Genomic DNA, 57,170 nt, shown 5'->3' with positions numbered 1-57,170 from the left:
CCGGGCATGGATTGAATCTGATCGAAAATCACTCGACGCAAATCCACATTGTCCCGAGCGCGAACCAGGAGCATAACGTCGAAATTTCCGCCGAGTAGGGCGATGTGCTGCACCTCGGGCAGCGCGCCGAGGAGAGCCTTTAGTTCGCGCCAATCATGCTGGCGCACCTTCATGCTCACATAGGCGCTGGAGCGCAGTCCGGCCTTGAGCGGATCGACTAATGCGGCAAACCTGGTGATCACGCCCTCCCGGGTGAGGCGGGCGATCCGGGTATAGGCGTGCGCTCGCGAAATGTGCACTCGCTCGGCGATTACCGTCACGCTCGCCCGTCCGTCTAGGCGCAATTCGGCCAGGATATTCTGGTCGATCTCATCGAGCTCGGACATTCTGTCTCCAGATTAGGGGGTAAGCTGCATCACATTTTCACTTTGTCTCCAAGACTATGTTTTTTGCATCAAAAAATCCACAAAACTAGCGTACTGGTCATACGAATAGTGTCCAAGCGGGACAATAGATGAACAGAATGTCGTGGTGAACCAAGGAGGCGGCACCGTGAGTGCAAGCTTGGAGCGGCCAGAAGCCGTGATGCTCCCATCGAATGAGCCGGTCAGGTTAATCGATGTCGATGGATCGCGAATAATGGACCAACCGGGACGCAAAGAAGGCTATTTCTTCCCGGACCATCAGGCTCTGCGGCACGGCTATGCGGAGATGGTCAAGGGTCGGCGGATCAATGATCAAGCCGGTGCGCTGGTCCGACAAGGCAGGATGGCGGTTTACCCTTCCTCGCACGGTCAGGAGGCCTGTCAGGTGGCTGCTGCAATGTGTTTGAGCGAGCAGGACTGGCTTTTCCCCACCTACCGGGACTCGGTGGCCGTGATGGCCAAAGGCGTGCCGCCCGTCGAGGTGCTGGAGCTACTGCGAGGTTCCTGGCACGGCGGTTACAACCCCTATGACTATAAGGTGGCCACCCAAGCGACCCCGCTGGCCACCCAGTTGCTGCACGCCGTCGGACTTGCCCATGCTGCCAAGCTCAAGGGCGAGGACACTGTGGTACTCGCACTCTGTGGAGATGGGGCCAGCAGTGAGGGTGACTTCCACGAGGCGCTCAACTTTGCCGCGGTTTTCCACGTTCCGGTGATCTTCTTGATTCAGAACAACGGTTTCGCCATTTCGGTGCCGCTCTCCCAGCAGACCGTCGCGCCCTCGCTGGCGCATAAGGCGATTGGTTACGGTATGCCGGGCGAGCGAGTGGATGGCAATGATCTGGCCGCTCTACTCGCGGTTTTGGGTAAGTTCATTCAGAGAGCGCGCGACGGCGGCGGGCCGGCTTTGGTTGAGGCACACACCTATCGGATGCTCGCCCATACCAACGCCGACGACGCCACGAGGTACCGCAGTGAAGAAGAGGTTGCGCAATGGGTGCCGCGGGATCCGCTCTTGCGGCTGCAACACTATCTGAGCGCACAAGGAGCGCTTTCCGAACAGGACGAAGCGCAGTTCGCCGCCGAGGCTGACGAGGTAGCCGCAGCGATGCGCGCGGGCCTCAACGCCGAGGTGGAAGTGGACCCGATGGACCTCTTCCGCTTTGTCTACGCCGAGCCCACCGCGCAGCTCCGAGAGCAATCGGAATTCCTGGCCGATGAGCTCGCCAGAGCGGCTCAGGGCCAAGCCGGACAAGCTCAGGGCCAAACAGGGGAAGGGATGTCACGATGACCGCCGTATCCGAACGATCCGGGACGCCGCTACAGACCTCCGCTCCAGTCACCTTCGCCAAAGCCCTCAATCAGGCGCTTGCCGATGCCCTGCAAGCCGATCCCCGTGTGCTGATTTTCGGTGAGGATGTGGGCACTTTGGGCGGTGTCTTCCGGATTACCGACGGACTGCAAGCCCGCTTTGGCGAGGATCGTTGTTTCGATACTCCCTTGGCCGAATCCGGGATCATGGGCGCCGCCGTCGGAATGGCTATGAACGGGATGAAGCCCGTGGTGGAAATGCAGTTTGATGCCTTTGCCTACCCGGCCTTCGAACAGGTCGTCTCCCATGTGGCCAAAATGGCTAACCGCACCAGGGGAGCTGTCCGGTTGCCGATGGTGATCCGGATTCCTTACGCGGGTGGCATCGGCGGCGTCGAACATCACTGCGACTCCTCTGAGGCTTACTACGCTCACACCCCGGGGCTGACCGTGCTGGCGCCGTCCACCGTGGCGGACGCCTACACGATGCTGCGGGACGCCATTGACTCGCCGGATCCGGTGGTTTTCCTGGAGCCTAAGAAGCTCTACTTCTCCAAGGAGCAGGTGGATCTGGCAGCCCTGCGGGACGCCCGCTCGGAGAGCAGCATCGGCAAAGCGGTAATCGCCCGTGAGGGCACCGACGCTACCCTGATCAGCTATGGTCCTTCGGTGGCTACCGCGCTCGCGGCGGCGGAGATTGCCGCCCAGGAGGGCCGGTCATTGCAGGTTGTGGATGTCCGCTCCCTGGTGCCCTTTGACGATGAAACGGTCTGTGCGGCGGTACGCTCCACCGGCCGCGCCGTGGTGATTGCGGAGGCGCCAGGCTTTGCCTCGGTGGCTTCGGAAATCGTCGCCCGGGTGCAGGAACGTTGTTTTCACTCGCTGGCTGCCCCGGTACGCCGGGTGACCGGATTCGATATTCCCTTCCCCGCGCCGAAGCTGGAGCAGTACCAATTGCCCAGCGTGGACCGGATTCTTGATGTGGTGGATGAGTTGCAGTGGGAGGACGCGTAATGGCTGATCAGGTTTTCCTGCTTCCGGATCTTGGTGAGGGCCTCACCGAGGCCGAGCTGGTGCGCTGGCTGGTCGCCGAGGGCGAGCGAATAGTTGTCGATCAACCCGTGGCCGAAGTGGAAACCGCCAAATCGGTGGTTGAGGTGCCCTCTCCCTTCGGTGGGGTGGTGGCACGATTGCACGGCGAGGCCGGGCAGTTAATGGACGTAGGGAAACCCTTCCTCAGTGTTGCCACGGAAACGGACAGCGAGCCCGACGTCGGGCAGGCCACACCTCCGATCGATCAGCATGAAGGCTATCGGGAGGAAGAACGCGCCGGTAGCGGGAATGTGCTGATCGGCTATGGCACCTCGGGTCATGGTGTGACCGGGCGGAGCCGCCCGAGAAAAAACAGCTCTCCGGCGGTTCAGACGAGCCGTGCAGGAAACCTGGCCGCCGCACCGCTGGTGAGTTCCCCTTTGGTTCGTAAGCTGGCCCGGGAGCTCGGCTTGCGGCTGAGTGAGGTATCTGGCTCCGGCCCCGGTGGCTTGATTCTGCGGAAGGATGTTGAGCGCAGCGCCACGTCCGTTGCAATCAGAGCGGCTGACGAGCCTTCATTTTCCGATGCTCAAGATAAGCGTTCTGGGCTAGCTATCCGGTCCAGAACCCCGTTGAGCGGAACTCGGCGAACCATCGCTGCGGCCATGAGCCGCAGTCGCAGCGAAATCCCGGAGGCAACGGTCTGGGTGGATGTGGACGCCACCGCCCTGGTTGAAATGCGGACGGCGCTGAAGAAGCGCGATCCGGAGGGCACACCGAGCCTGCTCGCTTTTATCGCCCGCTTCGTGCTGGCCGGGTTGGTGCGTTTCCCGGAATTGAACAGCCGGATCGTTGCCAGTGAATCCAGTGAATCCAGTGATTCCAGTGATCCCAGTGATCCCAGTGATCCCAGTGAATCAGGGAAGTCCGGGGGAGAAGACGTACTCCTGGTCGAAGGTGTCAATCTGGGCTTTGCCGCGCAGACCGAACGTGGGCTCATGGTGCCTTCGATCCGCAATGCTCATACCCTCAGCGCGCGCGAACTGGACGCAGAGATTCGCCGACTGACCGCCGTCGCCCGTGCCGGGAAAGCGAGCCCGGCAGAGCTGAGCAGCGGAACTTTCACGTTGAATAACTACGGCGTGTTCGGAGTAGATGGTTCGGCGGCCATTATTAATTACCCGGAAGCCGCCATTCTGGGAGTGGGCCGGATTATTGACAAACCCTGGGTGGTGGATGGCGAACTAGCGGTGCGCAAGCTCACCGAGCTGACCCTGGTCTTCGATCATCGGGTGTGCGACGGCGGTACGGCAGGTGGGTTCCTCCGCTTTGTGGCGGACGCGATTGAGAATCCGGCAGGCTTACTGGCCGATCTCTAAGCCGGGCTACCTCCAATTGGCGCTCCTATACGGCAGAATAGTGCTGGAAGAGCATCGAAAGGTCGTAGCTGAATGGCGTCATGGCGTGAACTGGCCCCCGGTAACTATCTCCTGGCCACCCCGGGAGCACTGCTCAACACCGGATTGATAGTGGGCTCCGAAAGAGCGCTGGTGATCGATACCGGCTGCGGTCCGCGCCAAGGCGCCCAGATCCTGCAAGCGGTTCGTGAGGTCACCCCACTGCCACTCGTGGTGGTCAACACTCATGCGCACTACGATCACTTCTTTGGTAATGCGGTATTCGCAGCCGATGGTGCCACCGAGTTCTGGGCTCACCAGAATGCGGCGAAAACCATGGCCGAGAAGGGCGAAGCTCAGCGTCGCCAGCTCAATGCCGATTTCGAACCCGAAATGGCCTCGGCCGAAGGCGAGAACACCGAGCTTGTGCTACCGAATGCCTTGGTCAAGGATCAGCCGGTGCTGGTCGATTTGGGCGGGCTCTCGGTGACGCTGTTCTACCTGGGTCGCGGTCATACCGACGGTGACCTTCTGGTGGGCAGCCCCTCGGTGGTCTTTGCCGGTGATCTGGTGGAGGAAGGTGCTCATCCCTCCTTCGAGGACTCCTATCCAATGGATTGGGCGGATACCTTGCGCCAGCTTTCGGCGCTGCGCCAACGGTATGAATTCCTCGCTCCCGGGCATGGGCGGCCGGTGAACGATGAGTTCGTCAAGACCATGGCGACCACGATGTCCACCGCCGTCCGGATGGCGCAGGAAGCCATGCGGGAGACCCCGAACGATGCGACCAAGTCGATTCCGATTCTGCCCTATGGGCCGGAGCAGTCGCGTTGGTTCATTGCCAGGCTCAAGCAGGTCAGCTAGGCGCGTCCGCCTAGGCATGAACGCCTAGGCATGTCCGCCTAGGCCCGCATGAACCGTGGCATCCCTCGGACCAGCAGCACCGAAGCCAGCATTGCGGCTAGTCCCCAAAGCACGTTGCTCAGGTCGAGTCCCACCCGCATGACCGCGAAGGGGCCCGCAGCCGCCAGCGCGGTGGCCAAAACAACCACAGCCAGGCGGGGGCGTTCGACGCCGGCAGGCAGCGCTGTGCTGGCCAGCTCCAGTTTGACCAGGGGTTGGGTTACCAGCAGCACCACGCCGAAGGCCAGCAGGTAGTACAGCGGGCGGCTGAGCCACCAGTCGGCGCTTCCCGGCTCCGGGAACGGCAGTCCGAGCAGCAGCGCTACTCCGAAGACCGCGATAATCAGCGGTAGGTGCCAGAGGTAGATGGTCATTGAGCGGCTGCCCACCACGTACATCAGCTTCTGAACCACGCTCTGCCGGGTCAACCACTGCAAGGCCGGGTAGCAGGCTTTGATCAGGCAGATCTGCGCAAGGCCAACCAGGACCAGCGGAAGCATCGGCGGGTTGAGTGCGGTCAACATGTCTACCGGGTAAGTTCCGCTGTGCGTCAGCGGGATCATCACCAGGTAACAGAGCACTGCTATCCCGATAAGCTGCCAGCGGTTCAGCTTATCGAAGGCTCCGTCGGCGTAGAAGAAACCAATCTGCTGTACCAGCACCCAGACGAAGAACAGGTTCGCCAAGCCGATGATGTCTTGGTGGGTTCCGATCCGTAGGGCGTCAACGGCCATCGCGCCGAGCAGTAGTGCACCGATGGTCAGTTTCGGGGCGCGCTCGTGCAGTTTTGCCATCAGCGGCACCATCAATTGGCAGAGCAGGTAGGCGGCTAGAAACCACAGCTGGACTCCGGCTCCTGCCGCGACCACCTTGAGTAGATCTTTCGGCGCCCCGACAAAATGAGCGATCCAGAGTGCCGCCGCGAGGAAGGCATAGAGCGCCACTGTGGGTCGAGCCAGTCGGAGTAATCTGCCCCGTAGGTAGTGGCCAGCGTCTCCGCCCCTGCGTTGCAGGCTGCGCCAGGAGGTGAGCGAGGCGAAGCCGCCGACGATGAAGAACAGCGGCATCACCTGCCCGATCCAGGTGCCCTGAGCAAACCAGCCAATCGAGGTGAGTGGGTTGATGACCTGCACGCCGTTGCTATCCAGACGGATGCCGATCATCAACAGGTGGACGGCCACCACGGCAAACATGCAAGCAACCCGGACCAGATCTACGACCAGATCGCGGCCGGCCGGAATGGCTTCGAGTCGAGCTTTGCGGCCGGTCGCCACGCTGCGACGTCGAACTCTTTCGGTGGTGATCATGAGGACTCCTCGGCTAGTAAATCAAGAGATTAGATTTAATATAAAACACTCAAATGTAGAAAACTAGTTGATGACCGTCTGGAAACATAACGATTCGATGACAAGCCCGTGACGGTTGCCTAGGGCACGCAAGGTAGGGTGGAAAGAGTGAGTCAGGACGGCGCAGAGTTTAGTTTCAAGAAGATCGCCATACCCGCTTTTGGGCCTTCGATCCTCTTTGGATTAGGGGAAGGGGCCATCCTCCCCGTCATTGCTCTGAGTGCCCGAGGCCTCGGAGCCTCGGTAGCGATCGCTGCACTCGTGGTTACCTTAATCGGTATTGGTTCCCTGCTGAGCAATATCCCGGCGTCGATTCTGACCGATAAATATGGTGAGCGCTGGTCCATTGTTGGAGCAGCCGGGCTCAGCATGGTAGCCATGATCCTGTGCGCCGTGGCTCCGAATCTCTGGGTCTACGGCCTAGGTGTGCTGCTGATCGGAGCCGCCTCCGCCGTCTTCAATCTTGCTCGGCAGAAATACCTTACCGAGGCGGTTCCGATCCAGTACCGGGCCCGGGCACTGTCCACTCTGGGCGGGGTGATGCGCATCGGAGTGTTCATCGGTCCCTTTATCGGAGCCTTGGCCATCAATTTCTTCCAGTTGGCGGGCGCCTACTGGGTGGGCGTGGTCGCTGTGGTGATCGCCGGATTGGTGGCGCTGAGCATGCCGGACCTGGTGCATGAAGGGGGAGCACAGTCGGCCACTGGGGCACCCACAGTGCGAAGTATTCTGGTGGATCGCCGCCGGATATTCCTGACCATTGGTATCGGCGTGCTGCTGGTTGGCGCGGTCCGGGCTTCTCGACAGGCGGTGCTCCCGCTCTGGGCGGAAGGATTGGGCCTTGATGCCAGTACGACTTCCTTGATCTATGGCCTCTCCGGGGCGGTGGACATGTTGGTTTTCTATCCGGCTGGAAAGGTGATGGACCGGCGAGGTCGAGCCTGGGTGGCGGTACCCTCGATGCTGCTGATGGGTATTTCGCTGCTGCTTATGCCGCTGACCACCGGGGCGCTTGGTTTACTCCTGGTAGCCCTTTTGATCGGTTTCGGAAATGGTATTGGTTCCGGCGTGGTGATGACCCTAGGCGCTGACTACTCGCCAGCCAGAGGGCGGGCTCAATTCCTAGGGATCTGGCGCTTCTTGGCCGACCTTGGTTCCTTTTCCGGACCCGCGCTGCTCTCTGGCCTCACCGCCGTGATTTCGCTGGCTTTCGGGGTCGCCGCCACAGGATTGATCGGCTTGGCCGCGGGTGCCGTGCTTTGGTACTGGATTCCGCGTTCCCCCAAAACGCCTAGCTGAGCTTTGCCCGGCGCGCTTCGAAGCCGAAAAGTAGCACACCAGCCACGGTGAGTAAGTATCCGGAAATCACGATGAGCGCAATCCCGGAAAAGAAATAGTCGCTAGTGCTCTGCGCGCCGGAGGCGCTCAGCTTGCCCAACACCACGGTGGCGAAGATCCCTGCGGCCACGCCCAGGAGCGCCGCGAGTAGCGGCCAAAGGCGGCTCGAAGCCCAATGGCTTCCATAGCCCTGCCAAACATTCCAGGCGCGACCCTGCCGCATAATTGCCCAGCCCGCGAGCGAGCTCCAGAGCGCCACTACCAGGTAGGCAGCTAGCACATCGGCCGGTCGGTGCCATTGATTGATAAACGTGGAAATGCCGGAAATAATCGCGAAGCTGCCACCGGCAAAGGCCGCGAATGGACGCCAGCGAGGGCTGCAGACCAAGAAGACCGCCGCCGCGGCGCTCGCCGCCAGTGTGCTGTGCCCGGACGGCAACGAATTGAAATTCAGGGTGGCCACCCCTTGATCCGGACGTTCCGGCAGCGCGATCTTGAACAGTTGGGTGGTGGCGTTAGCGGCGGCCATCGCCAGTATCGCGATTCCGGCGGCCCGCCAGCGCCGACGCCAGAGGGAGACGAAAAGCACCGTGACCACGCCGATTGCCACCGAGATGATGGGCAGCAAATCCAGGAAGTAGGAAACCTGCACGCCAACTGCGGCGTGGGGGGCGGTTGCTTCGACAAGTGCCGATTCGTCAATGTATTGACCTGTGGTGGTTTGCACGAAGAAAAGATAGGTTCCAATTAGCCCTAGCCCGGACAGGGCCGCCGCCAAGAAAAAGAGTCCTGGATGGCTGCGTTGTTCCTGACCGGCTTTCAAACTCACCTTTCCAGGGTACTTCCTCTGCCTAAGGACTTCCTGATCGGCGGAAAAACGGTGGCGCGGGTAGGCTCGGTGTCGTGCAAGAGATACCAGGCCTTGAGGAGATCCTCGCCTCGGCAGAAGTAGTCGCGTTGCCGATGCGGGTCCGGTTCCGCGGCATCACCGTCCGGGAGACCCTCTTACTGCGCGGCCCGGTGGGCTGGGCGGAGTTCGGTCCCTTTCCGGAATACGACGACGTCGAGGCGGCGCGCTGGTTGCGAGCCGCCCTGGAAGCTGGCTGGCAGGGGTTCCCCGCCCCGATTCGGACCGAGATTCCGGTGAATGCGACTATGCCGGCAGTGCCCGCCTCGCGGGTGCCCGAGGTGTTGGCCGCCTTCGGTGAGGTTTCCGCGGTGAAAATCAAGGTGGCGGAACCCGGGCAGAGCCTGGCCGATGACCTGGCGCGGGTCGCTGCGGTCCGGCGGGCCGCCCCTCAGGCAGCACTGCGAATCGATGCCAATGCCGCTTGGAACCATCAAGAAGCCCTCGTTGCGTTCCGGAAACTGGCCGAATTTGGGCTGGAGTATGCTGAGCAGCCGGTAGCCGGAATCGACGGGCTGGCCCGGCTGCGGGAGGCTCTAGCCGCCGAGCGGATTCCGCTCCGGATCGCCGCCGATGAGAGCGTCCGGAAGGAGAGCGATCCGCTCGCCGTGGCCCGAGCCGGGGCTGCAGACCTGATTGTGGTCAAGGTTGCGCCGCTGGGCGGAGTGCGTGCGGTGCTGGACCTGGTTGCCCAGGCCGGGCTACCCGCCGTCGTTAGCTCTGCCCTGGATACTTCGGTGGGGATTCGTGCGGGGCTGGCTCTAGCCGGAGCGCTTCCCGAGCTTCCCTTCGCCTGCGGGCTGGGCACGGTTTCGCTGCTGACAGAGGATATCTGTGTGGACCCTCTGGTGGCGCGGGGAGGCAGCATCGCACTGCGCGAAGCAGTTCCGGACCCTGAGCTGCTCAGGAGGTACCAAGCATCCCCTGAACGCCGCGAGTGGTGGCTCAACCGACTCCGCCGCGTACACGCCCTCGCGCGAGTGCACACTTCGCGCCCATAATCGACCCGCAACATGGGCGTTAAGTGTGCACTCGCGCGTTGAGGAGTGGAGCTTAGACTGAGGGGGTGAGCTTGCTGGGATCTTCATGGTCATCAATGGACGTGGCGCGGCGAGTGATCAGTACCCTGCGCGCCGGGGGAGTGCGGCAAGTGGTGTTGGCCCCGGGCTCGCGCAGTGCGCCCTTGGCCTATGCGCTGGCCGAAGCAGAGTTGGAAATCTTGGTCCGGATCGATGAACGGGCCGCTGGTTTCACGGCACTCGGCCTAGCGCTCAGCTCCGGTCTGCCGACGGCGGTACTCACCACCTCGGGGACGGCGGTGGGCAATCTGCTTCCGGCGGTGATGGAGGCCAACCATGCCGGGGTGCCTCTACTGGTGCTCTCCGCGGATCGACCCGAGGAATTACGTGGCACCGGGGCGAACCAGACCACCGATCAGGTCGACCTTTTCGGCCCACACGTTCGTTTTGCTGCGGACATTCCCGCGGATACCGACCCGCAGACTGCGGTGCAGACCGGCCTCGACGCGGCCCGCGGGCTCCTCGACGGGGTTCCTCGGGGCCCGGTGCAATTGAACCTGGCTTTCCGCGAGCCGCTCACTCCGCAGCTGGATGGCAGCGAATATCAGCCGAATACGCTGAGCGCCGGTGTCCCCGAGTTTGTCGGTACTCCGGAGTTTGCCGAACCGCAGGCACCGGTCTTTTATCCGGGGGCAACAGATTTTCTCAGCAGAACCGTGGTTCTGGCAGGTCACGACGCCGGCGTGGAGGCGGAGCGCTTTGCCCGCTTACATCGACTACCGTTGCTGGCCGAGCCCTCTTCCAATGCCCGTTTCGGGCCGAACGCCATCGGTCCCTACCGGCTGCTGCTGGAACATTTTGCGGGGCAGATCGAGCGGGTAGTGGTGTTTGGCCGGCCCACCCTTTCCCGGCCGGTCAGCGCCCTGATGAGTCGGGTCGAGCTGCCCCGAGCGCTCTTTTTGCCTCGCCCGGTGGCCTGGTTTGAGGCAGATCGGCGCACCGAAACCCTGATCCGGGACGGGCCAGAGCTTAGCAAATTTGCGGGCCGTGGACCGGTGGGCTGGCTGGAGTCCTGGCAGCGAGCCGCTGAGCTGGCCGAGACTGCGCTGGAAAGCGCGCTTGGCACGGAACTGAGTGGGCTGCGCCTGGCGAGAGAACTTTGGCGGCTTTCCGAGGTTCAACTGATGATCGGCTCCTCGAACCCGATCCGGGATGTCGATCTGGCCGCCCGCCCACGGCCGACCTCAGCGCGGATCTTTGCCAATCGCGGTCTGGCCGGAATCGATGGCACAGTCTCAACGGCGCAGGGGATCGCCCTGGCTTCTGGCAGGCCAACCCGGCTCTTGTTAGGGGACCTGACCCTGCTCCACGATGCGGGAGGCTTGCTCTTGCCTCGCGGTGAACGGGTCTCGGACCTGCAGATCGTGGTGCTCAACGATGCCGGAGGCGGAATTTTCGGCCTCTTGGAGCACGGAACTCTGGCTGCACAGCCCGCCTATGCCGCCGCCGTCGAACGCTTCTTCGGAACTGCCCAAGACGTTGAGCTGAGCCAGCTCGCCGCAGCGTATGGGCTGGCATACCAGAGAATTGGTACGACGGCGGAACTCACGGACGCGCTACAGGCCCCGGTCCGCGGCCGCTCGGTGCTGGAAATCCGTACCGAACGATCCGCTTTGCGGGGCCTGCATGATCGGGTAAAAACCGCGATTGCCGAGGCTGTTAGAGAACTCTGCTGAGGAACTCCTTGGTCCGGTGATGCTGAGGATTGGCAATCAACTCGCGAGGATCACCGGATTCCACCACCACTCCGCCGTCCATGAAGCTCAGGGTGTCACCCACCTCTCGGGCAAAGCCGATTTCATGGGTCACCACCATCATGGTCATACCGGATTTAGCCAGATCCTTCATCACCTGGAGCACATCACCGACCAGTTCCGGGTCGAGCGCCGAAGTCGGCTCGTCGAAGAGCATCAATTCGGGTTCCATGGCCAGGGCACGGGCAATAGCCACCCGTTGCTGCTGACCGCCGGAGAGCTGTGCTGGATAGTGGCCTGAGCGGTCCGCCAATCCCACTTGCTCCAACAGTTCCAGGGCCTTGGCTCGAGCCTTAGCCTTGGGCGTTCCCTTTACCTGAATCGGGGCTTCCATCACGTTCTGCAAGGCAGTTTTGTGCGGGAACAGGTTGAACCGCTGGAAGACCATACCGATTTCACGGCGTTGCCCGGCGATCTCCGCAGGATTCAGGTCATGGAGTTGGCCGTTGACTTCCCGGTAACCGATCAGCTCGTCCTTGACGTAGACCCGGCCTGCGCTGATCGATTCCATCTTGTTCACACAGCGCAGCAGCGTCGATTTACCCGAGCCGGAGGGCCCGATGATGACCGAAACTTCACCCTGCTCGATGGTCATATCAATACCCCGCAGCACATGGTGCTGGCCGAAGGTCTTATGAACTCCTTCAATGCGTACCAGGCTCATGCTTGCTTCCCCTCTTCGCCGTCGGGGAGGTCCCCGGTGGTGTCAGCGTTTGCGTGCGCAGCCGCCGTCGCCTTGGTGGCCATTACGGGTGCGGGTACTAGGTTATCTACGCCCTTGCCGAAGTATCGCTCAATGTAGAACTGGCCCACCATCAGGACGCTGGTGATGATCAGGTACCACAGCGCCGCCACCACGAGCAGCGGGATCGGGAAGTAGATCCGATTCGCAATGGCGTTCGTGACGAAGGTTAGATCGTAGGTGAACGGCACAGCGAGCACGAGCGAGGTGGTCTTGAGCATGCCGATAGTTTCATTGCCGGTCGGCGGCACGATCACCCGCATGGCCTGCGGCAAGATGATTCGCAGCATGATCTTGCTCTTGCGCATACCCAGCGCTTCGGCTGCTTCCATCTGCCCGTTGTCCACCGACTTCAGCCCGGCCCGGAAGATTTCCGCAAGATAAGCGGATTCGTTCAGGCCCAGACCAATCACGGCCGGCCAGAAGCCGTGGGAGAAGTCCTCGTAGTTGAAGCTGAACAGCTCCGGTCCGAAAGGTACCCCCATGGCGATCTTCGGGTACAGCACACCGATTGAGCCCCAGAAAAGCAACTGGGTGTAAACCGGGGTGCCCCGGAAGAACCAGACCCAGGCCCAGCTCACCCAACGGAAAATCCAGTTATCGGATTGCCGCATGATCGCCAAAAGGAGCGCGAGAACAATAGCCAACACCATGGCGAGCACGGTGAGCAGCAAAGTCCAGCCGACTCCCTGAACCACCAAGACATCCAGGAAATAGGTGGTTACCAGATCCCAGTGGAAGTTCTGATTAGTGGCTGCGCTATAGATAGCGGCGACCGCCAATAAGACGATGACAACGACAGCCACCCAGCGGCCCGGGTGGGGAACGCCGCGGGCTCGGATCCACTCCGGCTGTGACTCCTCGGTAGGAGCTACAGCCGGACTAGGGGCGGGGGTACTCAACTTGCTGCCGCGGGATTGACCACGGCCTTGTCAATGGCACCCGCGCTATTGCTCCAGGCGTCCAAGATCTTCTTGTAAGTGCCATCAGCCATCAGCTTATTAACCACCTTGGCGACCAGATCGGCCAAGGCTGTGTCCGTCTTGGCCACCGCAATGCCCTGCTGTGCGGCATCGGTTTCCGAGCCGAGCAATTCCAGCTTGTCACCGGTCTGCGAAATGGCGTAGCGAGTCACCGGCGAATCAGCGCTCATGGCGTCGATTGCACCGCCGGTCAAACGAGTGGTGACCTCGGCCTGTTTGGCCAGGCTGACGATATTTATAGCGGCTTTACCCGCATCGGTGCACTTCTTGGAGCGAGCGGTGACGTCCTCTTCCTCGACCGTGCCGGTCTGGACACCAATGTTCTTACCGCAGACATCATCCAGGCTGAAGTTCTTTGGATTGCCCTTCTGCACTGCCCACTGCACACCGGCGTTGAAGTAGCTGACCATGTTTACGGCTTTGAGGCGCTCACTATTGATCGTGAAGGAGGAGATGCCGAGATCGTACTTGCTGCCAAGAGCGGGCAGGATGCCGTTGAAGTCTGCGGTTTGCACCTCGACCTTCAAGCCCAGCGTTGCGGCGATGGCCTTGCTCAGGTCAACGTCGTAACCCAACGGGGTGCGGCCGTCGTTTCCACCGAGGAACTCGGCCGGTGCATAGGAGGTGTCCGCGCCGATGAGTAAGGTGCCGCGGGTCTTGATGGTGTCAGAAACTTGAGCCGCAAGCGTGTCGTCTTTGGCAACGGTTGTCGGATCGAAGCTGGCAGCACCACTTGAGCTAGAAGAGGGTTGCTGCTGAGATGCATTGGTACAGCCGGTCAGCGCTACGGCGCCAACCGCGAGGATGGCGAGCGATTTCGCGAGCGCCTTAGATGTGATTTTCATTAAGTTACCTTTGTTCAACTGAAGGTGCGTCGTGCGAGCCCCGACTCCGCACACTGGGTGCAGGCCAGAACTATACCTTAGTAACGCAGGTCACACTTTGTAAACATTTGTAGCCTTCAAGTCAACATATTTCTTGAGTTGCTATGCTTCCGCCCCGAGCGCTTGCAACATCGGCCGGAACTTCGCCCAGGTCTCCGCGAGTTCGGCCTGAGGATCGGAAGCTTGGACGATCCCACAGCCAGCGTAGAGGCGCGCGGTATGAGAATCCTCCAGCACGGCACCGCGTAGCCCGATGCCCCATTCACCGTTCCCGGCGGCGTCCAACCAGCCGACCGGCCCGGCATAGGGGCCGCGGTCCAGGTGTTCCAATTCGCGGATCAACGCCCCGGCTTCGGCTCGCGGTGTTCCGCAGACCGCAGCGGTGGGGTGCAGTGCTTCCAGTAGCGCCAGGGTGCCGGGGAGATGCTCCCCGTTACGGGCCAATTCTGCGCTCACGTCTGAGGCCAGATGCCAGACATTGGGCAGCTCCAGCACAAACGGTTTGATCGGCACCGACAGGTCGGTGGCGAAAGGTGCCAGCTCCCGGACCAGGGATTTGACCGCGAACTCATGCTCTTGGCGTTGTTTTTCCGAGTCCATCAGCATCCGATCGGCGTAACCGGGATCTTCAGGGGCTCCGGCTCGATCCACGGTTCCTGCTAGGACCCTGGCACGGGCAACTCCGGCCTCGATGTCTATGAGCATCTCCGGGGTGGCCCCGATGAAGTTTCCGACACCGTAGCTCCAGCACTCCCGATAGCGTTCGATCAGGGCGCGGAGCACCGCCGATCGACTGATTGGCTGCGAGCTGCGCGCCACGATATCGCGTGCCAGTACCAACTTCTCCAAGGAGCGATCGCTAATGGCTGCCACTCCGGCTGCCACCACGGACATCCACTCGGCTTCGCTGAGCGCCCCGGTGCTGAGGCTGAAATCCGGGTCCGGGACCGTTGGTGCCGGCGCACTCAAGTAGCTGGCCAACTCGGCTCGGGCAGTTTCCGCGGAGACGTCGTCGTCTACGCTGTTTATGGTCAGCCAGCTGGTGCCATCCCGAACCCCGAGCAGCAGCCTGGGCACGAACAGCTGGGAGTCCTGCTTGGAGAATTTGGAGAAGGTGAAACTGCCGAAAGCCACTAGGCCGCTGCCGTGCACTCGGAGCTGGTCCTCAATCCGGGCTTGGGTTACTTGCTCGCCCCACCACTGCTGCGCTTCGGCGAACCGCTCCGGTCCATTGCCGGTGAATTCGGCGATTCGGCCGAAGCCGATCAGCCCTTCGTTCCGACGAACCCAGCAGTGAGAATCCTCACGAAGCGCCTCGGTCAGGGAGGGGGCATCCGCTAAGGGGGCGGTCAAACTGCGCAGCACGAATCCAAGCGTACTCGCCGTCGGGGCTGCTTTCGGACGGTCGGCAGGCTGGGTGGTCACGGTCGAAGCGAGAATTTGCGAGAATAGAGGGGTGAACCGTGCATCTCTGGAGAAACGCCCGGACGAAGTCGCCGCTATGTTCGACGACGTCGCCCCCAAATACGATCTGACCAACGACCTGTTGTCGATGGGGCAAACCCGTCGCTGGCGAAAGATCGTGGTGGAAGCCGTCGGGGCGGTGCCGGGTCAGCGGGTGCTAGATGTCGCGGCCGGAACCGGAACCTCCAGCGAGCCCTACGCCGACGCCGGAATCGACGTGGTGGCCCTCGATTTCTCGCTCGGCATGCTCAAGGTAGGCAAGCGCCGCCGTCCGGATATTAACTTCGTGGCCGGTGACGCCACCGCGCTACCCTTTGCTGATAATAGCTTCGATGCCACCACCATCTCCTTCGGTCTGCGCAATGTGAACGAGCCGAAAAAAGCGATCGCGGAGATGCTACGGGTGACTAAGCCGGGCGGCAAGCTGGTGATTGCCGAATTCTCGCATCCCACCTTCGGACCATTCCGAACGGTCTATACCGAATACTTGATGCGGGCTTTGCCCGCTATCGCCAAGCGGTCCTCCTCAAACCCCACCGCTTATGACTACTTGGCCGAGTCCATCCGAGAGTGGCCCGATCAGGACCATTTGGCTCAGTGGATCGCCGAGGCGGGCTGGACCAAGGTCAACTATCGCAACCTCAACGGCGGACTGGTTGCTCTGCACCGGGCGTATAAAGCTTAGTTAGAGCTTAATTATGAAGATCGTCATCGTTGGTGCGGGGCCAGCAGGTTCAACCGCTGCCTATTACCTGGCCTCGGCAGGGTTCGAGGTCACTGTCCTGGAGAAAACCCACTTCCCGCGGGAGAAAGTCTGCGGGGATGGGCTGACCCCGCGTGCCGTGCGGGAGATCCAGTTGCTCGGCCTGCCACACGATTCGGAGGGTTGGCGACGTAATCGCGGTCTGCGCCTGATTGCCCAGGGCCGTCAGGTTGAGGTGGCCTGGCCGGAGTTGAGCGATTTTCCGGATTATGGATTGATCCGCACCCGCTTCGGTTTCGACGAGGAACTAGCAAACCACGCTCGCCGAGCCGGTGCCTGGATCCTGGAGGGGCACAACGTCAGCTCGGTACGGACCGACGACGACGGCCGGGTGGTTGGTGTGACCGCTGCGGTTTTGGATGAGGTAGGCAAGAAAACCGGGCAGGTCTTGGATATCCCGGCCGACGTGGTGCTGGCCGCCGATGGGAACTCGAGCCGCACTGCGCTTTCGCTGGGACTAGCCAAAAGGGATGACCGGCCCTTGGGGGTAGCGGTGCGTACCTATTTCACCTCCCCTCGGCATGAAGAGGATTGGATGGAGGGCTGGTTGGAGCTGGCCGGTCCTTCCGGGCCACTTCCTGGTTACGGTTGGGTTTTCGGAGTGGGCGATGGCACCTGCAATGTGGGCTTGGGCATCCTGAACTCCTCACGAGAGTTCGGCAAACTGGATTATCGCCGAGTGCTGAGAGATTGGACCGCCGCGATGCCCGCCGAATGGGGGTTCTCACAGGAGAACCAAGTTGGCGAGATTCGTGGCGCTGCGCTGCCGATGGGTTTCAACCGAACCCCTCATTACAGTCCTGGGCTACTGCTGCTCGGCGATGCCGGGGGAATGGTGAGCCCCTTCAACGGCGAGGGCATTTCCTATGCGATGGAATCCGGTCGTTATGCTGCGGAATTTTTAGAAAGGGCTGCGCTGACGAATTCGCGGCTCGCGTCCGATTATGCGCTGCATGGCTATGCGGACCATATTCGAACCCTTTGGGGTAGGCATTTCACCCTGGGCCGGGTGTTCGCCGGGTTGATTGGCAAGCCCTCGATTATGCAGTTGGCGCTGCGTACTGGGATGCCGGTGCCTCCGCTCATGCACTTCGTTGTCCGGCTGATGGCGAACCTTACTGATGCGCCCGGAACACCGGGCCGGGACCTCAGCGATAGAGCGGCACATCTGCTCGAACAGCTCGTTCCTGAGACCAGCAATACGCAGGTTAGGCTTAAGTCGTGAGCAATCCTGTAATTCCGGGCGATTCGGGCAGTCCCGCCTGGACCCACGCCGGCCATGGCGTCCATGATTCCGTCGAGCTCGATCCGCCGACGAGTGCCCTTGCCCTGGGCATTAAGCTGCCGGCGGCCTTTGCCGAAATTGCCGAGGACCCAGACCTTGGGCCGGCTATTTACACTTCACTTGCCAAAGTGGAGAAGCAGCTTCGGGAGGCGATTGCCAATTCCGATCCTTTGGCCGATGCAACCTCGAGGCACCTGATTGAGGCCGGCGGCAAACGGATCCGTCCGCTGCTGGTATTGCTGGCTTCGCACCTGGGCGATCCGGGCCGGGCCGAGGTGATCAGGGCCGCCGTCGTCGTCGAACTGACCCATTTGGCGACGCTGTACCACGATGACGTAATGGACTCCGCTCCCTTCCGTCGTGGTGCGCCCACCGCCCACGAGGTGTGGGGCAACTCGGTAGCCATCCTGACCGGGGACCTGATTTTCGCCCGAGCATCCATCCTGGTCTCGGAACTGGGGCCCAAGGCGCTGGGCATTCAAGCTCGAACCTTTGAGCGGCTGTGCCTAGGGCAATTGCATGAGACGGTAGGCCCACGCGAGGACGAAGATCCGGTGGATCACTACCTCTCGGTGGTTTCCGATAAGACCGGCTCCCTAGTGGCGGCCTCGGGCCAGCTGGGTGCGATCTTCGCCAATGTGTCGGAAGAATTCCAGAACGTTTTGGTCGAGTACGGCGAAAAGGTCGGGGTGGCCTTCCAGCTAGCCGACGACGTGATTGATGTGACCGGGGCAAAGCAGGTCTCCGGCAAGTCACCCGGCACTGATCTCCGTGAGGGAGTATCGACGTTACCGGTGTTGCTGCTGCGCAAGGCGGCGGTCACGGATCCTTCTGCCGCCGAGGTGTTGGCGCTGGTTGAGGGGGATCTATCCTCTGACGAGGCTTTGGCTGTTGCCGTCAAGGCTTTGCGTGAGCATTCGGTCACGCAGGATTCCTGGGTAGTGGCTCGGCAGTGGGCGGATGATGCGATTGCCGCATTGGCTCCGCTTCCGGAAGGTGTGGTCAAGTCCGCTCTGACCAGCTTCGCGCACGCCGTGGCGCACCGCGAGGTCTAACGGTCTTTCCTCTGGAACGGGAACGCAGGGAGACCGGATCAGTCTTCCTCGTCGCTGAAAACCCAGTCAAAGTAGTCGAGCACGAATTCGCTGAAAGTGCCTTCTTCGCAAACCCAATTGCCCTTGGCGTTGCTGCGTCGCCAGACCAGAGGGTCCGGAACATCAACTTGTTCGGCACGGATACCCCAGGTGTAGAGCTCTTCTTCGTCCTCAAGGAAGAGCAGATAACCGTCCTCGATCTCCAGCTCATCTGGATCCCAGAAGTAGTAATAGGCTTCCATCAGCTCGGAATTACCCAGCGCCAAATAGAATTCCCGCAGCGCTTGTGGCACTTCTGTCGCCAGCTCATGGCTGAGCTCGGCCTCGGGGAACCCGTCTTCCTGCTGCCATTGCTCGGAGAGATGGGAAGGAATCAGGTCGCGGAACTTCTGTAGAAAGATTTCGCTCACCTGAACATCCTAGGATGTTTTTATGACCCCTGAAATGTATCCCAGCTCACACCCGGTCCTCGACGACGTCAAAAAGCTGCTTAACCTTCCGGTTTCGCTGGCGGTGGATGTGGCAGATGATGGGACGCTGCTGACGAATACCAATATCGGCGGCACCAGTCAGCTCTGGGAGGTTCGCCCCGACGGGGCGCGGGTTCAGCTCACCGATTTCAGTTCCACCGCCACCGGGCGGTACCTGCCGGGAAGCCGAAAACTGTTGATCTCCTCGGACACCGATGGCAACGAACGTCATCAGCTTTACTTGCTGGATCCGGAGTCTGCCGTGTTGCCGGTGAGCAGTCTTCCGGCATTGATCGATGATCCCGAACACATCTATCAGTTGATGGCACTCGATGCGGAGAGCCTGGTGTATTCAACAAATCGGCGCAACGAGGTCGATTTTGACCTGATCAGGCGTAGGCACTTCGACGGCGAGGAAGAGATTCTCTGGGCGGGTGGCGGAAACTTCGCTCAGGTTTCGGCCTCTCCAGACGGCCGTTACCTGGTTTCCAATGCGATGAGCCTGCAACCGGCCTCCAACACTCTCCGATTGCTCGACGTGGTGGCCAAACAGTGGCAGGTCATCACAGCCGAAGACATTCCGGGGCAGTACGGGGAAGTGAGCTGGCTGGCGGATTCCTCCGGATTCTTCAGCAGCCAGGATGCCGATACCGATTTCCGCTCGGTGAGTTTCTACCGGATCGCCGATAGCCGCTGGCATTCCTTCCTAGCCGAGCCGGAGGTCAATGTGACAATCAGGCTCAATGAAGCTGGCAATCGCGCCTTGATCCAGCGGCTCAAGGACGGTCAGAGCACGCTGAGCCTGAGCGACCTCCACACCGGGGATAATCTGCCTGAACTGGGACCTGAGGTACCGGTCAGCCTTCCCGAAGCGGGTTATGCGGTCGCTGAAATCAGTGCGAACGGGCAGCAACTGGCGGTGACGTTCTCCTCACCAACTTTTCCCGATGAAGTTTTTAGCGCGGCCTTAGCCGAGCATCTCGGCGAAGGACCGATTTCCTTGACTCAAAGGACCTTCGCCGAGGGCCGAGAGATTGCTAAGAAGCTGCCTAGTACCGAGCTGGTGCGGATTCCCACCCGGGACGGAGAGCAGATCCCTGCTTTTGTCACCCGTGGGGATGCCAGCGCGGTGCTAAATATCCACGGCGGGCCGGAGGCTGCCAGCCTCTACCAGTGGTCGCCGCGGAATGCTGCCTTGATGTTGTCCGGTCACACCGTAGTGGTACCCAATGTCCGCGGCTCGAGTGGCTATGGACGCCGTTGGATGTCAATGGATGATGTGGAGCTTCGGCTGGACTCGGTGGAAGATCTGGTGGACATCCACCGTTGGCTGGTGGGAAGTGGTATCAACGCCGGGCGGGTGGCCCTCTACGGCGGCAGCTATGGCGGTTATATGGTGCTGGCCGGAATGACCTTCCATCCCGAATATTGGGCCGCCGGAGTGGATATCGTCGGGATGAGTTCACTGGTGACCTTTATGGAGAACACCTCGCCCTACCGCCGGGCTTATCGGGAACGTGAATATGGTTCCGTGGAACAGCATCGGCAGGTTTTGCAGGATGCCTCTCCGTTGCCCAGAATCCAGAAGCTGGCCAAGCCGCTCATGGTCATTCACGGTGCCAACGATCCGCGGGTGCCGCTCAGTGAGGCCGAGCAGGTGGCAGCGGCCGTCCGGGCAAACGGCAGCGAATGCGAAATGTTGGTCTATTCCGATGAAGGCCACGGGCTGAGCCGCCGGAAAAATCAACTGGATGCCTACCCACGCGCGGTAGAGTTCCTTCGCCGCACCTTAGATGCCGTTCTCTCCTAGGCCTTCCGTCGCCAGACTGCCAGGGGAGCATGCCAGCGGAAACGCCAGGCTAATAGCCGGAAAGCGAAGACTACGACGGCGATGGCTAGACCGGTGCTGAGGTTCAGGATGCCGGTGAGATAGCACACCGCCGCGAGAGCCGAACCCAAGAAAGCTGGCATGGCATAGATATCGTGCCGGTTGAACAGCTGTGGCACCTCGTTGGCCACCACGTCACGGAGCAGTCCGCCGCCTACCGCCGTGGTCACTCCGAGCAGCGCCGAGGCCACCGGGTTGAGCCCTGCATCGAGCGCTTTGACCGTGCCAGTAATGCAGAATAAGGCCAGTCCGGCGGCATCAAAAACGGTCAGCAGACCTTTGGTCTTCTCCACTCCGGAGTACAGGAAGAACACCAGAAGTGTTGCCAGTAGTGGTGGGAATAGGTAGAGCGGATTGGAGAAGGCTGCCGGAAGCTGACCAATGACTAGATCGCGGACCACCCCGCCGCCGAGGCTGACCAAGGAGCCGAGCAGCAGCGATCCCACTAGATCGAAGTTCTTCCGAGCCGCTAGCAGGCAACCGGATACTGCGAAGAAAAAGACGCCGAGCAGGTCCGGAAGAATTTCGATGCTCACCGGAGCAGATTACACTTCCGAGGGTGGACCAGCCCATTTTGATCGCCTGTGCACACGGCACCGACAACCCCCTTGGCCGCGCCGAAATCAATCGACTGCGCGAGCAAATCGCCTCCCTTCGGCCGGGGCTGCGGGTGCTGGAAGCCTATGTCGATGTGCAGCGTCCCTCGCTTGAGGAAGTGCTGGCTGGGCTGCCCGGGGGAGTCCCCGCCGTCGTCGTGCCACTACTACTTTCCGTGGGTTATCACGTAGAGGTCGATATTCCGCGCGCGGTTGCTGGTAGGGCAAGGACGACGGCGGCTGCCCCCTTAGGCCCGGACCCTCGACTTGCCGAGGTGCTGGCGGAGCGGCTGCGGGCTTTGCCGGGCTTCGATCGGGAGTGGGGAGTGGTGCTAGCTGCGGCCGGGTCTTCAAAACCGGGGGCGGCAAAAGCCGTGGAGATAACTGCGAAACAGCTCGGCGCCCTGATTTCGCAGCCTGTCTTGGCAGCCTTCGGGGCGAGCGCCGAACCCAAGCCGCCAGCCGCCGTCGAACACTTGCGCCGCGAGTCGGCAAAGGTGGCCATTGCCTCATACTTGTTGGCGCCGGGCTTCTTCCACGATCAGCTGGCAAGGGCCGGGGCGGATGCGGTCAGCGCGCCGCTGCTGCCAGCCCCGGTGATAGCTCAAATAGCCCTGGATCGCTACGATGCCGTTGCCAATCAACGGGACGAGGAGGACCGGAATGCTGTTCCCAGCTGAGGCCAATTTAGTGGAGGCCGCTCTGAACCTGGCCGCGACACTGCCAGAGAACGATGAACACACGGTTGCGGCCGCGGCCATGGACGCCAATGGAGAAATTTACACCGGCGTCAATGTCTACCATTTCAGCGGGGGCCCCTGCGCGGAGCTGGTGGTGCTCGGGATCGCAGCAGCCCAGGGCTCAGCTCCATTGGTGAGCATCGTAGCGGCGGGACATGACGGGCGGGGGATTCTGGCTCCCTGCGGCCGCTGCCGTCAGACTCTGATCGACTATTTCCCAGATATCGCGGTGATTATGCCCTCCTGGCCCGGCGAGGAGGGACCCACCAGCATAAGGATTTCTCGGCTTTTGCCTGGCACTTATCGTCGGCCGGGTCGGAGCTCAAGACCTAGGGTCGTTTATTTTTCTGCACGTTACTTTGACGATGTGCGCTTGGGGAGAAAAACCAGCACTGTTCGTTGGAATGATCCGGTGGAGCTGGGCCCAGCGACTCTGGTTTTCGAGTTCGCTGAGACGCCGCGCTCTATCCCCGGAGAGGTTCTCGGAATCCGGGCGGTTCAGATGGCCACCCTGATGGCCGAGGCCGACACTGCCCATGGCCCGGGAGCAGGGGACCAGTATCTGACAGCCTTGCGTCAGCACTATCCCGATCTGAATCCAGAAGATCAGTTGGAAGAAGTCAGTTTCGCGACGCGCTTGGATCAGATTTAGCGGATATGACGAAGTGTTGCTGCAAGTGACTTAGCATTTCGAAATTTTCCTGGCGCTTCTCTGCTCGGCCCTAATCTCGATACATGACTCAGGCAACTGCTGATCGGGCTCCCCGGCCTTCCCGCCCGGCCACTAAGCCGCACGGGCAGTGGAAAGTTGATGGCACTGCGCCACTGAATCCGAACGAGACCTGGAAGCAGGATGACGGCGGCCTCAATGTGCGGGCCCGGATCGAACAGATCTATTCTCGTGAAGGCTTTGACTCGATTGACGGCACGGATCTGCATGGCCGATTCCGTTGGTGGGGGCTTTATACCCAGCGGAAACCAGGAATCGAAGGCGGCAAGACCGCAACCCTGGAGCCGCACGAGCTTGAGGATAAATACTTCATGCTCCGGGTGCGCATCGACGGGGGAGCGCTGACCACGGAGCAGCTCCGGGTTATCGGGCAGATCTCGGTGGATTTTGCCCGCGACTCCGCAGACCTGACGGATCGGCAGAACATTCAGTTGCACTGGATTCGAGTCGAGGACGTGCCGGAAATCTGGCGGCGGCTGGAGGCCGTGGGCCTCTCCACCACGGAAGCATGCGGCGACGTACCGCGAGTGATTCTGGGTTCCCCGGTAGCCGGGATTGCCGCCGACGAGATTATCGACCCCACCCCTTTGATCAATGAGTTGGCCGAGCGGTTCATCGGTGATCCCGAACTGGCCAACTTGCCCCGCAAATACAAGACCGCGATCACCGGGCACCCCTCCCAAGACGTGGTGCACGAAATCAATGACTTTGCTCTGGTGGGGATCGTGCACCCCACGCTCGGCATCGGTTACGACCTTTGGGTGGGCGGCGGACTGTCCACCAGCGCCCGCTTGGCCGAGCGGCTGGGAGTGTTCGTGGCCCCCGAGGTGGCCGCCGAAGTCTGGCTCGGAGTAACCAGCATCTTCCGGGACTACGGGTACCGCAGAATGCGAACCAAGGCTCGTTTGAAGTTCCTCATGAACGACTGGGGTCCGGTGAAATTCCGTGAGGTCTTGGAAGCCGAATACCTGGGATATGCGCTGCCGGACGGCCCGGCCGCACCCAAGCCCACCTCGCCCGGGGATCACATTGGCGTACACGAGCAGAAAGACGGCCGCTTTTATATCGGGGTTGCGCCGACCGTCGGACGGATTTCCGGTGAAAAGCTCTTGGACCTGGCTGCCCTGATCGAGGCGCACGGGTCTTCTAGGCTGCGCACCACGCCACATCAGAAGCTGGTCATCCTGGATATCCCGAAGGACCGGTTGGAGTCGCTGCTCGCCGGACTGGAACCACTCGGGCTGACCGCGAAACCCTCGATCTTCCGACGCAGCACCATCGCCTGCACCGGAATCGAGTACTGCAAGCTGGCCATTGTGGAGACCAAGGTCACCGCGGCCACCGCAATAGCCGAACTGGAAAAGCGGCTCGCCGATTTGGTGGATGCCGGTGAGCTCGAAGACCCCATCTCGCTGCATATCAATGGCTGCCCGAATTCCTGCGCCCGGATCCAGACCGCGGATATCGGTTTGAAGGGGATGATGTTACCCACGCCCGACGGCGATCCCACCCCGGGCTTCCAGGTGCACCTAGGTGGTGGGCTGGCTTCGTCCAACCGGGAGGAAGCGGGATTGGGCAGAACCATTCGTGGGCTCAAGGTCACCGTTCAAGACCTGCCGGATTATGTCGAGCAACTGGTTCGCCGTTTCGTGGCTGCGCGTTCCGAGGGGGAGACCTTCGCCGAGTGGGCGCATCGATCCGCAGAGGAAGATCTGAAATGAGTACAGCACTTCGTTCACAAGAGGAACTCCAAGCCCTGGCCGCCGAGGGGGCAAAACGACTCGGCTGGGATGCTCCGGCCGCCGAGGTGATTGGCTGGGTGGCCGAGAACTTCTCGGTGTCCGCGGCCGCCGTCGCCTGTTCAATGGCCGACGCGGTGCTGCCGGCTCTGGTCTCCGAACAACTTTCCGGGGTGGACGTGCTCTTCCTGGAGACCGGATATCACTTTCCCGAAACGTTGGAAACCCGGAAGACCGTGGCCGAGTATTTCCCAGTGAACATTGTGGATGTGCTGCCAGCTCAGACCGTCGCCGAGCAGGACGCCGCTTTCGGCAAGGACCTCTTCGCCCGGAATCCCGCTCAATGCTGCCAGCTACGCAAAATGGACCCTCTGGCCAAGGTTTTGGGCGGTTATGAGGTTTGGTTCACCGGAGTTCGCCGGGATGAGGCGCCGACGCGTAGCAACACCCCGCTGATTAGCTGGGATGCTTCGCACGGCCTGATCAAGGTCAACCCACTCGCCGGCTGGTCATTGGATGCGTTGGTGACCTATGCGGAGAACAATCTGATTCCGGTCAATCCGTTGATGTCACGTGGTTTTCTGTCTATTGGCTGCGCACCCTGCACTCGGCCGGTGGCTCCGGGAGAAGATCCGCGAGCCGGACGCTGGGCGGGTACCGATAAAACCGAATGCGGGATTCACCTATGAGCGCTGAAGCTGCTGCTTTGCTGGAGACCAGCAGGCTGAGCAGCCTGGATGTGCTTGAATCGGAATCCATCCACATTCTGCGCGAGGTGGTGGCAGAATTCGAACGCCCCGCCATGCTGTTCTCCGGCGGCAAGGATTCGGTCGTCATGCTGCATCTGGCCGCAAAGGCCTTCTGGCCGGGACGGGTACCGTTTCCGGTGCTGCACGTTGACACCGGGCACAATTTTCCCGAGGTGCTGGATTTCCGGGACCGGACGGTTTCCCGGCTGGGCCTCCGCCTGGTGGTGGGCAGCGTGCAGGAGTACATCGATCGCGGCGAACTAGCCGAGCGAGCCGACGGCACTAGGAATCCCTTGCAGACCGCTCCCTTACTTGGAGCGATTGCCAGCGAACGCTTCGACGCCGTTTTTGGTGGCGGTCGGCGGGATGAGGACAAGGCTAGAGCCAAGGAACGGATTCTGTCGCTACGCGATGAATTCGGTCAATGGGACCCACGGAATCAGCGTCCCGAGCTGTGGAACCTCTACAACGGCAGGCACACGGTGGGGCAGCATGTTAGGGCTTTCCCGATCTCCAATTGGACCGAGCTGGACATCTGGCGGTACATCGAGCGGGAGAACATCGAACTACCCTCGATCTATTACGCGCACCCCCGCGAGGTCTTCGAGCGGGATGGAATGTGGATGGGCGTGGGTCCGTATTCCGAGCCCCGGGCCACCGAGCCCGTGGTTACGCGGACCGTTCGCTACCGGACGGTGGGGGACATGTCCTGCACAGGTGCTGTGCTGTCCTCCGCGGCCACGGTCGCCGAAGTGGTCCGCGAGGTCGCCGCCTCGACGCTGACCGAGCGAGGTGCCACCCGGGCAGATGACCGGATCTCCGAAGCAGCAATGGAAGACCGGAAGAAAGACGGATATTTCTAATGAGTATTTCTCTGGATGATCTTTCCGCGGCTGCCCCCGAGGGCGCTGAGGCTGGCACGCTCTTCCGCTTCGCCACGGCGGGCTCGGTGGACGACGGCAAATCTACTTTGGTGGGCCGACTGCTGCATGATTCGAAGGCCATTCTGGCGGACACCCTGGACGCGGTAGCCAGGACCTCCGCCGAGCGTGGCTTCGGCGGCGAGGCCGGGGGAGTGGACTTGGCGCTGCTCACCGACGGACTGCGAGCCGAGCGCGAACAGGGCATCACAATCGATGTGGCGTATCGGTATTTCGCGACCGATCGACGTTCCTTCATCCTGGCGGATTGCCCGGGTCATGTGCAGTACACCAAGAACACGGTGACCGGCGCGTCTACCGCGGATGCCGTCGTCGTACTGATTGACGCCCGAAAGGGTGTGTTGGAGCAGACCAGAAGGCACCTCTCGGTGCTGCAACTGCTGCGGGTTCCGCATGTCATTGTCGCTGTGAATAAAATCGACTTGGTCTCCTTCTCGGAGGAGGTGTTCTCCTCGATTGCCGAGGACGTGTTGACGGTGGCTTCCTCGGTAGGCTTGGCTGCGCCGATCGTGGTTCCGGTCTCCGCATTGGAGGGCGACAATGTGGTGGAGCTTTCCGAGCGCACGCCCTGGTACTCCGGACCCTCATTGCTAGGGGTGCTGGAATCGCTGCCATCCACCGATGAGCTGGAGTCGCTCTCCGAAACGCCCGAACCCTTCCGTTTCCCGGTGCAGTTGGTATTGCGACCACAGGGCGGGCTGGCTCCCGGGCTCCCGGGCGAGGACTTCAGGGATTATCGGGGCTATGCCGGCCAGATCGCTTCCGGTTCGGTGGCGGTAGGAGACTCGGTGACGGTATTGCCTACCGGGCGTTCGACGTCGGTCACTGGCCTTGACGGTCCAGGAGGGGTCCCGCTTTCGGTGGCCACGGCTCCGCAATCGGTGGTGCTCCGCTTAGCAGATGAGCTGGATGTGGCTCGGGGTGAACTGATCGCTGCCGCCGGAACTGTTCGCGAGGTTTCGCAGGACCTGTATTCCTCCTTATGCTGGCTCTCGCCGAAGCCGTTGCGGGAGGGGTCAAAGGTGCTGGTCAAGCACGGCACCCGAACGGTGCAAGCCCTGGTGCGGGCAATTGGCGGGAAGCTTGACCTGGATAGTTTCTCCCTGGAACCTGCCTCATCGCTGGAACTCAATGACATCGGGGCGGTGCAATTGCGACTAGCCTCCGCGCTGCCCTTGGAACCCTATGCCTTGCATCGCCGAACCGGGGCATTTCTGGTCATCGATCCGGTTGATGGGAACACTCTGGCTGCAGGCATGGTGGCCGAGCATCCTGGGGATTCGGAAGATGAAAGATACGTAATCTAAGTTTTTGTTGGTCTCCGAACCGGGAGTTATCCACATTGGGGCATTCCGCTCTTGTGGGTCCTGGCTAACTGCGGTTCTCTTGTCAGATGAAACGCCTGGACAGCCCTTATCCACTCGACATTCGGCGGCTCCCGCTGCGCTTCTCCGTCGAGCTAGTAGGGGCTCCGAAGCCGTGGACCGGCACCTTCCTGACTCTGGTGTCCGGGGGTTCCGTGCCGTCAGAGCAACTGCGCGATCTGGCTCGTTTCTTGGTCGGTAGCGATCAGCCGGGTGGCACTATCGCCTTTATCTATTGTGGTTTGTCGTTGTCTTTCGACGAGCAAGTTAGTGAACTGACAGCTTTCCAGCGCACGCTCGCCGAGCACACGAGGCCGGGAAGCCAGACCATTAATATTTCGCATCGTGGGGGCATCGGGCTCAGCTCCGCCGCCGAGCTGATGGGCGCGCACTACGGGCAACTGATAGCGCTTTCCGGCACGGAGCTGGCCCCCGCTTGGCAGCCTCAGAAGGGAACGAAGTATCTGAGCCTGGGTTACCCGGAGGCTCAGCAATTCGCCGAACAGCTCGGTGTTGAGGGGCTGAATCATCCGATGAAGGATCCGAGTTTCGAACACCGCTGGTACTGCCCACCGAGCGGTAGCCGCTGGGGAGGTCCGCTACACAGCGGTGAAGGGGAACTCATTTTGAGTGCCGGGCCGGAAAATGAACCTCTGCTGTCCGAATTAAGGGAGTCGGTTCTTGGGCTGCGGCTGGAGAGGAGTGCCTAGGCGTCGGGGGAACTTCGCCAGTCCAGCCTGATCGCCGGCTGGGTTTTGGAGAGCTTCCTTCAACCCGGCTTTATGACTCCCGGTTACCCTCAATGACCCCCTGTTTCCAAGCTCTTGAGCACCATTCGGCACCTCATTACGGTTGACCCATGGCTTCCGAATCCGTGCTCGTTCCTGCCGCAGCAAGGCTGCCGCAACGATGTCGAATGTGCTGATCTGCCCCACCTGTTACTTTCCCCCGACAGACCAGCCCGTACCTCAGCAAGGAGCCCAAGATGTCTCAAGATTCAGAACTTCCGAAGTCAGGGAAATCGGCCTCGGAACCAGCACACGACGAAGAAATCAAGACCACCAAGATTGTCGCAGGCCAGAAGCCGCCAAAGTCTCAAAAGCCCAAGAAAAGGGGCTTCTTCACCAAGTCCCGCACCTTAGAGGTCAGTGTTGCCGTCGGCATTGCCGCGGTGATCGCCATCGGTGCAGCCTCCGTGACCATCGCCGCTAATGCAAATAACGCCAATAACTCTCAGCAAGCGGATGACCTCAAGGAACTTAGACTCGGCTACTTCGGGAACGTGACTCATGCGCTTCCCGTGGTCGGCGTCCAGCAGGGCTTCTACGCCAAGGAGCTTGGCAAGACAGCGCTGAAGACTCAGATCTTCAATGCTGGCCCGGCTGCTATCGAAGCGCTCAACGCCGGTGCTATTGACGCGGCCTACCTCGGCCCGAGCCCGGCGATCAACTCCTTCGTGAAGTCCCAGGGCCAGTCGATCAGTATCGTCGCCGGCGCGGCGTCCGGTGGCGCGCAGCTCGTGGTCAGGCCAAGTATCAATAAGGTTGCGGACCTCAAGGGCAAGGTGTTGGCCACCCCGCAACTTGGTGGCACCCAGGATGTCGCTTTGCGCAACTATCTTGCCGATAACGGCCTCAAGGTAGCCACCAATGGCGGGAACGACGTCACTATCAATCCCACCGAGAATGCCCAGACCCTCAAGCTCTTCCAGGACGGCAAGTTAGATGGTGCCTGGCTTCCAGAGCCTTGGGCCTCTCGGCTGGTCCTCGAAGCCGGGGCAAAGGTTCTGGTGGATGAGAAGGACCTCTGGAAGGACGGCCAATTCCCCACCACGATCCTGATTGTGAACAAGACCTTCCTGAAGGATCACCCGGATGCCATCAAGTCCTTGCTCAAAGCCCAGTTGGAAACCCAGGACTGGCTGAGCCAGCACAAAGACCAGGCCATTAGCGCGGTCAATGCTGGACTTGTTCAGGCCGCAGGTAAGGGACTCTCGGATGACGTGCTGAAACGTGCCTTGGACAATCTCACGCTGACCGATGATCCCCTGGCGAGCACCTATAAGACCCTGCTCGACAACGGAGTCAAAGCCGGTGTGACCAAGGAATCCGATATCAATGGCATCTTCGACCTGCGGCTGCTCAACGAGATTCTCAAGGAACAAGGCAAGCCGGTGATCAGCGCGGACGGCCTGGGCGAAAGCTAGATTGCGTTTTCCGAGCGAACGCAAAGCTGTCCCCACCGACTCCCCCAACTCGGTGGGGACAGCTTTGCCGGGGACTGTTACCTCCCGTGACCCCAGATGACCCCGAGTGTCCTGTTGCTTGAGCCCATCTATTCTGCTCCCTAACGTTGAACCATGACAGCCCCAGTTCATGAGGTCACGGCTCAAGAAGTCACGACGGCGAGCACCGGCTCCCAGCCCCGGGATGGCCGTCCCGTGGTGGTGCTGGACAAACTGGGTAAAGACTTCGGAGATCCGAATAATCCAGTACTCGAAGACGTTGATCTGACTATCGGACGGGGTGAGTTCGTCGCCTTGCTCGGCGCCTCCGGCTGCGGAAAGTCCACCTTGCTCAACTTGATCGCCGGGCTCGAACAACCCACCGCGGGTTCGATGGAGATTCCCGCCGACGGCGTTGCTTTTATGTTCCAGGATGCCACCTTGTTCCCTTGGCTCACCGCGCAGGGGAACATTGAACTCGCGCTCAAGCTGCGTGGAGTTCCGAAAGAGGAACGAAAAGAAAAAGCTGAGGAGCTGCTTGCCCTTGTGCATCTGCAGCAAGCTGGCAAGAAGCGCCCTCATGAACTCTCCGGCGGCATGCGGCAACGCGTTGCGCTGGCTCGTTCGCTGGCCCAGGATAAACACGTGCTGCTGATGGATGAGCCCTTTGCCGCCCTGGACGCCATCACTCGCGATCTATTGCACGAGGAACTTGCCAGGATCTGGCGGCACACCGGCCGGACCATTATTTTTGTCACCCATAACGTCCGCGAGGCAGTCCGATTGGGCCAGCGCGTTTTACTGCTCTCCTCCAGACCAGGACGGGTGATCCGAGAGTGGCAGGTTCGTGAAGAGCAGAAGCAACCGGAACAGGCGGCGCTCTTGGCCAACGAAATGACCGCGGCGCTTCGACAGGAGATTAGCCGCCATGTCTAGCCTGCTCAGCCCCGATAAGAAAACCTCCGAGGCGGAGCTGGAGGGCCTGGATAAACTTCAAACCGATACCGCTAGGAGCGGCGCCGATCGGAAAAAGCAGCTCAAGCGAACCTTGACCCGGGTGCTCTCACCCCTGGCCGCCGTCGTCGTTTTGATACTGATCTGGCAGCTCTATGTTTGGCTGGGTGGCAAGCGTCAGGACGTGGTTCCCGGTCCGCTCGACGTGGCTGCCACTTTTGGCCAGCTCTGGGAGCAGGGCACGCTGCAACAGGCGGTCTGGACTTCCGTGCAGCGGGGACTGATCGGCTTTGTGGTGAGCGCTGTGATTGGTACGGCGCTCGGCCTGCTGTTCGCTCAGGTCCGTCCGCTACGCACCGCTTTCGGCCCGCTGATTTCCGGTCTGCAGGTCTTACCGAGCGTGGCTTGGGTACCGGCCGCGATCATTTGGTTCGGGCTTTCCGATGGCACTGTGTACTTTGTGCTGCTGATGGGGGCAATCCCTTCGATCATTAACGGGCTGATTTCCGGCGTAGACCAGGTTCCACCGCAATTCCGTTCGATGGGTACGGTGCTCGGGGCGAGTAAGACCGAGCTCTCCCTGCGCATCATCCTGCCCGCTGCGCTGCCGGGCTATCTTTCCGGGCTCAAGCAAGGCTGGGCTTTTTCCTGGCGATCGCTGATGGCGGCGGAGATCATCGCGATTGGCGGCACCATGGGCTTCGGCCTGGGAACCTTGCTGCAGCAGGGCCGGGATCTGTCCGATATGGGCATGGTAATGGCTGCGATCCTGATGATCTTGCTGGTTGGCATTGTGGTGGAGCTGGCAATTTTTGCGCCGATTGAACGTAAGCTGCTGCGCGGCCGGGGCCTGTTGCTGAACTGAGTTTGCTGGTCGGATGGTTTCATCTCGACTCCACTGCGACTTCACGGCCCGGCCTGGTTCGGCCCGGTTCGGGATAGCCCAATGACTTCGGGATAGCCTATTAGCCCGACAAAGGACTATCCCGAAGCTAGGGAGCTATCGCGACGACAGCTGGCCGGGGGAGCGTGGCAGGTCGAACCGGTCAAGGTTCATCACTTTGTTCCAGGTTGCCACGAAGTCGCGCACGAACTTCTCCTCGGCATCCTCGCTCGCATAGACCTCCGAGAGCGCACGCAACTCGGAGTTATTCGCAAAGATGAGATCGGTACGACTTGCGATCCACCTGAGTTCCTCGGTGTTCCTGTCCCGGCCCTCGTAGATCGCTTCCGTGGCGTCGCCGTCTGGCTTTGCCGCCCAAATTGTGTCCATATCGAGTAAGTTGACGAAGAAATCGTTGCTTAGCACGCCCGGTGTCGATGTGAGCACGCCCGAGGAGGTCTGGTCGTAGTTCGCCCCCAGCACGCGCATACCGCCGAGCAAAACCGTCATCTCGGGGGCACTCAGCTTCATTTGGCCCGCCCTCTCGATAAGTAGAACTTCCGATGGCAGTCGCTTGTCCTTGCCAAGGTAGCTGCGGAATGCGTCAGCCTTTGGTTCCAGCACGGCGAACCATTCGGGGTCAGTGCATTCTTGGCTTGCATCCGTCCGCCCCGGGTGGAAGGGAACTTCGACGTCGTAACCGGCTCTGGAGGCAGCATCTTCGACCGCAGCGCAGCCGCCAAGAACAATCAGGTCGGCAAGGGAGATCTTGGTATCGCCACTCTGGGAATCATTGAACTGGGTGCGGATCTGCTCAAGCATGCCCAGCACTATTTCGAGTTTTTCGGGTTCGTTGACGTCCCAGTTTCGCTGTGGATCGAGACGAATACGGGCACCATTCGCCCCGCCCCGCTTATCGCTGTTTCGGAACGTAGAAGCCGAAGCCCAGGCGGTGGATACCAATTGCTGTACGGTCAGACCCGACTTGAGTAGTTGGCTTTTGAGTGCTGCGATGTCGGTCGCATCGACGAGCTGGTGGTCAATATCTGGCAGTGGGTCCTGCCAGATAAGGTGTTCGGACGGGACGAGCGCGCCAAGGTACCGATGGCTTGGGCCCATGTCTATGTGCGTGAGTTTGAACCAAGCCCGGGAGAACGCCTCCGCGAGCTGATCCGGATTCTCTAGGAATCTCCGCGCGATTGGCTCGTATCTTGGATCCTCTTGCAAGGCCAGGTCGGTGGTGAGCATGGTCGGCACATGGGTCTTGGATGGGTCATGGGCGTCCGGGACGGTGCCTGCTCCGGCGCCGTTGCTCGGGATCCATTGCCATAACCCGGCAGGGCTGAGCGTCACCTCCCACTCGTAGCCGAAGAGTGTCTCTAGGAAGCTGTTGTCCCACTTAATTGGGGTGGGCGTCCAGATCCCTTCGAGCCCGCTGGTGATGGTATCGGGACCCTTGCCCGTTCCGAAATGGTTCGCCCAGCCCAAGCCTTGTTGCTCGAGCGGTGCGATGTCGGGTTCTGGCCCAAGGCTGGTGGCGGGGTCGGCAGCTCCGTGGCTCTTACCAAAGGTGTGCCCACCGGCAAGCAGCGCGACCGTTTCCTCGTCATTCAAGCCCATCCGATGGAAGGTCTGGCGGATCTCGCGTGCTGAGGCAATTGGATCGGGTACGGTGGCGGGCCCCTGCGGATCGACGTAGATCAATCCCATCTCGCTGGCTGCTAGGGGTTCATCCAGATCTCGGATGCCGCTGTGACGCTCGTCGGCGAGCCACCGATCTTCAGGGCCCCAATAGGTCTCGTCGGCTTCCCAGACTTCTTCCCGGCCGCCGCCGAAACCAAAGGTAGTGAAGCCCATCGTTTCCAGTGCGCGGTTGCCTGCGAAGACCATTAGATCGGCCCAGGAGATCTTGCGTCCGTACTTCTGCTTCACCGGCCACAGGAGCCGGCGTGCCTTGTCTAAATTGCGGTTATCGGGCCAGCCGTTCAATGGCGCAAAGCGCTGCATTCCGGCGCTGGCACCTCCCCGGCCGTCACCGATGCGATAGGTGCCAGCGGTGTGCCAGGTCATCCGCATCACAAACGGTCCGTAGTGTCCGAAATCGGCGGGCCACCAGTCCTGGGAGCTCGTCAGCACCTTATCCACATCGCGGGCCAGGCTCTCGAGGTCCAGGGAGAGGAACTGTTCGGCATAGTCAAAGTCTTCACCAAGCGGGTTGGCGGCGCGGCTTGGTCGAGCGAGGCTCCTGAGGTCAAGCCTATTGTGCCCTCTGATGTCTGGATTCGCGCCTGCCACAGGAGGATTTCCTCGCTTGGTCGAGCGACGCGCATTCACGGTCCGGTCATACGTCTGATCAACGTAGGTGTCAGGGTTCCCCGCCATGGCTATTCCTTCCAGCGAGCCTAGAGGGACTCGATGTGTAACTGGACGTCCAGTGAGCCGCTGAAGGGTGAGCTTCCGCCGGCTGCTGATCCTAGGATGCGGATCCACATTGCTGTTGACGTCCTTTCGGGGTGGTGCTGGTGGGGTGCCTGGCCGTTGTTGGGTTGTGGCACCCCACCAGTTGGTACTGCTTTTGGTGTTACTTTTCGAGGATGGCCACGTAGGCGGTGACCTCGGCAGAGACACGGATTTCTTTGAGCGTGGGAGCTTCCCAGTGCTGCGGTGTGTGTTTGGTGTTCATGTTTCCTTGGTTCCTTTCAGTTCTCGTGTGTGGTGGTGTGGGGTTAGCTGGGGAGAGCGAAAGCGATCAGCGCGCTGCCGTGGCCCGCGCCGAGCATTCCGGGAATGATGCCTTCGAGCCATCCGCCCCAACCCACGGGAACGACGACGTATTGCTTACCGTCAACGCTGTAGGTCGAGCAGCTACCGTGGTGTCCGCTACCACACTGGAATTCCCATAGCTTCTCGCCCGTGCGGGAATCTAGCGCGACGAACTCACCCGTGGGAGTGCCCGCGAAGACTAGATCGCCTGCGGTAGCGAGCACGGACGCTGCCATGGGGTAATCGATACGCCAACGCCACTTCTCTTCACCGTGGGTATCGAACGCGCTGACCGATCCAGCCATGTCATCGATGTCCACCTGAACAGCAGCCCCCCAATACGGCATGCTCTCTTTGAACTCCCGACGACGACGGGTCGCGGTAGCACCCACGTCGGCTACAGGCACGTAGAACATTTCGGTCTTGGGACTATACGCTGCGTGCGTCCATTCCTTCGCACCAGCCGGGCCGGGGTAGAAGTGAACGGGCTCGCCCTCTTTGTCCGGGTACTTCCGGGGAGTCACTTTCCCGTCTCGAGTGATGACGCCCCAATCGATCCGGTCCACGAAGGGAGTGACGTGTTGAAGTTCACCGTTAGTACGGTCCAACACGAAGAAGTAGCCGTTCTTATCGAAGTGACCCAGCAACTTCTTGCCGTCACGTTCGAACAGTGTCATCTCCATCGTGGAGTCGTAGTCCCACAAATCATGCGGAGTGAACTGATAGTGCCACTTGATCTCACCAGAATCGACATCTAGCGCGACAACACTGTCGGTATAGAGGTTGTCTCCCGGACGAACCTCACCATCGAAATCAGGGGCCGGGTTACCGGTGCCCGCGTAATACAAGTTGGTCTCCGGGTCATACGTCCCCGTGACCCAGTGGTTCGCACCACCACGAGCCCAAGCCTCACCATCAGCAGGCCAGGTCTCTGATCCCGGCTCGCCCGGCTTGGGCACGGTGTAAGTACGCCAGCGCTGCTCACCGGTCTCCAAGTCCCAAGCATCGATGTGGCCACGCACACCGAACTCGCCACCAGCACTACCGGTGATGAGGAAGTCCTTGATGACCGTCGGCGCGATCGAGGCGCTTTCCCCAGCACGCACATCACCGATGGTCTTCTGCCAGACCTTCTTACCGTTCGTCGCATCCAACGCCAGTAACTGGGCGTTCGGAGTGACGAAGTAGACCTTCCCGTTAGCCACCGCGCACCCACGATTAACGTTGCCGCAGCACAGCGAAACATCGAAAGGCACCGCGTGCTTATAACGCCACAGTTCCTGACCCGATACCGCGTCAAGAGCCCAGAACCAACCATCCCAACCCGTGACGTACATGACGCCATCAACGATCACAGGACAGGTCTCAAACGCGTACGTCGAAGCGCCCGCGATCTGGCCCGACTGCCCCGCCTGGAAAATCCAGGCCGGACTGATCTTGCTCACGTTCTCAGTATTAATCTGATCCAGCAGACTGTAACGCTGCCCGTCATAAGCACCGTAGTACGTCAACCAGTTCTGCGACTCCGAACGCGCGTTCAAAAGACGGTCGTAATTGATGTTGTCCGTCACCGCAGGCGCGGTACCAGTCACAGCACTCAACGCGCTATGGTCAATTGCCTCTCCGGCATCTACATATTCGATTGTCATCGGTTCAATCCCTTTCTTCTATGGGCGAGGCTGGTCGGGGCGATCCAAACGGGCTTCCGGGGGTACTTCGCCCTTCACCACGATCGCGGCCGTCAAACCACGGCCCTCATCGTTGCCTCCCGGCGAGCTGTACCAGTAGTAACCCGGACCATCCAGAGTCAACTTCGCCTGACCCCTCGAATGGTTCAGCAACCAGAGAAACTTCTGATCCCCATTACTCGGCAACAAACAAGAATGCGTGTTCTTGTCATCATTGATAACCGTCAACTCAAGATCACCACCATGTGGCAAAACCAAGATCGCCGGATCCCACGAAACCGAATCTTCCCTGATCCGGATCGTCGCCTCCATCGTGCCGTCAGCACGCTCGGTCGCCGCCTCAATGTTGCCGGTCGCCAAAACCCGCCCCATCGACGCCTTGTTCTGTCCATCCAAGCCAAACTCAGCCAACAGCTCAGATCGTTCGTCATTAATCACTTCAGTAGCCGTCACTAGACACCTCCTCAATCGTGAAATCAAATACGCGTCACACGCACTCGAACCCCTCGCGTAACAGGCATATTCATAGTCCACTCACTCATCCGAGCAAGTTCCGTAACCGTATGTTCACTTCAAACCAACAACCAGACACAACCGCCGAACCGACCTAGCCCACCGCTCACCCCCCACAACACACCGCTCACAACGAGACCCACATCACACCCCACCACCCAACAAACCCGCACTATGACCCCATTGGAGCAATTTGGAGCACTGTGTATGGAGCCCTGAACTAGACAAGAGACCGCGAAGACGCGGGGCAGGAGATCCTTGCATTCATGCAGCCAGGCAGCCGCTCGTTCGGAGAAACGTACCGGCCTCTGTGTTGGCAGCCGCGCCCGAGCCGGGGGCAGCAGACTTAGCCCCTCATCCTTGGCCGACTGGGTGAATTCCGTGGCAACCTGCGGATCAGCTGATCAATTCGTCAAAGACCGACACCGTGTTCACGCTGGAGAGAGATCTCGTGCAGTTGCAGATTCCTGGTTAGAGAATCGACTGCGCCGCCACCCATTCAATAACCGGGTCGCTTACGTGGATCTCCGTGCTGATCCTTATTCAACGCACATGTCTACCTTGCTAACTTGGGCTCACCTACCGGGAATACTGGCCCTCAACATTGACGGCCAGTGCGTTGCGCCGCCTCACACCGCGGCTTACACCGGACATCCCCCCCTGCCGACCGCCATCAAAACCAGCTATGAGTCGAGCCTGACCTCTATCGGCAGCAACGTCCGGCAGGCAAACGTTTCCTGAAATCTGGGTTTGTTGGGTGGTGGGGTGTGATGTGGGTCTCGTTGTGAGCGGTGTGTTGTGGGGGGTGAGCGGTGGGCTAGGTCGGTTCGGCGGTTGTGTCTGGTTGTTGGTTTGAAGTGAACATACGGTTACGGAACTTGCTCGGATGAGTGAGTGGACTATGAATATGCCTGTTACGCGAGGGGTTCGAGTGCGTGTGACGCGTATTTGATTTCACGATTGAGGAGGTGTCTAGTGACGGCTACTGAAGTGATTAATGACGAACGATCTGAGCTGTTGGCTGAGTTTGGCTTGGATGGACAGAACAAGGCGTCGATGGGGCGGGTTTTGGCGACCGGCAACATTGAGGCGGCGACCGAGCGTGCTGACGGCACGATGGAGGCGACGATCCGGATCAGGGAAGATTCGGTTTCGTGGGATCCGGCGATCTTGGTTTTGCCACATGGTGGTGATCTTGAGTTGACGGTTATCAATGATGACAAGAACACGCATTCTTGTTTGTTGCCGAGTAATGGGGATCAGAAGTTTCTCTGGTTGCTGAACCATTCGAGGGGTCAGGCGAAGTTGACTCTGGATGGTCCGGGTTACTACTGGTACAGCTCGCCGGGAGGCAACGATGAGGGCCGTGGTTTGACGGCCGCGATCGTGGTGAAGGGCGAAGTACCCCCGGAAGCCCGTTTGGATCGCCCCGACCAGCCTCGCCCATAGAAGAAAGGGATTGAACCGATGACAATCGAATATGTAGATGCCGGAGAGGCAATTGACCATAGCGCGTTGAGTGCTGTGACTGGTACCGCGCCTGCGGTGACGGACAACATCAATTACGACCGTCTTTTGAACGCGCGTTCGGAGTCGCAGAACTGGTTGACGTACTACGGTGCTTATGACGGGCAGCGTTACAGTCTGCTGGATCAGATTAATACTGAGAACGTGAGCAAGATCAGTCCGGCCTGGATTTTCCAGGCGGGGCAGTCGGGCCAGATCGCGGGCGCTTCGACGTACGCGTTTGAGACCTGTCCTGTGATCGTTGATGGCGTCATGTACGTCACGGGTTGGGATGGTTGGTTCTGGGCTCTTGACGCGGTATCGGGTCAGGAACTGTGGCGTTATAAGCACGCGGTGCCTTTCGATGTTTCGCTGTGCTGCGGCAACGTTAATCGTGGGTGCGCGGTGGCTAACGGGAAGGTCTACTTCGTCACTCCGAACGCCCAGTTACTGGCGTTGGATGCGACGAACGGTAAGAAGGTCTGGCAGAAGACCATCGGTGATGTGCGTGCTGGGGAAAGCGCCTCGATCGCGCCGACGGTCATCAAGGACTTCCTCATCACCGGTAGTGCTGGTGGCGAGTTCGGTGTGCGTGGCCACATCGATGCTTGGGACTTGGAGACCGGTGAGCAGCGCTGGCGTACTTACACCGTGCCCAAGCCGGGCGAGCCGGGATCAGAGACCTGGCCTGCTGATGGTGAGGCTTGGGCTCGTGGTGGTGCGAACCACTGGGTCACGGGGACGTATGACCCGGAGACCAACTTGTATTACGCGGGCACCGGTAACCCGGCCCCTGATTTCGATGGTGAGGTTCGTCCGGGAGACAACCTCTATACCGACAGTGTTGTCGCGCTAGATGTCGATTCTGGTGAGATCAAGTGGCACTATCAGTTCACTCCGCATGATTTGTGGGACTACGACTCCACGATGGAGATGACACTGTTCGAACGTGACGGCAAGAAGTTGCTGGGTCACTTCGATAAGAACGGCTACTTCTTCGTGTTGGACCGTACTAACGGTGAACTTCAACACGTCACTCCCTTCGTGGACCGGATCGATTGGGGCGTCATCACTCGAGACGGGAAAGTGACTCCCCGGAAGTACCCGGACAAAGAGGGCGAGCCCGTTCACTTCTACCCCGGCCCGGCTGGTGCGAAGGAATGGACGCACGCAGCGTATAGTCCCAAGACCGAAATGTTCTACGTGCCTGTAGCCGACGTGGGTGCTACCGCGACCCGTCGTCGTCGGGAGTTCAAAGAGAGCATGCCGTATTGGGGGGCTGCTGTTCAGGTGGACATCGATGACATGGCTGGATCGGTCAGCGCGTTCGATACCCACGGTGAAGAGAAGTGGCGTTGGCGTATCGATTACCCCATGGCAGCGTCCGTGCTCGCTACCGCAGGCGATCTAGTCTTCGCGGGCACTCCCACGGGTGAGTTCGTCGCGCTAGATTCCCGCACGGGCGAGAAGCTATGGGAATTCCAGTGTGGTAGCGGACACCACGGTAGCTGCTCGACCTACAGCGTTGACGGTAAGCAATACGTCGTCGTTCCCGTGGGTTGGGGCGGATGGCTCGAAGGCATCATTCCCGGAATGCTCGGCGCGGGCCACGGCAGCGCGCTGATCGCTTTCGCTCTCCCCAGCTAACCCCACACCACCACACACGAGAACTGAAAGGAACCAAGGAAACATGAACACCAAACACACACCGCAGCACTGGGAAGCTCCCACGCTCAAAGAAATCCGTGTCTCTGCCGAGGTCACCGCCTACGTGGCCATCCTCGAAAAGTAACACCAAAAGCAGTACCAACTGGTGGGGTGCCACAACCCAACAACGGCCAGGCACCCCACCAGCACCACCCCGAAAGGACGTCAACAGCAATGTGGATCCGCATCCTAGGATCAGCAGCCGGCGGAAGCTCACCACAGTGGAACTGCGCCTGCCCACAATGCCGAGCAGTCCGGAGCGGTTCGCGGCCCAGCGTCGCACGCTCTCAATCGTCCATCGCAGTGAGCGCTGATAGGGAACAGTGGTTCCTCCTCAACGCCTCACCAGACATCCAGTCGCAAATTGAATCCTTCCCAGCCTTGCACCCAGACGACGGTACGGTGATTCGGTTTCAGTCAGTGCTGCTTACCGACGCCGAGCTCGACCACACGATCGGCCTACTCTTGATGCGGGAGGGCCTAGGACTTGAGGTGCACGCGACGGAGTCGGTACACGAAACCCTCACCACCGGGACCGGGATACTACGGACGCTTGAAGCGTACTGCCCGGTCACCTGGCGCCCGGTCGTCCACGGTACCGAGGTGGCGCTAGGTGAGAAGTTGTTTTATAGCGCGTTTGACGTCCCCACGGAGAAACGGATGCGCTTCCCCGGTGCCGCATCGAGCGGTCGGGTAGTGGGCTACCGCATCACCGATAGCACCAGCCGTCGTAGCTTGGTCTATCTCCCTTGCGTGCAGCAGCTCTCTCCCGAGATCCTCGAGCAACTGGCGGACTGCTCCGTCTTGCTCATCGACGGCACCTGCTGGCGCGATGACGAGATGCCCAGCCTTGGTTTGGCTAACAAGACATCGCGGGAGATGGGACATGTACCTATCGATGGGCCAGGCGGCAGCCTTGAGTTGCTTTCGCCACTACCCATTGATCGCAAAATTTACATCCACATCAATAACACCAATCCGATCTTGCTCGACGACTCGCCGGAACGACAACACCTGGACCGGCAGGGCATGGAGGTCGGTGTGGACGGTTTGGAACTAGAGATCTAAGGAGCAAAGATGACGGCAGTACTCACCCCCGATGAACTCGAGGAAAAGCTCCGCACGCATGCCAAGCAGTACCACAGTGAGCATCCCTTTCATCAGCGGATGAACGAGGGGCAGTCCAGTCCGGAGGAGATCCGCGGGTGGGTCGCCAATCGCTTCTACTACCAGGAGAACATTCCCCGGAAGGACGGAGCGGTCCTTAGCAGTTGTCCGGACCGCGAGGTACGGCGTCGCTGGGTCCAACGCATTATTGACCACGACGGCACCACCGAGGGAACTGGCGGGATTGAATCGTGGCTGCGTCTAGGCGAAGCCGTTGGCCTGTCCCGCGAGGAGGTCGAGGACTCCCGTCACCTGCTCCCGGGAGTGCGGTTCGCCGTCGACGCTTATGTCACCTTCACCCGAACCAAGCCGTGGGTGGAAGCGGTGGCTTCCTCGCTGACCGAGTTGTTCGCACCTAACCTGATGGCCCAGCGGCTCGCGGCATTCGAGCGCTACTACACCTGGATCGACCCAGCGGGCCTCGCCTATTTCCGGTCTCGTCTCACCCAGGCACCTCGCGACTCGGAGCACGGTCTTGAGGTGGTACGGAAGCACTGCATCACCCCGGAAACCCAAGCAGCCGCAGTGGCAGCCTTGTCCTTCAAGTGTGACGTGCTGTGGAGCATGCTCGATTCGATTGACCAGGCCTATGGACCGCGTTGACGAGACGGCCCGGCCACGGTTGGCGCCGCACGTGCGTCTGGTCTTTAACGCCGCACGCGGGGAACACGCGCTGCTCTCACCCGAGACAATTTGGGCCATCAATGCCACTGGCGCCGCAATCGTGGAGTTGTGCGACGGCCAGCGGACAATCGCAGAGATCAGGGCCGAACTGCGCGGCCAATACGACCAAGTCGCCGATGGCGACGTCCAACGCTTCGTGGCGGCTCTCGTCACCAAGCATGGCATGGAGGTAGACCATGGATAAGCCTTACGCACTGCTAGCCGAGCTCACCTACTCATGCCCGCTGCATTGCGCTTACTGCTCAAATCCGCTGCAACTCGACGACTATCGCGACGAGCTCAGCACGGAAGAGTGGCAACGTGTATTTGCTGAGGCTGCGGACCTAGGGGTCCTCCAGTTGCACCTCTCGGGCGGCGAGCCGCTGCAGCGCCACGACATCGTCGACTTAGTGCAGTACGCCAATAAGCTGGGCCTCTACACCAATCTGATCACCAGCGGGCTCGGTCTTTCTGCCCGTCGGGCCGAGCAACTCCGCGAGGCCGGCCTCGATCATGTGCAGCTCAGTATCCAGGCCGATGATCCTGCCCTGTCCGATCAGATCGCAGGAACCAAATCCTTTGAGCGGAAACAGGCGGTCGCAAGTCTGGTCAAACAACTGGGCTGGCCACTCACGCTCAATGTGGTACTGCACCGGCAGAACATCGACCGGATTGGCGGCATCCTTGATATGGCCGAGGCGATGAAAGCCGACCGCATCGAACTGGCAAATACCCAGTACTACGGCTGGGCAGAGCCAAACCGTGCTGAGCTACTTCCGAGCAGGGAGCAGTTGGAGCGCGCGGAAGTGCTGGTGCGAGAAGCTCGAGAGCGACTTGATGGCCGGATGGAAATCATCTATGTGATCCCCGACTACTACAGCCAGTACCCCAAGCCCTGTATGGATGGCTGGGCCAGCAGGCATTTCACCGTGGTGCCTAACGGCGAGGCGCTGCCCTGCCCTGTCGCCCATGAGGTGGCTCGCTCACTTGAATTACCGCCAGCCACCGTGCGCGAACACTCGCTGGCCTGGATCTGGGAAGAGGCTCCGCTTTTTCAACAGTTCCGCGGCGAGGCATGGATGCCAGATCCCTGCCGGAGTTGTGAACGCCGGGAAATCGACTTCGGCGGCTGCCGCTGCCAGGCTCTTGCACTCACCGGGGACGCCTCTCGAACAGACCCGGTCTGCCACCTCTCCCCAGACCACGGGCTGGTCGAGGCAGCGGTTGCGGCAGCAAACGACCCAACGCGGCCGCAGGGCGGTTCGCTTATTCCCCGCCCACAGATGGGCCGCCCGAGAAGACAAAGAACGGCTGCGACGACGCAAAGAAGGACGGCGAGAACGTCTGTTTCACTGTCCCCCACCGTATTGAAAGGAAAAGAATGATCGCCCTAATCCTGCTCGGCTTCGGCCTGAGTCTTGACAACTTTCGGACCTCGATAGCGCTCGGCGGGCTTAAGCCGACCTTACGTCAGTCCATCAATACGTCCGCGATTTTCGCGCTTTGGGACGGTGTGGCGCCACTCGTCGGAATGCTTATCGGTGAGTACGTGAGCACCATGATCTCGGATACCGCGGAGATGATTGGGGCGGCAGGTCTTGCCGGGTACGGCCTGTGGGTCATCTTTAAGGCGATCCGTTCACCGGAGCACGCCGATCTTAATATGAAGACGGCTAGGCGCTGGTTGCCGGTGCCCTTGAGCATCGATAACGTGCTCGGTGGTGCGACCCTGGGCCTTGCCGGGTACTCGCCGTGGATTGCACCCATATTGTTCGCATTCACCACTTTCGTGATGTCGGTTGCTGGACACCAGATCGGCCGCACTATCGCCAACTTCATCCCTCGCCTCCGTACGGATCTTTTGACCGGGATTGCGTTTGTGCTGATGGCCGGCCTGGTGGTCGCGGGCGTGGGCGACTCCTGATGCCGAATACCCAGGTGGGTGACCAGAAGGACAGTAGGGAGCGACCTCCGTGCTATCACTGTGGGGAGTCCTACACCTCGGTGGATGCTGAGCGGCACACGGAGCCGGTTAACTGTGAGGTCTGTCCGCGCTGCAAGACGATGCCTGCTTGCTACACCTGTCGGAACATGTACTGTTCCTGCGAAGTGCATCAACACTGAAGGGCTCGGTGACTCTCGCCGGTCGGTGCCCGCAAAGTTAAAACGCTAACGAAGTTAAGTTAAAACGCAGAGGGCAGATGCTCGACTTCAAAGTCGTCGGGCACCTGCCCTCTGCGTTACCCGCCGTCCTGCGGGCATGCCTTTAGATGCTCAGAGCCCGGCGTACCGCGCGAATGTTCCGCCGAGATACCGGAACCATGGTGTGCTCGGGATTGTCCATGACCAGAACCAGTTCGCCTTTTTCTCGACGCTCGACCTCTCGGATACGGCTCAGGTTGACCAGATACTGACGATGTACTCGTAGGAAGCTACCGGTGTCCGACAGATCGTTTTCGAGTTTGTCTAGGCCGGATAAGGCAGCCCGCATTCTGCCATCATCGGTGAGCAGCCACACCTCGCTGCCGTCCGCTTCTGCCATCGTGACCTCTGAAGTCTTCAGCAGTACCATCCGGTTCTCCTCGCGGAGGGCAACTACTCGACGGGATGGTCCTAGCAAGACCCCGCCTGTTTCTGCCTGCGGGAACTGCTCACCGACGAAGGCTCCGAAAGAGATCAGGTGCCCAATCAGAGTGTTGTGAAGGAACACAGGTCGAATGCCGATCGACGATGGTTCATTAGAGAGAAGGGTGAAGATTTGCGTCGAGCCGGTCCAACTCGGGTCTGAGTGCGCTCGTTTGGTGGCATATCGAGCAGCGTGGATCAGCGGCGGAAGCTGCGGAGTCCAGCGCACCGCAGGATCAACTGCGGGGGTGTTTGCGGGTACGCCGAGAATGACGCTGGCCCTGTCATCGGCAATCACTACCGCACCTGCCGTATCGACGGCGACGAGCGGCTCCTTTGATCGCCCCCGGGCGTGTACATAGGCGGCGAGCAGTTCGCTGCCGCTGTCACGGGCCCGCCTGCGCAAGCTGTTCTGGGTATGGATAGCGGCGCTTTCCAGCCATTTCCGTGCGGAGGACGGTAGATCACTGCGCCAACACGAAATATTCAAGACGGCAAGCGGCTCCCTAGTGACCACGTCCCGCACTGCGACGCCCCCGCAAGACCATTCGTGGAAGGCTTGGCACCAGTGTTCCGACTGTCTGATCATCACCGCGCGCCGAGTTTCGAGTGCGGTGCCCATGCTATTCGTTCCCACCGCGCCCTCGGACCAGCAAAACCATGGTGCGAGGCCGCCTGCGGTGGCGATGGAGCGGGTGTTCTTATCGCCCCACGCTGTCAGGATCCTGCCGCCAGCGTCGGCGACGGTCACTACGCCTCCGGCGCTAGCCACCTCATGTGCCATCGCGGCAGCACAGAAACCCAGTTCCGTGAAGACGACATCTTGATCGAGGGAGTGCACAACCTGCGAGACCGCCGCATTAGGTACTTCGGACAGATACGGGTCGATGTGATACTGATCCCGTGACCGCTGCCAGGAGATCGCCACTTCGGGTCGTACCCCGTAGACGTCGTCGTCACCCTGTACAAAGCGTTCCCACGCGCCGTAGACCTCGGTCCTATTCAAGTCGCGGGATATCGACTGGAGTCGCTGGTCACCTGGCATTGGGCACCGCCTTTGGCTGCTCATCAAATCGCGTGGTCTGCCACGATAGCCAGAACACCGGCCGAGGCAGGCATCGCCGGCCCAGGTTGCTTCCCAGGCTGATATCTGACCCGGTTAGCGCGGTGGGTGTTCCTGCGGTGCATCCACCGAACGGTACTCGCTGGAGGACTTCATAAGCGTATTCTGAACCAATAACTCTGGCAAGAAAGTTACGTTGTTATGTTGGTATGTTTCTCCCGGGAATTCTGACCTTTTTGAGTTTTTTGGGGTGATTCTCAGGGGGAGAGAATGGGGGTGTATTCAATACGATGATTAGCGTTGGCGGTGGAGTGGTCCTTAAATGCTAAGCGGTGTTCAATAAGCGTTAAATTATCCTAATTAGTTGATGCAAAGTATTTGTCGATAATCTATGATGACTGGCTGATTTCTTTTTATACAGTTGGCGCGATAAGAGCCAACTGTATGCAGGTGTTTCCACATCGGGAGCTCTCCTCAATGCTGAGGTTTCGCCGGACGTAGAAGGACCGTACACAGTAGGGATGTTACGGCCACTAGGACACCTAGCGCCCCTAAGCCTGCAGCGATACTCGCGGCCGTGGCGATGGCTCCGACGAGTAGTGGCCCGCCGGCGTCACCGACCTCCCTGCCGATTTCTGCGGCGCCCATGGTTCGGCCCATCCGTTCTGCTGGGGTTGTGCTAGCGAGGTGGGCGAAGCCAAGTGGCGTTGTGATTCCGATGCCAGCGCCGATGATCGTTGCGCTGAGGTAGAGCGTTGCTGGCACCGGAAGAATGGCGAGCAGTATGACCCCGGCGGCGATCATAGCCAGCCCCAGGCTCATCCCGGCGGGGGAGCTGATCCGCTGCTGGTCCAACAGTCGACCAACCAGCGGCTGGGTCAGCGTGGAAGACACCGCGAGGATAGACACCACAGCCATGCTGGCAAACAAACCCACGTGTAGGCTGCTGCCCAGTAATGGCAGGAAGCCGACGGCGACGCCTAAAGCCCCGGTGGCCCCGGCCAGTGCCAGCGTGGGCACCAGAAAAGCGCGCCGGGTACTTTGGCGGACCACCTCAGCCACTGTGTATCTCGGGCGCGGAAGGACCGGCAGTGAGGGCATCGCAAGCCAGAGCCATATGGCCGCTACGGCTGAGACGATAGCCATCGACAGAAATAGGGCAGGAAAGCCGCCGACCCAGATGAGTCCTGCTCCTAGCAGCGGACCCAGCACATAGCCCAGCCCTTTCCAAGAACCGTATTTGCCGAAGTAGCTGCCTGCTGCAGCCGGTCCGGCTAACCGGGCAACCGCTGCCGAGGAGGCGGGGGAGAATGCCGAGGCGGCCGCACCTTGCCCTAGTCGGGCTAAGCCCAGCATCAGGGGGGTGGCGGATGTTGTGCCTAATAGCGAGGCGAGGGCAAAGCCAAGCAGGCCCACCACGATGACTGGCTTGGCGCCTATCCTGTCGCTGAGGGAGCCGAAGACGGGTTTTAGAATCACCTCGGCAACGTCATACAGGGCAAGTAGTACTCCGAAGGTGAGTAGCCCGAGCCCGATGCCTCCGCTTTCCGCGCCGAGTCCCGCGGCAATGCTGTGAGCTCCGAAAGACGTGGTGAATCCTGCGGCGTAGAGCGGGGCTAAGGTCCGGGCGGAAGGACTCGAAACCGCCTTAGGGATGCTGCCGCGGCGATGCGGGATATTCATTCGCCCAGGCCGGTGTGGCCCTGCGGCGAATCCCGCAAGGCTGTGCCGGACGGGCCGGAGCCACCATCTCCGGGCGCGTCATGGATGGCCTGATAGACCTGTTCCGCGTAGCCGTCCAGTGCGGCAGCACAGGCACGCAACCGGGTGTCGGCGGTCTTTGCCTCCGGTAGTTCCAGGACATCACGCTTTTTTAGATCCCGGTACCAACGCCGCAGCCGGTCCAGGCTTTGCTCCTCCTCTTCCAGCTCGGCAAAGGTAAATTTCCGCTTCTGGATCTCCCGGGCAATTTCTGCCTCAAATTTGCCGCAATCAGCCACGAATTCGGCCCACTCATCCACGCGCACCGAAGCGAATGCGTCCCGGATCACTGCGGCCGAGGGCGCGTCTCTTGGTGAAGCATCAATGACGGCGAAAACCCCGCCGCCCTTACGGCACAGCTCGCCAGCTCGCTCTAGATCCGCCTGGAAAGCAGGCGCGGCGGGCAGCACCCACACTCCGGGGGAGACCGGCACGGCTCCCGTTTTACGAAGTTGGCGCCACACGGCCACCCGGTGTCGGGATGGGTCGGAAGGTACTTGGGGCAGGATCAGAACCCAGGAAATATCATCTGTCACAATTAGAACTGTAACAGTGATTACATCTTGAAGGAATGTATGAGCCACCGCCCCTCCGCTTGATCAGCTACAAACAATGCTTTCGAGTGATTGTCACCGTACTGGAGCCGGGATAGAACGGAAGGTATGGCTACTTCACCGAACCCATCCCTGACCACCGAGCAGATCGCGACGCTGCAAGAGTCCTTTGCGGCGGACCCTATCCTTAAGCAGAGGCAAAATGCCATCGTCCGCGTCAGCGTCGATGAGCTCGCCATTGATCACCAGCTTGCGACAGCGCTCTCCAGTACCGTGTCAAACCGCATCGATGACTGGAAGGTCGCCAACCAAAAGAAGTCCGGCCGTTGCTGGCTTTTCGCCGCATTGAACTTGCTGCGGGTAGGCGCTAAGCAGATCCTGGGGGTGAAGGAATTCGAGTTCTCCCAGAACTACGCCATGTACTTCGACAAGCTGGAACGTGCCAACTATTTCTTAGAGTCCATTGTGGAGACCGCAGAACGCGGCGAGGATGACCGTCTGGTGCAATTCCTCTTGCAGACCGTCCTAGGCGACGGCGGCCAGTGGAATATGGCGGTGAACATCTTCCGCAAATACGGTGCCGTGCCGAAGTCGGCCATGCCGGAAACCGAGTCCTCCTCCAATACAAACCGGATGAACGCCGTCCTGCGTTCCCTCTTACGTCGCGGAGCGCAGGATTTGCGCCGACTCCGTCACGACGGTGACTCCGCTGGGCAGCAACAAGAGAAAGCCCGGATTATTGCCGAGGTGCACCGAATCCTCACACTGCACCTCGGCACTCCGCCATCCTCCATTGACTGGGAATACATCGACGATGCGAAGTTCTTTCACCGTGAGGGTTCGCTGACGCCTCAAGAATTTCTGGCGAAGTACAGCACCATCAACCTCGATGACTATGTCTGCCTAGTCGACGACCCCAGGACGGAGCATCCGAAAGGAAGCACACTGACGGTCGAGCATCTGGGCAATGTGGTTGACGCGGAACCGGTGCTCTACCTTAACGTCGAGATTGGCTTAGCCAAGCAACTGGCCAGGGATGCCATTCTGGATGGTGAGCCGGTCTGGTTCGGCTGCGATGTGGGCCCTCAGATGGTCCGCAAGGACGGTATTTGGGATGCTCACCTGTACGACTACGCAGGCCTCTATGGTGCCGAACTTGCCATGGATAAGGAAGCACGTGTTCGTTTTGGCGAATCGGCCATGACCCACGCCATGCTGCTGACCGGGGTTGATGTGTTCGACGGCGAAACTCGCCGCTGGCGGGTAGAGAACAGTTGGGGTGAAGAAGCCGGTGATCAGGGTTTCTTCACCATGGCGGACAACTGGTTCGACGAGTATGTCTTCGAGGTTGTGGTTAACAAGTCACGGTTGTCCCCTGAGCTGCGGCAAGCGCTGGATGCGGAACCTACGGTGCTGCCGGCTTGGGATCCGATGGGGGCGCTGGCGTAGCGGTTCGGGTACCCGGGTGCGCGGGAAGGTCCATCGAAGAACCTGCTCAAACGGATGGCTAAGACTATCCAGATTTGGCGTTTCCCCTACCCCTAAATGACAGGAGGATGGATGCTAAGCCCAGCTCTTTTCTTGGAAAGGTAGTCCGATGAGACAAACCTCAGATTCTTGTCTTGATATCTGGATGGATCGAGAGGCCCTGGCCGAGGCTATGATCCCTGTTGTTGGTCGGCTGTACCGCGAAAACAACGTCGTGACCAGCATTCACGGCCGGGATCTGACGAACAAATCCACGATGGACATTCTCAAGGCGCACCGTTTTGCGCGCCGAATCAATAAGGAGGAGCTGCTCCCGGAGGAGACTTCCCCTTTGCTGAAAGTCCTGGCACAGCTGCGGCTCGGCCCCGCGACGATCGACATCGCGCGCTTGAATCAGAAGTTCAAGGAAGAGGGCGACGGCGCCAGCTTAGAGGAATTCCTTCGTGGTGAGCTCGCCGCGATCGTGGGCCAGTATGGCGGCCACAACCGTACCGGTATTGATGTCATACTCTACGGTTTCGGTCGGATCGGACGGCTGCTGGCCCGGCTCCTTATTGAAAGAGCCGGCGGCGGATATGGGCTGCGTTTGCGGGCGATTGTGGTCCGCCGAGGATCCGAGAATGATCTTTCCAAGCGTGCCAGCCTGCTGCGCCGTGACTCGGTTCACGGTCCCTTTGAGGGCACCATCCGGGTCAATCAGGACACCAACACCATCACGGCCAACGGGGTTCAGGTGCAGGTCATCTATTCGGACAATCCTGCCAGCATCGACTACACCGCTTATGGCATCACTAATGCTCTTGTGGTGGACAATACGGGTCGTTGGCGGGACGCTGAAGGACTGTCTCAACACCTGCGGAGCAAGGGCGTTGCGCGGGTGCTGCTGACGGCTCCGGGCAAGGGCTCGCTGAAGAACATTGTCCACGGCATCAACCACGGCAGCATCGAGGATACAGACCGGATTGTGTCTGCGGCGTCCTGCACCACGAATGCCATCACCCCGGTGCTGAAGGCTATAAATGACAGGTTTGGCGTGGTCCACGGTCACGTGGAAACTGTTCATTCGTTCACCAATGACCAGAATTTGATCGATAACTTCCATAACGGCGATCGGCGCGGACGCTCGGCCGCGCTGAACATGGTGATTACCGAAACAGGTGCCGCCAAAGCGGTGGCTAAGGCGCTGCCCGAACTGTTGGGTAAGCTCACCGGCAGTGCCATCCGAGTCCCCACCCCGGACGTTTCCCTGGCTATCTTGAACCTCAGTCTTGAAAACGGGACTACCAAGGAGGAGGTGAACAGCTACCTTCGGGAGATGTCGCTGCATTCGGATTTACGTGATCAGATCGACTACATTGACTCGCCCGAGGTGGTTTCCACCGACTTCGTCGGTTCCAGGCGTACCGGGATCGTGGACGGTCTCGCCACTGTTTCCACGGACAGGAGCCTCATCCTCTACGTCTGGTACGACAACGAGTTCGGTTACAGCTGCCAGGTGGTGCGCATCGCGGAAGAGATGTCCGGTATAAATCGGCCGGCTTTCCCGGCTGAAGATCTTGTTCGGGAAAATCTGCCGGTGCTTGCCACGCAGGGATCGATCTAATTCCGGCCTCAGCGGAATAATATCATTCTTGAATCTTTGTCTCATTGATAATGCGAGGTTAAGGTTCAAGCTCTTTATCGTAGAGTTCGTCGCCTGGTAAGAATGCCGTTACCGGGTGGCCAAATTATTTTATAGCTGACTCAGATCAATAATAATCCCAGAGAATGCGCCTAGCGCATTCAGCTGCCGCAGAAAATCATTGAGTTAGCTGAAAATATTGGCTCGCGAAAAGAAGGCAAATTTCCTCCTTCGTACAGCTATCGATAAAGTCTGTCCCTCATTATCCGATGCTTTTGCCGGCGGAGCCGAGTTCTTGGGCGGCGAGGACGAGGCGGGCCGCGAGGCCTTTCTCGGCCGAAGCGCCCCAGACTCGGGGATCGTAAGTTTTCTTATTACCAACTTCACCATCGATCTTGAGGACCCCGTCATAGTTCCGGAGCATATGATCGACGACCGGACGGGTATAGGCGTACTGGGTGTCAGTATCAATGTTCATCTTGATCACACCATAAGAGACCGCGTCCGCGATCTCCTGCGGACTCGACCCCGAACCACCATGGAACACCAGGTCGAAGGGGTTCGCCTTCCCCAACTTCGCCCCGACTTGTTCCTGAATGTCCTTGAGGATCTCCGGACGCAACTTCACGTTCCCCGGCTTGTACACCCCGTGCACATTACCGAACGTCAACGCCGTAATGTACCGGCCGTTCTCCCCAGACCCCAACGCCTCAACCGTCGCTAAACCATCAGCAACCGTGGAATACAGTTTGTCGTTAATCTCGTTATCCACCCCGTCTTCCTCACCACCAACAGCACCGATCTCAACCTCGAGAATCATCCGGGCAGCAGCCGTCCGCGCTAACAGTTCTTGCCCGATCCGTAAGTTCTCCTCCAACGTCTCGGCCGAACCATCCCACATATGCGAGTTAAACAACGGATCCCGCCCAGCCTTCACCTCCGCCTCCGAAGCAGCCAGCAAAGGCAACACGAAACCCTCCAACTTATCCTTCGGGCAATGATCGGTATGCAAAGCAACCTTGATCGGATACTTCTTCGCTACCTCACGAGCAAAAGCCGCGAACCCCAACGACCCCACCACCATGTCCTTCACCGAAGCACCCGACCAATACGCCGCACCACCAGTAGAAACCTGAACAATGCCATCCGACCCAGCATCCGCAAAACCCTGCAAAGCAGCATTCAACGTCTGCGACGACGTCACATTCACCGCAGGATAAGCAAAACCGCCCGCCTTCGCACGATCAATCATCTCTGCATATTCATCCGGTGTCGCGATAGCCATACAAACTCCTTGCTTAGTTTCGTGTACAGGTGCTTCGGCGTTGAGCTCCAGCAGGTGTTGAGGTTTCGGGCTATGCCGGGACTTCGCCCGTAGCCTCGTAGATGGCAATCTTGTCGATGCGGCGCACGTGGCGCTCGGCGTTGCTGAAGGGCTCGGTCAGGAATTCCTCAATAAGTTCGGTAGCCTCTTCAACGCTGTGTTGACGTCCGCCCACGGCCACCACATTGGCGTCGTTGTGTTCCCGGGCGAGCCTGGCCGTTTCGAGATTCCACACCAAGGCCGCGCGAACGCCCCTGACCTTGTTCGCGGAGATTTGTTCGCCGTTGCCGGAACCACCCAACACAATCCCTAAGGCATTCACCCCGGCGGCCCGGTCTGCCACCACCGCCAGAGCCGCACTGATGCAGAAAGACGGATAATCATCCTCGGCGTCATAAGCCTGTGGTCCGTGGTCGATCATTTCATAACCCTTAGCGGACAAAACCGTGATCAGGTGAGCGCTGAGCTCCATGCCGGCATGATCGGTTGCAATGTGAATGCGCATGATTGGCCCTTCAAATCTAGTGGTGTGGATGTGTATCGTTGGCAGCCGAAAGTGCCTAAGCGCTCGGTTCGCTAGCTAGCCGAAAGCGAGCTGTCCCTTGGCCCGGAGCGCATCGATGGCTTCGGCCGGGGACGGCTTGCCGTAGACGGCCGAGCCCGCCACGAAAATGTTGGCGCCGGCCTCGGCCGCACGCGTAATGGTTTCCTCCGTGATGCCGCCGTCAACCTGAATGGCAAGATTGGCGCCGCTTCCCTCGACGGCGGCTCGGGCTCGGCGGATCTTGGGCAACATCACGTCAATGAACGCCTGCCCGCCGAAACCCGGCTCCACCGTCATGATCAGTAGCATGTCTAATTCCGTGAGCATATCTAGGTACGGCTCGACGGGCGTCGCCGGACGTAGGGCCATCCCGGCCTTCGCGCCCCTGGCACGCAGTTCCCGGGCAAGCTTGATGGGTGCGTTGGATGCTTCGACATGGAACGTTACGGAATCCAAGCCAGCGTCGGCGTACTGTGGTGCCCACCGATCGACCTCGGCAATCATCAGATGCGCATCCAAAGGCACCGGACTGACCGCTTGGATCCGTTCCACAACAGGCAAGCCGATGGTCAGATTAGGTACGAAGTGGTTGTCCATAACGTCCACATGCACGGCATCGGCATTGCTGATGCGGGCTAGCTCCGCCTCGAGGTTAACGAAGTCGGCGGAAAGGATGCTGGGGCTAATGCAACACTGCAGAGGTAGAGAGGGCATTGGATCGGCCTTTCAGTAGCGGCTTGCTGATCTTGGTATCCGGATGGGTGGGACTCAAGGTCTCCACCCATCCGAGACGGTGCGGATTTCAATCCGGCCTCGGGATAACCCGAGATTGATCCGCTGAACCTGTGTGCTCAGCGGGTTAGGATGCTTTCCGGGCGGTGGCAAGGGCCGTTTCGATATCGGCCAAAAGCTCGTGCCAACTAGCCACGAATTTCTCCAAGCCTTCGGCTTCAAGGAGCGCGACGACGTCGTTGTAGGAGACGCCCAGGCGCTCAAGCCGGTGCAGCGTGAGCATGGACTCCGCATAGGTTCTGGAGATGGTGTCACCAGTGACAACGCCGTGATCGAATGTGGCGTCGAGGGTCTTTTCCGGCATGGTGTTGACCACATTGGCAGCCGCAAGGCCCGTGACATATAAGGTGTCGGGATATGCCGGGTCCTTGACCCCCGTCGAAGCCCACAACGGACGTTGTGGCAGTGCGCCGGCTTCTGCCAAAACGGCCCAACGCTCGGTGGAGAAGAGTTCTTCGTAGACTTGGTAGGCGAGGCGGGCGTTAGCCACCCCGGCCAAACCCTTGAGCGCTTTAGCATCCTCGGTGCCAATGGCATCGAGGCGCTTATCGATCTCAGTATCCACGCGGGAAACGAAGAACGATGCCACCGAATGGATCGTGGAGAGATCGTGGCCGTTTTCCTTGGCCAGTTTCAAGCCCGCCTGGAAGGCATTGATGACCGCGCGGTATCGCGCCAAGGAGAAGATCAGAGTCACATTGACGCTGATTCCGGCGGCAAGGGTAGCCGTTATCGCGTCCAATCCCTCTAGTGTTGCGGGGATCTTGATCAGAACGTTCTCTTTGTTAACCTTCTTGAAGAGTTCCTTGGCTTCGGCGATTGTGCCCTCGGTGTCCCAAGCCAGGCGGGGGTCAACTTCGATGGAGACCCGGCCATCGATTCCCTTGGTAGCCGCGAAAATCGGGGAGAAGAGATCGCAAGCGTCGGCCACGTCTGTCGTGGTGATCTCGAAGATAGTCTCTTCGACGCTGGCCCCCTGAGCCGCAAGCTCAGCGATCTTGGCGTCGTAGTCCGTCCCAGAGGTGATCGCGGCTTGGAAGATGGACGGGTTGGTTGTCACACCGACGACGTTCTTTTCGTCGATGAGTTTCTGCAGGCTGCCGCTGGAGAGTCGTTCGCGGGAGAGGTCATCCAACCAGATGGACACACCTGCATCGGAAAGGAGAGAAGTGGGAGTTGCGTTGGTCATGGCTTCTGTTGCTTCCTTCAAGTAGTTGAGGTTAGTTGGCTGCCGCGATGCGGGAGTCCTTTGCGGCAGCAACGACGGCATCCGCCGTGATGCCAAACTCCTGGAAAAGGCGCTTGTAATCTGCGGAGGCACCAAAGTGCTCCAGGCTGACGGACCGGCCGGCGTCGCCAACAAATTCCTTCCAGCCCAGGGACAGGCCTGCTTCGACGGAGACGCGAGCCTTGACGGCTGCGGGTAGCACCTGCTCACGGTACTCAGCAGGCTGGGCACGGAACCACTCGACACAAGGCATGGAAACCACGCGCGTGGCGATGCCTTCAGCCTGGAGCGCCTCACGGGCTTCGATGGCCAACTGAACCTCAGAACCGGTGGCGATCAGGATTACCTGAGCGGTGGTGACGGCACCAATAGCGGTAGCCTCGGCCAGGACATACCCGCCCTTGGCTACGCCGTCGGCAGAACCAAATTCAGCCGCCGTCGCCGGACCGGTGCCCCGGGCAAAGGTGGGGACGTTCTGGCGGGTCAGTATGATGCCTGCCGGGTTATCCTTCGTTTCCAGGATCTTCTTCCAGGAAGCGGAGACCTCGTTGGCGTCGGCCGGACGCACCACATCAAGACCCGGAATGGCACGCAGCGTGGCGAGTTGCTCCACCGGTTGGTGGGTGGGGCCGTCCTCGCCGAGGCCGATGGAGTCGTGTGACCACACATAGATGGACGGCACCCCCATCAAGGCGGATAGTCGGATGGCCGGGCGCTGATAGTCGCTGAAGATCAAGAAGGTACCCGAGAAGGCGCGGGTGGGACCACCCAGGTGGATACCGTTGACGATTGAGGCGGCGGCGTGCTCCCGGATGCCGAAGTGAAGTACTCGGCCGTAGGGGCTGCCAGACCAAGTGTCGGTCTGCTTAGAAGCCGGCACAAACGACCCGTATCCGTCGATTGTTGTGTTGTTGGAGCCAGCGAGGTCGCAGGAACCGCCCCAAAGCTCGGGCAGAACACCGCCGAGGCTGTTGAGGACCTTGCCGGAAGCTGCTCGGGTGGCGACATCCTTGCCCGCTTCGAAAACGGGGAGGTTGCTTTCCCAGCCTGCCGGAAGTTCCTTCTTCTCGATCCGCTCCAGCAGAGCTGCGTTCTCGGGGTTGGCGGATTTCCAGGCTTCGAAGTCGGCATTCCACTCTGCATGGGCTTCCGCTCCACGGGCGACGACTTTGCGGGTATGGGCCAGGATGGCGGGCTCGACGTCGAAGTTCTTCTCCGGGTCGAAACCAAGCTCGGTCTTCAGGGCTGCAACTTCGGCGGCACCCAGGGCGGATCCGTGGATGGCGCCGGTGTTCTGTTTCTTCGGCGACGGGTAGCCAATGATGGTGCGTAGCGAGATGATCGAGGGTTTGGAGGTTTCGGCCTTCGCAGCCAGCAGCGCGGAGTGCAGGTCCTGTACGTTTTCGACGTATTCGCCTGTCTCGGTCCAGTCCACCCGCTGGGTATGCCAGCCGTAGGACTCGTAACGCTTGAGCACGTCTTCGGTGAAGGCGATGTCGGTGTCATCCTCGATGGAGATGTGGTTCTCGTCATAGACCACCACGAGATTACCCAGTTCCTGGTGTCCAGCCAGGGAGGAAGCCTCGGCTGTGACGCCTTCCTGGATGTCGCCGTCGGAAGCGATGACCCAGATGGTGTGGTCGAAGGGGCTGCTGCCAGGAGCGGCATCGGGGTCCATGAGCCCGCGCATCCGGCGCTGCGAATAAGCGAAGCCTACCGAGGAGGCGAGTCCCTGGCCCAAAGGGCCGGTGGTGATTTCCACGCCCTTGGTGTGCTTGTATTCCGGGTGACCCGGTGTCAGCGAACCCCAGGTGCGCAGAGCCTCCAAATCGCTGAGCTCCAAACCGCAACCGGAAAGGAAGAGCTGGATGTACAGCGTTAGCGAGCTGTGCCCCGGGGAGAGAATGAAGCGATCGCGGCCAATCCAATCCGTATTCTTCGGATCGTGGCGCATCACCTTTTGGAAAAGCAGGTAGGCCGCTGGCGCAAGGCTCATGGCCGTGCCCGGGTGGCCGTTGCCAACTTTCTCAACAGCGTCCGCGGCCAAAACCCGGACGGTGTCCACGGCCCGTTGGTCCTCGGATGTCCAGCTGAGCGATCCTGACTCGGGACTAGCCGCTGAACCTGTCGCGTCGGACAAGGTGTCTGTCGCATTACTTGTGGGATTCACGGTTGTTC

Annotated in this window: 51 protein-coding genes and 1 pseudogene (1 of these 52 cut by a window edge); 31 read left to right on the top strand and 21 right to left on the bottom strand. The window is 60.2% G+C overall.

Features of this window, described 5'->3' with window-relative positions:
• A protein-coding gene (locus FHU41_RS08555; RefSeq protein WP_179389272.1) for an Lrp/AsnC family transcriptional regulator crosses the window boundary here: on the bottom strand, window positions 1–386 show its 5' portion. It extends 52 nt beyond the left edge of the window; the window shows 386 of its 438 coding nt (coding positions 1–386); the start codon lies at window positions 384–386; its stop codon lies off the left edge, out of view.
• Between the two features lie 199 nt (window positions 387–585).
• Here FHU41_RS08555 and pdhA point away from each other — a divergent pair, with 199 nt between their 5' ends.
• The 4 genes from pdhA to FHU41_RS08535 all read left to right on the top strand — a co-directional run bounded on the left by pdhA (window position 586) and on the right by FHU41_RS08535 (window position 5,029).
• Window positions 586–1,716, top strand: a complete 1,131-nt coding sequence (gene pdhA, locus FHU41_RS08550; RefSeq protein WP_179390374.1) for a pyruvate dehydrogenase (acetyl-transferring) E1 component subunit alpha — start codon at window positions 586–588, stop codon at window positions 1,714–1,716.
• A complete protein-coding gene (locus tag FHU41_RS08545; RefSeq protein ID WP_179389271.1) occupies window positions 1,713–2,750 on the top strand; it encodes an alpha-ketoacid dehydrogenase subunit beta in 1,038 nt (345 codons plus the stop codon). The genes pdhA and FHU41_RS08545 overlap by 4 nt, the downstream gene beginning before the upstream one ends.
• Window positions 2,750–4,147 carry a dihydrolipoamide acetyltransferase family protein gene (locus tag FHU41_RS08540; RefSeq protein ID WP_179389270.1) on the top strand — a complete coding sequence of 466 codons (1,398 nt, stop codon included), beginning with the start codon at window positions 2,750–2,752 and terminating at the stop codon, window positions 4,145–4,147. Before FHU41_RS08545 ends, FHU41_RS08540 begins: the two co-directional genes overlap by 1 nt.
• Before the next feature lie 72 nt (window positions 4,148–4,219).
• Window positions 4,220–5,029 carry an MBL fold metallo-hydrolase gene (locus FHU41_RS08535; protein WP_179389269.1) on the top strand — a complete coding sequence of 270 codons (810 nt, stop codon included), beginning with the start codon at window positions 4,220–4,222 and terminating at the stop codon, window positions 5,027–5,029.
• 38 nt (window positions 5,030–5,067) lie between these two features.
• On the opposite strand, the gene FHU41_RS08530 is transcribed toward FHU41_RS08535, so the two are convergent.
• Window positions 5,068–6,375 carry an acyltransferase family protein gene (locus FHU41_RS08530; protein WP_179389268.1) on the bottom strand — a complete coding sequence of 436 codons (1,308 nt, stop codon included), beginning with the start codon at window positions 6,373–6,375 and terminating at the stop codon, window positions 5,068–5,070.
• 138 nt (window positions 6,376–6,513) lie between these two features.
• Here FHU41_RS08530 and FHU41_RS08525 point away from each other — a divergent pair, with 138 nt between their 5' ends.
• Window positions 6,514–7,713: an MFS transporter gene (locus FHU41_RS08525; RefSeq protein WP_179389267.1), complete on the top strand. Its 1,200-nt coding sequence runs from the start codon at window positions 6,514–6,516 to the stop codon at window positions 7,711–7,713.
• Here FHU41_RS08525 and FHU41_RS08520 read toward each other — a convergent pair.
• The gene (locus FHU41_RS08520; protein ID WP_179389266.1) at window positions 7,706–8,581 is read right to left on the bottom strand and encodes a phosphatase PAP2 family protein; all 876 of its coding nucleotides are present in this window, start codon (window positions 8,579–8,581) and stop codon (window positions 7,706–7,708) included. The two genes, FHU41_RS08525 and FHU41_RS08520, sit on opposite strands and share 8 nt — an antisense overlap.
• A gap of 134 nt (window positions 8,582–8,715) precedes the next feature.
• Between FHU41_RS08520 and FHU41_RS08515 the strand changes: the two genes are divergently transcribed.
• A complete protein-coding gene (locus FHU41_RS08515; RefSeq protein WP_246279637.1) occupies window positions 8,716–9,660 on the top strand; it encodes an o-succinylbenzoate synthase in 945 nt (314 codons plus the stop codon).
• Between the two features lie 95 nt (window positions 9,661–9,755).
• Window positions 9,756–11,414 (top strand): 2-succinyl-5-enolpyruvyl-6-hydroxy-3-cyclohexene-1-carboxylic-acid synthase, encoded by a 1,659-nt coding sequence (gene menD, locus FHU41_RS08510; protein WP_179390372.1) that lies wholly within the window; start codon window positions 9,756–9,758, stop codon window positions 11,412–11,414.
• Here menD and FHU41_RS08505 read toward each other — a convergent pair.
• The 4 genes from FHU41_RS08505 to FHU41_RS08490 form a co-directional block, all read right to left on the bottom strand.
• Entirely contained in the window at window positions 11,398–12,156 is a 759-nt protein-coding gene (locus FHU41_RS08505) for an amino acid ABC transporter ATP-binding protein (protein WP_246279583.1), read from the bottom strand. The genes menD and FHU41_RS08505 overlap by 17 nt on opposite strands.
• The gene (locus FHU41_RS08500) at window positions 12,153–13,136 is read right to left on the bottom strand and encodes an amino acid ABC transporter permease (RefSeq protein WP_179389264.1); all 984 of its coding nucleotides are present in this window, start codon (window positions 13,134–13,136) and stop codon (window positions 12,153–12,155) included. The genes FHU41_RS08505 and FHU41_RS08500 overlap by 4 nt, the downstream gene beginning before the upstream one ends.
• Window positions 13,133–14,062, bottom strand: a complete 930-nt coding sequence (locus FHU41_RS08495; RefSeq protein ID WP_179389263.1) for an ABC transporter substrate-binding protein — start codon at window positions 14,060–14,062, stop codon at window positions 13,133–13,135. Before FHU41_RS08495 ends, FHU41_RS08500 begins: the two co-directional genes overlap by 4 nt.
• 141 nt (window positions 14,063–14,203) lie before the next feature.
• The gene (locus FHU41_RS08490) at window positions 14,204–15,526 is read right to left on the bottom strand and encodes an isochorismate synthase (RefSeq protein ID WP_343046294.1); all 1,323 of its coding nucleotides are present in this window, start codon (window positions 15,524–15,526) and stop codon (window positions 14,204–14,206) included.
• Window positions 15,527–15,557: 31 nt separating this feature from the next.
• Between FHU41_RS08490 and FHU41_RS08485 the strand changes: the two genes are divergently transcribed.
• The 3 genes from FHU41_RS08485 to FHU41_RS08475 are packed head-to-tail and all read left to right on the top strand — an operon-like array spanning window position 15,558 to window position 18,668.
• Window positions 15,558–16,250 (top strand): demethylmenaquinone methyltransferase, encoded by a 693-nt coding sequence (locus FHU41_RS08485; RefSeq protein ID WP_179389262.1) that lies wholly within the window; start codon window positions 15,558–15,560, stop codon window positions 16,248–16,250.
• 13 nt (window positions 16,251–16,263) lie between these two features.
• Entirely contained in the window at window positions 16,264–17,553 is a 1,290-nt protein-coding gene (locus FHU41_RS08480) for a geranylgeranyl reductase family protein (protein WP_179389261.1), read from the top strand.
• Window positions 17,550–18,668: a polyprenyl synthetase family protein gene (locus tag FHU41_RS08475; RefSeq protein ID WP_343046293.1), complete on the top strand. Its 1,119-nt coding sequence runs from the start codon at window positions 17,550–17,552 to the stop codon at window positions 18,666–18,668. The genes FHU41_RS08480 and FHU41_RS08475 overlap by 4 nt, the downstream gene beginning before the upstream one ends.
• Window positions 18,669–18,706: 38 nt before the next feature.
• Here the strand turns inward: FHU41_RS08475 and FHU41_RS08470 are convergent, their stop codons facing one another.
• Window positions 18,707–19,117: a hypothetical protein gene (locus FHU41_RS08470; RefSeq protein WP_179389260.1), complete on the bottom strand. Its 411-nt coding sequence runs from the start codon at window positions 19,115–19,117 to the stop codon at window positions 18,707–18,709.
• Between the two features lie 22 nt (window positions 19,118–19,139).
• On the opposite strand from FHU41_RS08470, the gene FHU41_RS08465 reads away from it, so the two are divergent.
• The gene (locus tag FHU41_RS08465; protein WP_179389259.1) at window positions 19,140–20,987 is read left to right on the top strand and encodes an alpha/beta hydrolase family protein; all 1,848 of its coding nucleotides are present in this window, start codon (window positions 19,140–19,142) and stop codon (window positions 20,985–20,987) included.
• Here the strand turns inward: FHU41_RS08465 and FHU41_RS08460 are convergent.
• Window positions 20,984–21,601, bottom strand: a complete 618-nt coding sequence (locus FHU41_RS08460; RefSeq protein WP_179389258.1) for a TRIC cation channel family protein — start codon at window positions 21,599–21,601, stop codon at window positions 20,984–20,986. The two genes, FHU41_RS08465 and FHU41_RS08460, sit on opposite strands and share 4 nt — an antisense overlap.
• A gap of 23 nt (window positions 21,602–21,624) precedes the next feature.
• On the opposite strand from FHU41_RS08460, the gene FHU41_RS08455 reads away from it, so the two are divergent.
• The 10 genes and pseudogenes from FHU41_RS08455 (at window position 21,625) to FHU41_RS08410 (ending at window position 31,967) form a co-directional block, all read left to right on the top strand.
• Window positions 21,625–22,341 carry a CbiX/SirB N-terminal domain-containing protein gene (locus FHU41_RS08455; RefSeq protein WP_179389257.1) on the top strand — a complete coding sequence of 239 codons (717 nt, stop codon included), beginning with the start codon at window positions 21,625–21,627 and terminating at the stop codon, window positions 22,339–22,341.
• Entirely contained in the window at window positions 22,325–23,053 is a 729-nt protein-coding gene (locus tag FHU41_RS08450; protein WP_179389256.1) for a hypothetical protein, read from the top strand. Before FHU41_RS08455 ends, FHU41_RS08450 begins: the two co-directional genes overlap by 17 nt.
• An 83-nt stretch (window positions 23,054–23,136) precedes the next feature.
• The gene (locus FHU41_RS08445; RefSeq protein WP_179389255.1) at window positions 23,137–24,852 is read left to right on the top strand and encodes a nitrite/sulfite reductase; all 1,716 of its coding nucleotides are present in this window, start codon (window positions 23,137–23,139) and stop codon (window positions 24,850–24,852) included.
• Window positions 24,849–25,559: a phosphoadenylyl-sulfate reductase gene (locus FHU41_RS08440; protein ID WP_179389254.1), complete on the top strand. Its 711-nt coding sequence runs from the start codon at window positions 24,849–24,851 to the stop codon at window positions 25,557–25,559. Before FHU41_RS08445 ends, FHU41_RS08440 begins: the two co-directional genes overlap by 4 nt.
• Window positions 25,556–26,482 (top strand): sulfate adenylyltransferase subunit CysD, encoded by a 927-nt coding sequence (cysD, locus tag FHU41_RS08435; protein WP_246279582.1) that lies wholly within the window; start codon window positions 25,556–25,558, stop codon window positions 26,480–26,482. Before FHU41_RS08440 ends, cysD begins: the two co-directional genes overlap by 4 nt.
• Window positions 26,482–27,867 carry a sulfate adenylyltransferase subunit 1 gene (locus tag FHU41_RS08430; RefSeq protein ID WP_179389252.1) on the top strand — a complete coding sequence of 462 codons (1,386 nt, stop codon included), beginning with the start codon at window positions 26,482–26,484 and terminating at the stop codon, window positions 27,865–27,867. The genes cysD and FHU41_RS08430 overlap by 1 nt, the downstream gene beginning before the upstream one ends.
• An 86-nt stretch (window positions 27,868–27,953) precedes the next feature.
• Complete coding sequence (locus FHU41_RS08425; protein WP_179389251.1) at window positions 27,954–28,634, top strand: hypothetical protein; 681 nt, start codon at window positions 27,954–27,956, stop codon at window positions 28,632–28,634.
• Between the two features lie 275 nt (window positions 28,635–28,909).
• Window positions 28,910–30,130: an ABC transporter substrate-binding protein gene (locus FHU41_RS08420; protein ID WP_179389250.1), complete on the top strand. Its 1,221-nt coding sequence runs from the start codon at window positions 28,910–28,912 to the stop codon at window positions 30,128–30,130.
• 318 nt (window positions 30,131–30,448) lie between these two features.
• Window positions 30,449–31,084: pseudogene (locus FHU41_RS08415) on the top strand (ABC transporter ATP-binding protein); the annotation flags it as partial.
• On the top strand, window positions 31,077–31,967 hold the full coding sequence (locus FHU41_RS08410) for an ABC transporter permease (protein ID WP_179389248.1): 891 nt from the start codon (window positions 31,077–31,079) through the stop codon (window positions 31,965–31,967). The pseudogene FHU41_RS08415 and the gene FHU41_RS08410, both read left to right, overlap by 8 nt.
• Window positions 31,968–32,102: 135 nt before the next feature.
• Here the strand turns inward: FHU41_RS08410 and katG are convergent, their stop codons facing one another.
• The 4 genes from katG to FHU41_RS08390 all read right to left on the bottom strand — a co-directional run bounded on the left by katG (window position 32,103) and on the right by FHU41_RS08390 (window position 36,889).
• Complete coding sequence (gene katG, locus FHU41_RS08405; protein ID WP_179389247.1) at window positions 32,103–34,367, bottom strand: catalase/peroxidase HPI; 2,265 nt, start codon at window positions 34,365–34,367, stop codon at window positions 32,103–32,105.
• 199 nt (window positions 34,368–34,566) lie between these two features.
• The gene (pqqA, locus tag FHU41_RS08400; protein WP_179389244.1) at window positions 34,567–34,668 is read right to left on the bottom strand and encodes a pyrroloquinoline quinone precursor peptide PqqA; all 102 of its coding nucleotides are present in this window, start codon (window positions 34,666–34,668) and stop codon (window positions 34,567–34,569) included.
• Window positions 34,669–34,711: 43 nt separating this feature from the next.
• Window positions 34,712–36,397, bottom strand: a complete 1,686-nt coding sequence (locus FHU41_RS08395; RefSeq protein ID WP_179389245.1) for a PQQ-dependent dehydrogenase, methanol/ethanol family — start codon at window positions 36,395–36,397, stop codon at window positions 34,712–34,714.
• An 18-nt stretch (window positions 36,398–36,415) separates the two neighbouring features.
• Window positions 36,416–36,889: an MSMEG_3727 family PQQ-associated protein gene (locus FHU41_RS08390; protein ID WP_179389246.1), complete on the bottom strand. Its 474-nt coding sequence runs from the start codon at window positions 36,887–36,889 to the stop codon at window positions 36,416–36,418.
• 1,035 nt (window positions 36,890–37,924) lie between these two features.
• On the opposite strand from FHU41_RS08390, the gene FHU41_RS08385 reads away from it, so the two are divergent.
• The 8 genes from FHU41_RS08385 (at window position 37,925) to FHU41_RS08350 (ending at window position 43,916) form a co-directional block, all read left to right on the top strand.
• Window positions 37,925–38,398, top strand: a complete 474-nt coding sequence (locus tag FHU41_RS08385; RefSeq protein WP_179389246.1) for an MSMEG_3727 family PQQ-associated protein — start codon at window positions 37,925–37,927, stop codon at window positions 38,396–38,398.
• A gap of 18 nt (window positions 38,399–38,416) precedes the next feature.
• On the top strand, window positions 38,417–40,102 hold the full coding sequence (locus tag FHU41_RS08380; RefSeq protein WP_179389245.1) for a PQQ-dependent dehydrogenase, methanol/ethanol family: 1,686 nt from the start codon (window positions 38,417–38,419) through the stop codon (window positions 40,100–40,102).
• A gap of 43 nt (window positions 40,103–40,145) precedes the next feature.
• Entirely contained in the window at window positions 40,146–40,247 is a 102-nt protein-coding gene (pqqA, locus tag FHU41_RS08375) for a pyrroloquinoline quinone precursor peptide PqqA (RefSeq protein WP_179389244.1), read from the top strand.
• An 89-nt stretch (window positions 40,248–40,336) separates the two neighbouring features.
• Window positions 40,337–41,230 carry a pyrroloquinoline quinone biosynthesis protein PqqB gene (gene pqqB, locus FHU41_RS08370; protein WP_179389243.1) on the top strand — a complete coding sequence of 298 codons (894 nt, stop codon included), beginning with the start codon at window positions 40,337–40,339 and terminating at the stop codon, window positions 41,228–41,230.
• 9 nt (window positions 41,231–41,239) lie between these two features.
• Window positions 41,240–41,932 (top strand): pyrroloquinoline-quinone synthase PqqC, encoded by a 693-nt coding sequence (gene pqqC, locus FHU41_RS08365; protein WP_179389242.1) that lies wholly within the window; start codon window positions 41,240–41,242, stop codon window positions 41,930–41,932.
• Window positions 41,919–42,197 carry a pyrroloquinoline quinone biosynthesis peptide chaperone PqqD gene (gene pqqD, locus FHU41_RS08360; RefSeq protein WP_179389241.1) on the top strand — a complete coding sequence of 93 codons (279 nt, stop codon included), beginning with the start codon at window positions 41,919–41,921 and terminating at the stop codon, window positions 42,195–42,197. Before pqqC ends, pqqD begins: the two co-directional genes overlap by 14 nt.
• Window positions 42,190–43,377 carry a pyrroloquinoline quinone biosynthesis protein PqqE gene (gene pqqE / locus FHU41_RS08355; RefSeq protein ID WP_179389240.1) on the top strand — a complete coding sequence of 396 codons (1,188 nt, stop codon included), beginning with the start codon at window positions 42,190–42,192 and terminating at the stop codon, window positions 43,375–43,377. The genes pqqD and pqqE overlap by 8 nt, the downstream gene beginning before the upstream one ends.
• A complete protein-coding gene (locus tag FHU41_RS08350; RefSeq protein WP_179389239.1) occupies window positions 43,374–43,916 on the top strand; it encodes a manganese efflux pump MntP in 543 nt (180 codons plus the stop codon). The genes pqqE and FHU41_RS08350 overlap by 4 nt, the downstream gene beginning before the upstream one ends.
• A gap of 342 nt (window positions 43,917–44,258) precedes the next feature.
• On the opposite strand, the gene FHU41_RS08345 is transcribed toward FHU41_RS08350, so the two are convergent.
• The 3 genes from FHU41_RS08345 to FHU41_RS08335 form a co-directional block, all read right to left on the bottom strand.
• A complete protein-coding gene (locus tag FHU41_RS08345) occupies window positions 44,259–45,662 on the bottom strand; it encodes a DNA-binding protein (RefSeq protein ID WP_179389238.1) in 1,404 nt (467 codons plus the stop codon).
• Window positions 45,663–46,154: 492 nt separating this feature from the next.
• A complete protein-coding gene (locus FHU41_RS08340) occupies window positions 46,155–47,363 on the bottom strand; it encodes an MFS transporter (protein WP_179389237.1) in 1,209 nt (402 codons plus the stop codon).
• Window positions 47,360–47,977 (bottom strand): Chromate resistance protein ChrB, encoded by a 618-nt coding sequence (locus tag FHU41_RS08335; protein WP_343046292.1) that lies wholly within the window; start codon window positions 47,975–47,977, stop codon window positions 47,360–47,362. The genes FHU41_RS08340 and FHU41_RS08335 overlap by 4 nt, the downstream gene beginning before the upstream one ends.
• Before the next feature lie 126 nt (window positions 47,978–48,103).
• Here FHU41_RS08335 and FHU41_RS08330 point away from each other — a divergent pair, with 126 nt between their 5' ends.
• Together FHU41_RS08330 and FHU41_RS08325 are read left to right on the top strand one after the other, a co-directional pair.
• Window positions 48,104–49,444 (top strand): C1 family peptidase, encoded by a 1,341-nt coding sequence (locus FHU41_RS08330; protein WP_179389236.1) that lies wholly within the window; start codon window positions 48,104–48,106, stop codon window positions 49,442–49,444.
• Window positions 49,445–49,592: 148 nt separating this feature from the next.
• Window positions 49,593–51,086 (top strand): glyceraldehyde-3-phosphate dehydrogenase, encoded by a 1,494-nt coding sequence (locus FHU41_RS08325; RefSeq protein WP_179389235.1) that lies wholly within the window; start codon window positions 49,593–49,595, stop codon window positions 51,084–51,086.
• A 280-nt stretch (window positions 51,087–51,366) separates the two neighbouring features.
• Here the strand turns inward: FHU41_RS08325 and fbaA are convergent, their stop codons facing one another.
• The 5 genes from fbaA to tkt all read right to left on the bottom strand — a co-directional run bounded on the left by fbaA (window position 51,367) and on the right by tkt (window position 57,132).
• Entirely contained in the window at window positions 51,367–52,389 is a 1,023-nt protein-coding gene (gene fbaA, locus FHU41_RS08320) for a class II fructose-bisphosphate aldolase (RefSeq protein WP_179389234.1), read from the bottom strand.
• Between the two features lie 70 nt (window positions 52,390–52,459).
• Window positions 52,460–52,933: a ribose-5-phosphate isomerase gene (locus FHU41_RS08315; RefSeq protein WP_179389233.1), complete on the bottom strand. Its 474-nt coding sequence runs from the start codon at window positions 52,931–52,933 to the stop codon at window positions 52,460–52,462.
• Between the two features lie 75 nt (window positions 52,934–53,008).
• Window positions 53,009–53,686, bottom strand: a complete 678-nt coding sequence (gene rpe, locus FHU41_RS08310) for a ribulose-phosphate 3-epimerase (protein ID WP_179389232.1) — start codon at window positions 53,684–53,686, stop codon at window positions 53,009–53,011.
• Between the two features lie 145 nt (window positions 53,687–53,831).
• Window positions 53,832–54,953, bottom strand: a complete 1,122-nt coding sequence (gene tal / locus FHU41_RS08305) for a transaldolase (protein ID WP_179389231.1) — start codon at window positions 54,951–54,953, stop codon at window positions 53,832–53,834.
• Window positions 54,954–54,984: 31 nt separating this feature from the next.
• On the bottom strand, window positions 54,985–57,132 hold the full coding sequence (gene tkt / locus FHU41_RS08300; RefSeq protein WP_218847243.1) for a transketolase: 2,148 nt from the start codon (window positions 57,130–57,132) through the stop codon (window positions 54,985–54,987).
• Window positions 57,133–57,170: the final 38 nt, after the last annotated feature.

The organism is Psychromicrobium silvestre, assembly GCF_013408295.1.
GTDB classification, from domain to species: Bacteria; Actinomycetota; Actinomycetes; order Actinomycetales; family Micrococcaceae; genus Renibacterium; species Renibacterium silvestre.
The sequence above is the reverse complement of the archived record's forward strand: the minus strand, read 5'-3'. Positions and strand labels throughout refer to the sequence as shown.

What these genes read in the sequence shown, in the direction of transcription:
- pqqC (WP_179389242.1), top strand. Translation starts at nt 41,240, where the DNA reads ATGACGGCAGTACTCACCCCCGATGAACTCGAGGAAAAGCTCCGCACG.
- FHU41_RS08540 (WP_179389270.1), top strand. Translation starts at nt 2,750, where the DNA reads ATGGCTGATCAGGTTTTCCTGCTTCCGGATCTTGGTGAGGGCCTCACC.
- FHU41_RS08325 (WP_179389235.1), top strand. Translation starts at nt 49,593, where the DNA reads ATGAGACAAACCTCAGATTCTTGTCTTGATATCTGGATGGATCGAGAG.
- rpe (WP_179389232.1), bottom strand. Translation starts at nt 53,686, where the DNA reads ATGCCCTCTCTACCTCTGCAGTGTTGCATTAGCCCCAGCATCCTTTCC.
- FHU41_RS08495 (WP_179389263.1), bottom strand. Translation starts at nt 14,062, where the DNA reads ATGAAAATCACATCTAAGGCGCTCGCGAAATCGCTCGCCATCCTCGCG.
- FHU41_RS08345 (WP_179389238.1), bottom strand. Translation starts at nt 45,662, where the DNA reads ATGCCAGGTGACCAGCGACTCCAGTCGATATCCCGCGACTTGAATAGG.
- katG (WP_179389247.1), bottom strand. Translation starts at nt 34,367, where the DNA reads ATGGCGGGGAACCCTGACACCTACGTTGATCAGACGTATGACCGGACC.
- FHU41_RS08445 (WP_179389255.1), top strand. Translation starts at nt 23,137, where the DNA reads ATGACTCAGGCAACTGCTGATCGGGCTCCCCGGCCTTCCCGCCCGGCC.
- FHU41_RS08535 (WP_179389269.1), top strand. Translation starts at nt 4,220, where the DNA reads ATGGCGTCATGGCGTGAACTGGCCCCCGGTAACTATCTCCTGGCCACC.
- FHU41_RS08450 (WP_179389256.1), top strand. Translation starts at nt 22,325, where the DNA reads ATGCTGTTCCCAGCTGAGGCCAATTTAGTGGAGGCCGCTCTGAACCTG.
- FHU41_RS08330 (WP_179389236.1), top strand. Translation starts at nt 48,104, where the DNA reads ATGGCTACTTCACCGAACCCATCCCTGACCACCGAGCAGATCGCGACG.
- FHU41_RS08410 (WP_179389248.1), top strand. Translation starts at nt 31,077, where the DNA reads ATGTCTAGCCTGCTCAGCCCCGATAAGAAAACCTCCGAGGCGGAGCTG.
- FHU41_RS08440 (WP_179389254.1), top strand. Translation starts at nt 24,849, where the DNA reads ATGAGTACAGCACTTCGTTCACAAGAGGAACTCCAAGCCCTGGCCGCC.
- pqqA (WP_179389244.1), bottom strand. Translation starts at nt 34,668, where the DNA reads ATGAACACCAAACACACACCGCAGCACTGGGAAGCTCCCACGCTCAAA.
- pqqB (WP_179389243.1), top strand. Translation starts at nt 40,337, where the DNA reads ATGTGGATCCGCATCCTAGGATCAGCAGCCGGCGGAAGCTCACCACAG.
- FHU41_RS08430 (WP_179389252.1), top strand. Translation starts at nt 26,482, where the DNA reads ATGAGTATTTCTCTGGATGATCTTTCCGCGGCTGCCCCCGAGGGCGCT.
- FHU41_RS08545 (WP_179389271.1), top strand. Translation starts at nt 1,713, where the DNA reads ATGACCGCCGTATCCGAACGATCCGGGACGCCGCTACAGACCTCCGCT.
- fbaA (WP_179389234.1), bottom strand. Translation starts at nt 52,389, where the DNA reads ATGGCTATCGCGACACCGGATGAATATGCAGAGATGATTGATCGTGCG.
- FHU41_RS08505 (WP_246279583.1), bottom strand. Translation starts at nt 12,156, where the DNA reads ATGAGCCTGGTACGCATTGAAGGAGTTCATAAGACCTTCGGCCAGCAC.
- FHU41_RS08315 (WP_179389233.1), bottom strand. Translation starts at nt 52,933, where the DNA reads ATGCGCATTCACATTGCAACCGATCATGCCGGCATGGAGCTCAGCGCT.
- pqqA (WP_179389244.1), top strand. Translation starts at nt 40,146, where the DNA reads ATGAACACCAAACACACACCGCAGCACTGGGAAGCTCCCACGCTCAAA.
- pqqE (WP_179389240.1), top strand. Translation starts at nt 42,190, where the DNA reads ATGGATAAGCCTTACGCACTGCTAGCCGAGCTCACCTACTCATGCCCG.
- FHU41_RS08515 (WP_246279637.1), top strand. Translation starts at nt 8,716, where the DNA reads ATGCGGGTCCGGTTCCGCGGCATCACCGTCCGGGAGACCCTCTTACTG.
- pdhA (WP_179390374.1), top strand. Translation starts at nt 586, where the DNA reads ATGCTCCCATCGAATGAGCCGGTCAGGTTAATCGATGTCGATGGATCG.
- menD (WP_179390372.1), top strand. Translation starts at nt 9,756, where the DNA reads ATGGACGTGGCGCGGCGAGTGATCAGTACCCTGCGCGCCGGGGGAGTG.
- FHU41_RS08340 (WP_179389237.1), bottom strand. Translation starts at nt 47,363, where the DNA reads ATGAATATCCCGCATCGCCGCGGCAGCATCCCTAAGGCGGTTTCGAGT.
- FHU41_RS08380 (WP_179389245.1), top strand. Translation starts at nt 38,417, where the DNA reads ATGACAATCGAATATGTAGATGCCGGAGAGGCAATTGACCATAGCGCG.
- FHU41_RS08530 (WP_179389268.1), bottom strand. Translation starts at nt 6,375, where the DNA reads ATGATCACCACCGAAAGAGTTCGACGTCGCAGCGTGGCGACCGGCCGC.
- FHU41_RS08395 (WP_179389245.1), bottom strand. Translation starts at nt 36,397, where the DNA reads ATGACAATCGAATATGTAGATGCCGGAGAGGCAATTGACCATAGCGCG.
- cysD (WP_246279582.1), top strand. Translation starts at nt 25,556, where the DNA reads ATGAGCGCTGAAGCTGCTGCTTTGCTGGAGACCAGCAGGCTGAGCAGC.
- pqqD (WP_179389241.1), top strand. Translation starts at nt 41,919, where the DNA reads ATGGACCGCGTTGACGAGACGGCCCGGCCACGGTTGGCGCCGCACGTG.
- tal (WP_179389231.1), bottom strand. Translation starts at nt 54,953, where the DNA reads ATGACCAACGCAACTCCCACTTCTCTCCTTTCCGATGCAGGTGTGTCC.
- FHU41_RS08350 (WP_179389239.1), top strand. Translation starts at nt 43,374, where the DNA reads ATGATCGCCCTAATCCTGCTCGGCTTCGGCCTGAGTCTTGACAACTTT.
- FHU41_RS08420 (WP_179389250.1), top strand. Translation starts at nt 28,910, where the DNA reads ATGTCTCAAGATTCAGAACTTCCGAAGTCAGGGAAATCGGCCTCGGAA.
- FHU41_RS08465 (WP_179389259.1), top strand. Translation starts at nt 19,140, where the DNA reads ATGACCCCTGAAATGTATCCCAGCTCACACCCGGTCCTCGACGACGTC.
- FHU41_RS08480 (WP_179389261.1), top strand. Translation starts at nt 16,264, where the DNA reads ATGAAGATCGTCATCGTTGGTGCGGGGCCAGCAGGTTCAACCGCTGCC.
- FHU41_RS08425 (WP_179389251.1), top strand. Translation starts at nt 27,954, where the DNA reads ATGAAACGCCTGGACAGCCCTTATCCACTCGACATTCGGCGGCTCCCG.